The organism is Ferruginibacter profundus (assembly GCF_054783275.1).
This window is the reverse complement of sequence record NZ_BAAGQW010000002.1, coordinates 1-57,671: the sequence shown is the minus strand read 5'-3', so window position 1 is coordinate 57,671 and position 57,671 is coordinate 1. Positions and strand designations below refer to the sequence as shown.

The window sequence follows — 57,671 nt, the reverse complement described above, 5'->3', positions numbered from 1 at the left end:
AAACGGACGCTACAGCCAAAGCTGTAACATATAATATGACATACTCTGATTTATTAAACAATTCTATCTCTACAAACCGACCAAACGAGTATAAAGTAAACATGTTGAAGAACAAATGGATAAAATCAGCATGTATCAATCCATGACTTAAAAACCTGTAATATTCTGATGGGGCGTTCATTCCATAAGGATAAAATATGGCTTTGTTTTTCAGGTCGTGATTGCTGAAGCCAACCAGGGAAACAACAACAGTTAATGCTATAATTGAAAACGTAACCGGAAATTGCGATAGTTCTTCCATAAATGCGAATTAAATAATTTAAGTGTGGTGATATTTTTCGTTTTTAATAATCGTACATGCCCTATACACCTGCTCGGCCAGGATCAGGCGTACCAATTGATGCGGAAAAACCAATGGCGATAAACTCCATTTGTAATTGGCTCTTTTCATCACCTCATCGCTTACACCAAAGGCGCCACCAATTAAAAATACCATTTTCTTTACGCTTTCATTGGCCCGTATTTCAATAAATTTTGCCAGTTCCTCGCTTTTTATCAGTTTGCCCCGTTCATCCAGCAACACCAGGTAATCGTCTTTTTGCAGAAAATTTAAAATGGTCTCTCCTTCTTTTTTCTTCAGGTCCATTTCGCTCAGCATCGCTGTATTTTTAGGTACAGGAATAATATTCCATTCCACCGGGTAGTAATGTGAGATGCGTTTAGTGAACATTTCCACAGCTTCTTTTACATGCGGTTCGTGTGCTTTGCCTACTGACCAGAATTGGAGTTTCATTTGCGTGAGTCGTGAATGGTGAATCGTGAATGGTGAATCGTGAGTTCGCCATTTTGTCTTCATCATCATTTACTTGTTTTTATTTTTGAAGTGGAGTCTCTTATGATCAGTTCCGTCTGCAATGCCTTGGATTGAAAATCGGTGACCGGTCTTTTGCTTTCAATCATGCTGATGAGTAATTCTGTTGCCACCTGGCCAATTTCAAATGCCGGCTGCCGCACTACCGAAAGCGGCGGATTGAATAACTCTCCCAGGTTGGTATTGGTAAAACCTATCACTGCAATATCATCAGGTATTTTTTTGCCGAGCTTTTGTAAGGCCTGCATACAGGTAGTGGTAAGGCGGTCGCCTGCAGCAAACAATGCATCTGCCTTTTGTTTTTGTTTGAATACTTTTTTCAGCGCTTCTTCCACTTCATCGTATATCATACCTCCGTGATAACAATGGTGCACCAGTTTTTCATCAAACTCAATATTGTTTTTGCGCAGGGCTTCTTTGTACCCTTCCAGTCTTTCTTCTGAAATAGATAGATAAGGAGCGCTGGTAATGTGGGCAATTCTCTTAAACCCATTCTGAATTAAATGTTCTGTAGCATCATAGGCTCCTTTAAAATTATCCGCAATTACTTTGTGTGTATTGATCTCGTTAACGATCCTGTCGAAAAAAACTATCGGGAGACCCTTATCGTACAATTGTTTAAAATGAGCGTAGTCTTTGGTTTCGCTGGATACCGATACCAGTAAACCATCCACCGATCTTGAAGCCATATGATCCACTATCACCGATTCTCTTTCAAACGATTCATGGCTTTGCGATATAATAACATGGTAGCCGCGGTTATAGGCGATAGATTCAATGCCATTAATAGCCTGGGAAAAAAAGTTGTTGGCAATTTCGCAAACAATGATACCCAGCGAATGATTGCGCCGCTCTTTTAAACTTAAAGCAATCGGGTTGGGCCTGTAGTTGATCTTTTCGGCATACTCCAGCACCAGTTTTTTTGTTTCTGAGCTGATCTCATAACTGCCTCGCAGGGCCCTGCTTACTGTGGAAGTAGATAATCCTAATGCTTTTCCTATATCCTTTATTGTAACCGGTTCAAACTTCATCTTTTCATTTTTGGCAGGTGCAAATCACCGTTATTTTTTTGAAGTTACAGCTTTTTAAGGGTATAAAATAATGCGGCAACGTTATCGGGAACGTTTGCGTAAAAATACTGAGCCTGCTCAATTTGTGCAGCAAAAAAAAGTTTTAACATTGAGTATTGATTGCTGCAGCACCTGGTTGGTTTTCTCCCCGAAAAACGATGATGCCGCTCACCACTTTGTAAATTAAATACTGCTATATGAATAAGTTGTTAGTACTGCTCACAATTTTTTTTATTCTGCCTTTTACGCTTATGGCGCAAAATAAAACCATTAAGGGTAAGGTAACGGATGAAAACGGCGCACCCATTGTTGGTGCCAATGTAATTGAAAAAAATGCAAAGAAGGGAACCCAGACTGATAAGAATGGTGCCTTTTCTATTTCCGTTCCGGGTAGCGGAACAGTAAGCCTTGTTATTTCCTCTATCGGTTACGGTACCACCACTGTAAATGTAACCGGCAATGAAGATGTGACGGTTAAACTGGTGAGGGAAGCTGTTACCCAGGAAGATGTGGTGGTGGTAGGATATTCTACCGTAAGGAGAAAAGACCTTACGGCATCAGTATCCTCGGTAGGTGCAAAAGATTTAAAAGATAACCCGGCCAACTCTGCTGCCGAAGCACTTGCAGGTAAACTGGCGGGTGTGCAGGTAAGTGTATCAGAAGGTACGCCCGGTGCAGATGTTGACCTTTTTGTAAGAGGAAGAAATTCTATTACGCAGAGCGGATCGCCATTATATGTTGTTGATGGTATACAGATTGAAAATGCCTTGTCTGTACTTTCACCACAGGATATTGAAAATGTTACGGTACTTAAAGATGCTGCTTCTACTGCCATTTATGGTGCAAGGGGCGCTAATGGTGTTTTTTTAATTACCACTAAAGGCGGCAAAAACACACAGGGAAAAACAACCGTGGCCTACAATACTTTTTATGGGGTTAATAATATCACTAAAAAGCTGGACATGATGGACCCTTATAATTTTGTGTTGCTGGCTTATGAGCGGGCAAAGTACACCGAAAATCCAACGGATACTGCGGTTGCTGCCCAGTACATTAAAAGAATGAGCAATTATGATACCATTGCTTCTACGTATGGCAACTATGCAAACCCGATGGACTGGCAGGAAAGGATCATGGGACGCAGCGCCAAACAATCTACCCATAATATTTCTGTGAGCGGTGGTACTGCTGCCACACAATATAATTTAAGCCTTACCAGCAACAGGCAGGAGGGACTTTTACTGAATTCCAAATACGACAGAAAATTAGCCAGCTTTAAGTTTGATCACAAAGTAAGTGACAGATTAAAAGTAGGTTTTAATGTGCGTTATAATGTGCAAAGTGTGGATGGCGCCGGCACATCGGATGTGGGCGGTGCAGGCAGTAACAGGTTAAGACAATTTACCCGCTACCGTCCGCTGATATTACCCGGCCAGACGGAAGATACCTATGATGCCGACCTGGATGCCCGTAACCCCGGTAACGGTTTAAATGAATTGAATCCTTTAAAAGTATTACAGGCCGAGTACAGGAAAAGAACTATTACGGCTTATAATTACAGCGGTTACTTTAATTATAATATTGTTAAGAATGTATCGTTTCGCAGCACTTTTGGTTATGATGTAAATAAAACCGAATCAAAAGCTTTTGATGATACCTTAACTGCCACTTCAAGAACCTTTAATAAATTACCGATCTTAACTTTAACCAATAATGACAGGTACACCATTAATAATTCAAATGTGGTAACCTACTCTAATCCCTCTTTGTTTAAAACCAAACACGGGCTTGATTTATTGATAGGGCATGAGATTTACGAAACTGTAAATAAATTAAATTCTCTTGAGGTAAGGTATTTTCCTGTTGGGTTAAAGCCGGAAGCTGCTTTTGCCAATATTGGCCTGGCATCTGCTCCTGCAGGTTTTTCTCAACCCAAACCAGCCTCTTCAGAAATTACCACCAGGCAGGTTTCATTCTTTACAAGCCTTAAATACAATTTCAACAGGAAGTACCTGTTAACCTTTAATTTAAGAGCGGATGGTTCTTCATTATTCGGGCCTAACTTTTCAAGCGCTATTCCCCTTACAGATTCTACCAACAGGAAATGGGGTTACTTCCCTTCTGTAGCAGCTGCATGGAGGGTTTCGCAGGAGAAATTTATGGAGAATATAAATTTTATCAACGATGCCAAAATAAGATTTAGTGTTGGCCAGGCTGGTAATAACAGGATCAACGCTTACGGATACACTACGGGGTATACCACTCCGTCAAACGGTGGTTATGGTTTAAGCGATGCGTTGGCTTATACATTAATTACACCATCAAGATTGGGTAATCCAGCTATTACCTGGGAAACACTGGATTCCAAAAACCTTGGTTTTGATCTGAGTTTCTTACATAACAGGATCACTTTAACAGCTGATCTTTATTCTAACACTACAAAAGACCTGTTGATTGAAAATAAATTCCCGGCCACATCAGGCTATACCACGCAATACCAAAACGTAGGTTCGGTTAGAAACAGGGGTGTGGAATTGCAGTTAGGCGCTACCGTTTTGAAGAAGAAAGATTTTCAATGGGATGCCAACTTTAATATTGCCTTCAATAAAAACAAGATCCTTAGTTTAGGAAGCAATACACAGTTTACTGCAAATTCAGGTTGGTTCAGTACGGCCAACTCCGATGATTATTTATTAAAAGTAGGAGAAAGCGTTGGTACCATGTATGGATTAGTGGTGGATGGTTTTTACGGTGTTAATGATTTTACCACCACGCCGTATGCAAATGCTGCGTATCCTAATTTAACCACACAGTACACATTAAAAGCAGGTATGCCCGATCCGATATCTGTATTGGCCGACCTGGTTGCACCGGGACAGATCAAATACAAGGATATTAATGGCGATGGCAAGATCACTTTAGATGGCGACAGGGCTGTGATTGGTAATGCACTGCCAAAATTTACCGGTGGCTTCAACCAGACTTTTTCTTATAAGAATTTTGACCTGAATGTATTTACCAATTTTTCTTACGGTAATGATATTTACAATGCCAACAACCTGGAATATTCCAACACTTATGGTGTGGATGCCAATGTACTTTCTAAAATGAATGGCCGCTGGAAAGTGATTGATGGCAGTGGTAACCTGGTGCAGAAACAAATCAATTCAACTACCACAGTAGGTATTGCACCTGATCAGTTGGCCGCTTTAAATGCCGGTGCCAGCATCTGGCAACCCATCAGAACAACCACCGGTTTTTACCCGATGTCTTATGCAGTGGAAGATGGTTCTTTTTTAAGGATCAACAATATTACCTTAGGATATACACTTCCTAAAGCATTGCTGAAAAGAGTAAAGATTTCGAGCCTGAGGTTTTATGCAACCGTTTATAATGTTGCCACTATTACCAATTATTCCGGTTACGACCCAGATGTAAATGCAAAACGAGGCAACCCGTTAACACCGGGTGTTGATTACTCTGCATATCCAAGAGGCCGTACCATGCTTGCAGGTTTAAATTTATCATTCTAAGACATTAAAACTATTAATATGAAAAGTAAAATTAAAAATGTAAAAGGGCTGATTGCAGTAATGATCCTTACCATGCTGCTTTCTGTTTCATGTAAAAAATATTTATCTCCCGACCCGGTCTCAACTTTTGACCCAAGTTTTGTATTCGGAAATATACCCAATGCCAAAGCTGCTTTAAATGGCGCTTATTTTTCAATGGCCGGCGATTTTGGCTATGGCATCAGGGTAAGTTATTATTATGCGCATGATGATGATATCATTATGGGTGGCGGCTCAGCACTGGACCAGTTAAGGCACCAGGAAGCACATTATACATTGGTGGCGGGTAACACAGATATCGTAAGTACTTTCAACCAGTTTTATGCAGGTATTGAAAGAGCTAACAACTGTATTTACTATATTCCAAAAATGCCGCAATACAGCGAAACCGGAACATCTGCAGATAATATTGAGTTGAGAAGAATGTTGGGCGAAGCACTTACCATACGGGCACAGTATTATTTTGAACTGATGCGTTTATGGGGTGATGTACCTGCACAATGGGTGCCATCAGCTTTTGTACCCGACCTGTTTCCTAAAAGAACCAGCAGGGATACCATTTATACTCACCTGCTTAATGACTTAACTATTGCAAAAGGTTTAATGCCATGGAGAACAGCCGTTACGCAAGACGAACGTTTTACCAAAGGTTCTGCAATGGCATTAAGAGCCAAGATCGCTTTGTTTGCAGGAGGATATGCTACTAATTTAAGCGGACAGATTTCAAGGCCTGCCAATTATCTTGATTTTTATAAGATCGCAAAAGATGAGTGCTGGGAGCTGATGCAAAACAGAACACAGCATACATTGGCACCCACGTTTAAAGGTTTATTTAAAGATGTGATTGATGCACATAAAGCAGTAGATCCTAACGGAGAACTGATCATGCAGGTGGCAATGGCCAATGGTACCAATTCTGATAGTAAGATCGGCCTCCAATCCGGTACTAAAATAAATGGTGTAGGTGGTTCATTAGGTAATATGCTGCCCACTTATTTTTACCAGTTTGATTCCACTGATCTAAGAAGAGATGTAACTTTTGTTCCTTTTGAAGTGGTACGTGATGTGTTTGGAAGAGGCCATGCCAGCAATAGTATTTATGATGGTAAATTCAGAAGGGACTGGGTTTCCAGCCCGTCGTTTTATTTCAGTAATGGTGTAACTACCGGAACCAATCCTGTAACTACAACACCATCTTCAAATGCATCTTTACAAAATATGCAGCTTAACTGGCCGCTAATACGTTTTGCTGATGTGTTATTGATGTTTGCAGAAGCAGAGAATGAAATTAACGGTCCTACTGCTGATGCTTATAATGCCTTTAAAGAAGTAAGCCAGCGTGGCCATAACGGCAATGCTGCTCTGGTACCTGCTAATCCCGGAATAAAAGCTGACTTCTTTAAATTATTAGTGAAAGAAAGAATGCTGGAATTTGGTGGCGAAGGCATCCGTAAATGGGACCTGATCCGTTGGAATTTGTTAGGCACTGCATTAACTGAAACAAAAGCAAACCTTGCAAAAATGGCTGCAGGTACAGCAATGGTAGCACCTTCTTACCAGGCAGCACCACCTGCATACACACTTACAGCCAACCTGCCCAAGCAAATGTGGTTCTATCAGAATGCACCGGCAGAAAACGGGCAGATATGGGCTAATTCATTTTATTTCCCAACACCTGCTGCTGCTCCTTTAGATCCAACTAACGGTAATACCGCTTTACCAAGCGGAACCAATCGTGTTAACTGGTTTGCCAATACAAACATTACTACTACTTATGTAAATTACCTGGGTTACGGATTTACAGATGGCAAAAGCCAATTGTACCCCATACCACAGTCAGCAATAGACGCTAACCCGAATTTAAAACCACAGAACTTCGGGTATTAAGATAGTTTTTTCTCATTAATCGTTTATGTTTTGAAGGCTGTCCCCACTTGTTGGGGACAGCCCTTTTTAAACAAAATACAGGCAGCATGAAAAAGTTTGTTTATTTCAGTACAATTCTTTTATTGGTAACAGCTTTTGTCTTTCCTCCTAAAAAGAAAATTAAATTGTACCTGGTTGGCGATTCTACCATGTGTGAGTATGAGCCATCACGGGCACCCCTTACAGGCTGGGGCATGCCTTTTAAGTATTTCTTTGATTCTACAGTGGTTATTGATAACAGGGCAAGAGGTGGCAGGAGCACCCGTACATTCATCAGTGAAAACCGCTGGCAACCTGTGGCAGATAGTTTACAGGAAGGTGATTATGTGCTGATACAATTTGGCCATAATGACGAAGCTAAAGAAGAAAAATATAAAGACAGGTATACTCCTGTTGCTGATTATAAAGCAAACCTTGTTACATTTATTACTGAAACGAGAGCTAAAAAAGCCAACCCTGTTTTAATTACCCCGGTAACAAGAATGCGTTTTGATAAAGAAGGAAAGATAGAGGAAACGCATAAGGAATATTCCGCCGCTGTTTGGGAAGTAGGTAAGCAGTTAAATGTTCCGGTTATTGACCTGGATGCAAAGAGCCGTGAACTGTTGCAACAATTTGGCCCGGCCAATTCAAAATTCCTTTTTATGCAATTGGATTCACTTGAACATCCTAATTATCCCAACGGGCAGAAAGATAATACTCACTTTACTGAGTTTGGCGCAAGAAGAATGGCAGAGTTGGTATTGGCAGCAATAAGAAATTTAAAGCTGGAACTGGCCGATAGAATTGTTGTTCCCGCAATAAAGAAATAGACTTATGAAAAAGACGCTTCTATTGTTATGCAGTATGTGTTATGCTTTATCAATGCAGGCACAGCAGTTTATCCCTTTATGGCCTGTTGGCAAAAAGCCCAACAGCAACGGCAAAAAAATTACGGATAGTATTTTTAATGAACGGGCCTGGCGTGTAGCCGATCCTGGTATATATGCATTCATTGTTCCTAAATCAGATAACAACGGCAGCTCGGTACTGATCTGCCCCGGCGGCGGGTACGAAAGAGTGTCTTATGTGTATAACGGATTCACATTTGCCCGATGGTTCAATACATTGGGTATAAATGTTTTTGTGCTGCTGTATCGTTTACCCAACCAAACGGATTTGGCACAAAGGGAGTTAGCGCCTTTGCAGGATGCACAAAGAGCTATGCGTATCATTCGTGCCAATGCTGCACAATGGAATATTAAGCCGGATAAAATTGGGGTGATGGGTATTTCCGCAGGCGGGCATGTGGCCAGCACATTGGGTACGCATGTAAATGATGAGTCGGCAATTAAAGATTCATTGGATGGCTATAGTTATCGTCCGGATTTTATGGTGTTACTTTCGCCGGTTATTACCATGGGTAAATACGCACATCCCGGAAGCAAAAGGCTTTTTTTAGGTGCAGATACTACCGCTGCAATAGTTGAAAAATATTCTTCTGAATTACAGGTATCTTCTTTTACACCCCCCACATTTATTGTGCATGCTTTAAACGACAGTACGGTAAATGTGCGGAACAGTTTACTTTTTTATAATGCCCTGGCAGATAAAAAAATAAATGCCAGCATTCATGTATTTCCGCAGGGCGGGCATGGGATACGGCTAGATGAAAATCCGGGTTCTACCGATTTGTGGTTAAATTTACTGGAACTGTGGCTGAAAGAAACCGGTGCTGTAAAACCCAATCCTTTTAAATAATTGATTGATGACAGGGAGAAATTATCATAGTGCTAAAATACTGGTTGCATTAACCGGCATATGGGGTTTTGCCGCCACAGCAACTGCGCAAATGCTCACAGGGCTTACGGGCAGGCCAGATACTTCATTCTCTGTTTACAGTGCTTATATAAATGCAAAAAAACAATACCCGGGCATTTCAATTGCCGGGAAAGAAAAACTACCATCAGTAACAAATAAAGCAAATATTACTTACAGCAAGGTTGGTAAAAGATCGTTGAAAACAGATGTGTTTTATCCAAAACAAAACGCAGCTGCATTACGCACTGCTATCATCATTATCCATGGCGGAGGATGGCGGTCAGGCAGCAGAACACAGCACCAACCGTTGGCACAGCAGCTGGCAGCATTAGGGTATGTTTGTTTTACCCCGGAATACCGGCTTTCAACAGAAGCACTTTTTCCGGCTGCCATTTATGATTTAAAAGCGGCAATACGATGGGTGAGGGATCATGCGGATAAATACCAGATCGATACCGCTAAAATTGTGGTTGCCGGTTTTTCTGCAGGTGGCGAACTGGCAGCTTTTTTAGCAACAACGGGCAATATGCCTTTATTTGAAGGCGGTAATGGCCCGGTTAAAACGCCATCGCATGTAAATGCACTGGTGGATATTGACGGCACACTTTCTTTTGTACATGCAGAAAGTTCTGAAAGAAGCGATACCGGTAAAAGTATCGGGGCCAGTACTTACTGGATGGGGTATACGCAAAAGGAAAATTTTACCCTGTGGCAGGCGGCCTCTCCTTTAAGCTATGCCGGGGCCAATACACCACCCACTTTATTTTTAAACAGCGCCGTGGCAAGAATGCATGCAGGCCGGGATGAGTATGTGAAAATATTGCAACAGTATCATATTTACACCGAAGTACAGACCTTTGAAAATTCGCCGCATGCCTTTTGTTTGTTTAACCCCTGGTTTATACCCACTGTAAATTATATAGACGCATTTTTGAAAAAAGTATTTAACCCAAATAGAGAAAGATGAAAAAAATTGTTTTGTATACAGCATTACTGTTTTTGGTTTTGGACGCTACTGCGCAAACCGCTAACCCACAACAATACAAATATGTATTTACTGTTGCCAAAGATGGCACCGGCGATTATTTATTTATACAGGATGCCATTGATGCCATGAGGGTATACCCATTGGCACCAATCACTTTGTATATTAAAAACGGTGTGTACAATGAAAAGATAGAATTGCCTGCCAATAATACGGATGTGAACTTTATCGGGGAAAGTGTGGATAGTACCATTATTGTTTTTAATGATTATTCAGGCAAAGGAAAGCTGACCACCTTTACTTCCTATACCGCAAAAATTTCGGGCAACCGTTTTCGTGCAGAGAATATTACTTTCGCCAATAATGCCGGTGCTGTAGGGCAGGCGGTAGCATTGTATGTTGACGCTGACAAAGCAGTATTTAAAAATTGTAAATTCCTGGGCAACCAGGATACCATTTTTGCCAGTGGCGAAAAATCGAACCAGTTATTTGACAGCTGTTATATTGAGGGCACCACAGATTTTATTTTTGGTCCGGCCACAGCAGTGTTTAAGAACTGTGTCATTAAAGGTAAAACCAACTCGTTCATTACAGCAGCAAGTACAAGCATTGGGAAAGCATACGGGTTTGTTTTCGTGGATTGCAAAATCATTGCAGACAGTGCAGTAACAAAATTATACCTGGGCAGGCCCTGGCGCACCAATGCCAGAACTGTTTTTATTAATTGTAATTTGCCGAAGGTAATAGCACCGGAAGGCTGGGATAACTGGAATAATCCTGCCAATGAAAAAACTGTTTTTTATGCAGAATATAAGAACACCGGCGAAGGGGCAGTAATTACCAACAGGGTAAAATGGGCCAGACAATTAAATAAACAACAGGCCGGTTTATATAGTCTGCCTGTTATATACAACTATGTTAAGGCGGTAGATTCAAATGGGTATGCATGGTTTAACAGGCCGATTGTGAAAACTTTTGATAAAACTTTATTTGTGAATAAATCAGGTGTAGAAATACCGTTATACAAAAATGGCGTACCCAATTCAACAGGGGCCTCCGACAGAGAAAATTCTGTTTTTAAGGATAATGTAACCCGGATAGCAAAGGTGAGTAATCCCACGCTTACTATTTTTAAACCTGCAAAACCCAATGGCAAAGCGGTGATCATTTGCCCGGGTGGTGGTTACAGTATTTTAGCATTTGATAAAGAAGGTACAAAAGTGGCCGAAGAAATGAACCGCTGGGGCATTACAGCTTTTGTGCTGAAGTACCGCCTGCCCGACGATAGTTTTAATATTGACAGGAGCCTTGCACCATTACAGGATGCACAACAGGCAATTCGTTTAGTAAGAAGCAATGCCAGAGAATGGGGCATTAACAGTAAACAAATTGCCATCATGGGATTTTCTGCTGGAGGCCATGTGGCTTCAACCGCTGCAACACATTTTGATTTTAAAGCGGATGCAAACAATAATGATACAACATCTGTGCGTCCCGATTTTGCAATACTCATCTATCCTGTTATAAGTTTTGATAGTACGATCACTCATAAAGGCTCCCGCAATAATTTAATAGGCACCAAAGCCACCATTGAAAAAACAAATTTTTTCAGTAACGAATTACAGGTTACCAAAAATACGCCGCCTTCTTTCCTGGTACAGGCGGGTGATGATGGTGCCGTGCCGGTAGAAAACAGCCTGCGTTATTATGAAGCCTGCATAAAAAACAAAGTGCCGGCCGAAATGCATTTATATCCCAAGGGCGGCCACGGTTTTGGAATGAATAATAAAACCACCGATGATAACTGGCTGGAAAGGCTTAAGAACTGGATCAACCGCTGGTAACGGGGGTGGCAACCTTAAACTATTTGCCTCAACTTAAAAGCCGGGCAGCACTTTAGCGCATTTTTTTCCATCATACAGGTACAGGATAGTGTAATGTTGTAAAATGATAATCTTACAAAATAATTATCCGATTGCATACATTTTGCCTGCGCATTAAACTACATTTGAAGTATAATACAAACACATATGGATCTACATTTAAAAGATAAGGTGATCATCGTTAGTGGTGGCGCAAAAGGCATTGGCGAAGGCATTGTAAAAGTATTGGCCGCAGAAGGTGCTGTAACCATTATTGTTGGCCGCAACGAAGCAGATAATGTAAAAACAGTGGCTGCTGTGGAAGCCGCCGGCGGTAAAGCTTTCCAGGTGGTAGCAGAATTATCGGAGCCTGCGGAATGCGAAGCAGCAGTTAAAAAAGTAGTAGAAAAATTCAATCGTATTGACGGCCTGGTAAACAATGCCGGTGTAAATGATGGTGTTGGTTTAGAAAGCGGCAATTACGAAAAGTTTATGGCTTCCCTGCATAAGAATTTAGTGCATTATTATTTACTGGCACATTATGCCTTACCTGAATTAAAAAAATCAAAGGGCGCTATTGTAAACATCACCTCCAAGACTGCAGATACCGGCCAGGGCAATACCTCTGCCTATGCGGCAAGCAATGGCGGAAGAAATGCATTAACAAGAGAATGGGCGGTAGAATTATTAAAATATGGTATCAGGGTAAATGCAGTAGTGGTGGCAGAATGTTTTACGCCTTTATATGCCAAATGGATTGAAACATTACCCAATCCGCAGGAAAAATTAAAAGAGATTGAGGCCAAGATTCCTTTGGAAAACAGGATGACAACAGCAGAAGAGATTGCGAATGCGGTGGCCTTTTTGTTGTCCTCAAAATCAAGCCATACCACGGGGCAATTAGTATATGTGGATGGCGGTTATGTGCACCTGGACAGGGCTTTGGCCAATGCGTAGATTTTATTGCATCGCAAAAAAATAATAGCCACGGATTACACAGATTAACACGGATTTTTAGTCTTTCCTGTATGCTGTATTCATCTGTGTAAATTGGTGTCATCCGTACATACCACGGGGCAATTGGTATATGCAGATGGCGGTTATGTGCACCTGGACAGGGCTTTGGCCAATGCGTAGATTTTATTGCATCGCAAAAAAATAACAGCCACGGATTACACAGATTAACACGGATTTTTAGTCTTTCCTGTATGCTGTATTCATCTGTGTAAATTGGTGTCATCCGTACATACCACGGGGCAATTAGTATATGTGGATGGCGGTTATGTGCACCTGGACAGGGCTTTGGCCAATGCGTAGATTTTATTGCATCGCAACAAAAATAATAGCCACGGATTACACAGATTAACACGGATTTTTAGTTTTTCTTGCAGTATGCTGTATTTATCCGTGCAAATCCGTGTAATCCGTGGCAAAACAAAACCACTTAGTGGTTTCAATCTTAATTGTGGATTAAACATCGATCATGCAAACTATTAAAACTGCATTGTGTTCTTTCGGTATGAGTGGCTGGGTGTTTCATGCGCCGTTTTTGAATTTACATAAAGGCTTTGACTTGTATGGCGTGTGGGAAAGAAGTCAAAAAAAGGCAGCAGAAAAATATCCTTCCATAAAATCTTTTGATAGCTACGAAGCTTTACTGAATGATGAAGCCATTGAACTGGTAATTGTAAATACACCCAACTATACACATTTCGATCTTGCCAAAAAAGCATTGCTTGCCGGTAAAAATGTAATTGTTGAAAAACCATTCTGCATTACCGTTACAGAATGTGACGAACTGATTGCACTGGCGAAAGAAAAAAATAAATTATTATCCGTTTACCAAAACCGCAGGTACGACAGTGATTATAAAATAATAAAAAAAGTAGTTACTGAAGGCTGGCTAGGCGATATTGTGGAAGCCGAATTTCATTTCGACAGGTTTAGTGAAATACTCAGTCCCAAAGTGCATAAAGAAACACCCGGTCCCGGTACAGGATTATTATACGATCTCGGTTCTCACCTTATTGACCAGGCGCTGCAATTATTCGGCATGCCACAGGCCATTTTTGCAGATATTATTGCTGCAAGAAAAATTTCATTGGTAGATGATTATATGGAGCTGCTCTTATTCTATCCCCGGATGAGGGTGCGGATAAAAGCAAGTTACGTGGTAAGAGAACCATTGCCTTCCTATGCATTGCATGGCACCAAAGGTTCTTTTATTAAAGCCAGGACCGATGTGCAGGAAAAAGCATTGCAGGCCGGCCTATCACCGGGCATTAAAGATTGGGGCAAAGAACCTGAAAATGAAATGGGTTTGTTACACACTGAAAAAGATGGTCAGCTGATCCGTAAATACCTTGCCGCTGCCAATGGGAATTATATGGATTATTATGATGGTATTTATAAAGCCTTAACTACCGGCAGTGATTTACCGGTAACTGCAGAAGAAGGCAGAGATGTGATAAAGTTGATAGAAAAAGCCTATCAAAGCAATGGTCAAAAACGGGTGGTAGAGCTCTGAAAACAGGATCATTCCCGAAGCTTTTTTGGCACCCGGAGCCAGTAAACAAACAGTGAAAAGACAATGGATTACAAGGTATTTATGAGAATAAAGAGAAATACATTTTGTAAGTAAACGTTATCGGCAACGTTTGCGTAAATAAAAGCCTTTTAATAGTTTTTTCCCTTGAAATATAGTGGTAAAATTGATGTTCCTAAACGATTGTAAAAATGAATATTTTAGACCATTTTAAGCTGAATGGAAAAACGGCATTGGTAACAGGATGTAATAAAGGAATCGGTAAAGCAATGGCCATCGGTCTGGCTGAAGCAGGGGCCAATATCATTGGTGTATCCGCCAACCTTGCCCTAAGCGGCAGCGAAATAGAAAAAGAAGTGACTGCATTGGGCCGTACTTTCAAAGCTTATCAATGCGATTTTGGTGACAGGCCCTCCCTCAAAAATTTTACTGAAAAAGTGGTGGCAGAAAATCCGCAGATCGATATTCTTGTTAATAATGCAGGTACTATCATGCGCAACCCTGCGGCAGAACATAGTGATGAATACTGGGATAAAGTAATAGCCATTAATCTTGATGCACAATTTATCATTACCCGTGAAGTGGGTAAGAAAATGATTGCACAGGGTAGTGGTAAAATTATTTTCACAGCATCCTTACTAAGCTTCCAGGGAGGCATTAATGTGCCGGGCTATGCAGCCAGTAAAGGCGCTATCGCCAGTTTAATAAAAGCTTTCGCTAATGAGTGGGCATCTAAAGGCATTAATGTAAATGGTATTGCACCGGGTTATATTGCCACCGATAATACCGAAGCATTACGTGCTGACCCGGTTCGCAGCAAATCGATACTGGATAGAATTCCGGCTAACCGTTGGGGTGAGACAGCAGATTTTAAAGGCGTAACCGTTTTTCTCGCCAGCAAAGCCAGTGACTATATGAATGGAAGCATTGTTACCGTTGATGGCGGATGGATGGGAAGATAGGAAGTACGGTAAATAAAGTATAAAGTAGACAAGTAAAAAGTAAATAAAGTATAAAGTTTGAATATTGAAAGCGTAACGTGATATAAAAACAGTAGCTGTCAAATGCTGCCACTCACGGCTCAGCACTCATTATTCACAATAAAATAAAACACATGCAAATAAGATTCCACAACAGCCCTGCTGAAGTAAGCCGGATGAATGCTGAAGAACTACGCAGTAATTTTTTAGTACAGAATATCATGAAGCCAGGCGAAATAAATTTTGTCTATTCTCATTACGACAGGGTGATCATTGGCGGAGTGGTACCCACCACTAAAGCAATTGCATTGCCAACATATGATTGTTTAAAGGCAACTTATTTTTTAGAGCGCCGGGAACTGGGCGCTATCAATGTAGGTGGCGATGGTGAAATAATTGTGGATGGTAAATCTTACGAGGTAAACAGGCTGGATTGTTTATACATGGGTAAAGGCAGCCAGAAAGTTTCTTTCAAAAGCAAATCAAAAAAAACACCAGCTAAATTTTATTTGCTGAGTGCTCCTGCACATGCATCATACAAAGTGCAGCTGATGAAAAAAGAAAAAGCATCACCCACAGAAATGGGGGCGGTATTTACAGCCAATCAAAGAACCATTTATAAATACATTCATGCAGATGGATTAAAAAGCTGCCAGCTGGTGATGGGTTTAACCATTTTAAAAGAAGGCAGTGTGTGGAATACCATGCCAACGCATGTGCATGACCGAAGGATGGAAGCGTACTTCTATTTTGATGTACCCGAAAATCAAAAGATCATTCACCTGATGGGGCAACCCACCGAGACCAAACACCTGGTAGTAAGTAATGACGAAGCCATCATCTCGCCGCCATGGAGTATTCATAGCGGATGCGGTACCAGTAATTATGGATTCATCTGGGGTATGGCCGGAGAGAATTTTATTTATACCGATATGGACCCGGTAAACATAAATGATTTACGTTAATACAACCCTGTTGGCGGCTTTTGGCCCCGGCGGCGGTTGAGAAAAGTTCTTTAAATTTTTTTGAGCCGGGCTGCAATGCTTTGTTCATCTTCATTGGTCCCCAACTTGTTGGGGACACTCTTATACATAAATAAATCTATATTGAACAGTACAGAATTTATTAAATAAAAACTTTGTGGCCTTTGCGCCTTTGTGGAAAATAAAAACATGAAAAAGTACATAACGATATTGCTTGTAACCTTCAGCAGCCTTGCCTTTATGCTGCCTGATAAAAAGCCCACCATTTTTTTAATTGGCGACAGTACCTGTGCCAACAAACCCCTGGAAGATAATCCGGAAAGGGGCTGGGGACAATTATTTCCCAACTACTTTACCAATGATGTGGAAATACAAAACCATGCTGTAAATGGCCGCAGTACAAAAAGTTTTATTAATGAACATCGTTGGGATACGGTGATGAGCCGTTTAAAAGCCGGCGATTTTGTAATGATACAGTTTGGGCATAATGATGAAAAAGTAGATAAAATCGAAGTAGGAGCACCGGCGCATACAGTGTATAAAGAAAATCTGATCCGCTTTATCAATGATGTAAGAAGTAAAGGTGCAACTCCGGTTTTAATTACGCCGGTAATGCGCCGCAGTTTCGATTCTACTGGCAAGTTTGTAGATTCTCATGGTGATTATCCTGCTGTGGTTAAAGAAGTAGGAGCCCAAATGAATGTATCCGTAATTGATCTGCACCAAAGCAGCGAAGCATTAATATTAAAAGAAGGATTTGAAAACAGCAAACGTTTTTTCCTGCACATTCCTGCCAATCATTTTAAAGATAAAAAACCAAAAGAAGATAATACCCACTTCAGCGAATATGGTGCTGCATCAATGGCGTCACTGGTTTGCCAGGCAATTAAAGATCAGCATTTACCCATGGCAAAATATTTAGCACCCTCTGATTTTAAAGAAAAATTTGCTTTTGAATTACCGAAGATCTATACACCGCATTTTAAGAAAGATACTTTTAATATTGTAAACTATGGTGCTGTTGCAGATGGATTGACTTTAAATTCTGCTGCTATTAATAAAACCATTGACGAATGTGCAAAGAACGGAGGCGGGGTAGTAGTAGTGCCAAGAGGAAGTTTTGTAACCGGCCCCATCATTATGAAAAGCAATATCAACCTGCATTTAGATAAAGGGGCTTTAATTATTTATACTTCCGATTTTAATCAATACCCATTAGTAGCTTCAACATTTGAAGGGGTGGATGCTGCAAGATGCCAGTCGCCATTTACTGCGGAAAACCTGGAAAATATTGCTATCACCGGCGAAGGAATTATTAACGGCAATGGTTTTTACTGGAGGCCGGTAGGTAAAGATAAACTTACCGAAAGCCAATGGAAAGCCCAGCAAAAAAACTATGGCGGTGTTTTAAACGAAGCTAAAAAAACATGGTATTCATCTGAAAAAGCATTGAAAGGCTCTCTTACAAATAATATCGGGAAATTAGCGGGCGGAAAAACACTACAGGATTTTGAAGACGTGAAAGATTACCTGCGCCCTAATATGATCAGGATCTTTCAGTGCAAAAATATTTTGATTGAAGGGGTAACTTTTGAAAACTCTCCGGCATGGACAACGCATCTTAATGCCAGCGAACATATTACGATCAGGAATCTGACTGTAAAAAATCCATGGTTTGGCACCAACACAGATGCACTGGACCTGGAAAGTTGCAAAAATGCTATAGTGGAAGATTGCCATTTTGATACCGGCGATGATGGTATTTGTATCAAGAGTGGCCGTGATGCTGAAGGAAGAAAAAAAGGGTTGCCTACAAAAGATGTGATCGTTAAAAACTGCGTGGTATATCATGCACATGGCGGTTTTGTAATTGGCAGCGAAATGAGCGGCGGTACCAATAACATGTTTGTAAGTAACTGTACATTCATTGGTACAGATATCGGGCTTCGTTTTAAAACCACCCGTGGCCGTGGCGGTATGGTGGAAAATATTTACGTTAACAATATCAACATGAAAGATATTGCTGCTGAAGCCATATTGTTTGATATGTATTACATGGCAAAAGACCCGGTGGTTTTAGCAGGCGAAAAAAGAGAGCCTCCGGTGGTGGAAATGAAACCGGTGGACGAAAGCACACCACAGTTCCAGAATTTTTACTTTAGAAATATTACCTGCAATGGTGCAGCAAAAGGAATATTTGTAAGAGGCATTCCCGAGATGCATGTAAAAAATGTATGGATAGAAAATGCGGTATTGCAGGCTGATGAAGGAATTGATATACAGGAGGCCAGCAATATAACATTGAACAATATTACCATGATAAGTAAGAATACCAACCCGGTTACTTATGTTTTAAACAGTGATAATATTACGCTGAATAATTTAAAATATAAAGACAGTGCAGCAGTGTTGGCAATGGTGCAGGGCGAAAGAACAAAAGCTGTTAGTATTTTAAATACGGATGTTACAAAAGCAAAGCAAAAATTACAAGCCGGCTTTGGTGTTACAGAAGCTACGGTAAGCTGGGCAATACCACAACCAGCAATTGAAGTAAAGAAAAAGAAAGGTAAGGGAAAAGCTAAATAGGGGATATAAAGTACAATAGGGTGGGTCACTCCTTAAAGAGTGGTTCACCCGGTTAAGATAAGAGAGGATTGAATGATCAATAAAAAATGTTCGTCACAAAAAATAAATATTTCCCGAAGGGAATTTAATTATGAAAAAAATAATTCTGATTCTTTTAGTGGCAGTTTCAGTAAATGGAATGGCGCAAACACCCGGCGAAAAACTGGCTGCAACAGTTTTAAATATATGGAAAGATACTGTTCCCATTGGCAGCACTACCAAATGGAGTTACGATATGGGCGTGGTGCTGAAGGGCTTTGAAGGCCTCTGGCAAAATACGGGTAATGCAGAGTACTTTAAAGCCATCCAGAAAAAGATGGATTACTTTATTAAAGACGACGGCACCATAAAAAACTACGATAAGGAAGATTATAATATTGATATGGTGAACAATGGTAAACTGGTGATGTTGCTTTACCGCGTTACTGGAAAAGAGAAATATAAAAAAGCTGCTGATGTATTGCGTAGCCAGCTGGCATCACACCCACGAACAAACGAAGGTGGCTTCTGGCACAAGAAAGTGTATGCCAATCAGATGTGGCTGGATGGTTTGTATATGGGAGAACCTTTTTATGCAGAGTATGCTATGTTATTTCACGAAGACAGTGCTTTTAATGATATTGCCAACCAGTTTATCTGGATGGAAAAACATGCAAGAGATACTAAAACCGGACTATTATACCATGCCTGGGATGAAAGCAAACAGCAGCAATGGGCCAATAAAACAACGGGTGCATCGCCGCTTTTCTGGGCAAGGGCAATGGGCTGGTATAGTGATGCATTGGTAGATGTGCTGGATTATTTTCCTGCAGCGCATCCCAAAAGGAAAGCCCTGGTAGATATTTTAAACAGGCTGGTTAATGCGGTAGAAAAGCAACAGGATAAAACCACAGGCTTATGGTATGATATCATGAATTACAGCGGCCCGGGTAAAGAAAAAAATTATTTTGAAGCCAGCGCAAGCTGCCAGTTTACCTACGCTATTGCAAAAGGGGTGCGTAAAGGATATTTGCCCGCAGCAAAAATTGCCATTGCTAAAAAGGCTTATGAAGGAATTTTAAAACAATTTATAAAAGAAGAAAATGGACAAACCGTTTTAACAGGCACAGTAAAAGTAAGCGGACTTGGGGGTAGCCCTTACCGTGATGGAAGCTTTAATTATTACATGAGTGAACCCGTGATAACCAATGATCCCAAAGGAATGGGAGCATTTTTATTGGCTGCCAATGAAATGGCGCAGGTACCAACACAATCCGTTGGTAAAGGCAAAACAGTAATGTTAGATCGCTGGTTCAACAGCGAAAAAAAGAAAGATGTTACGGGTACTGAAATATACTGGCATTATGTGTGGGATGAAAAAAGCAATTCCGGCTTTACCACTTTACAGGGTATCATTGAAAGGTACGGAGCTTCGGTGGCATCACTGGATGTGGCACCCACTGCTGCTAATTTAAAAAAATCTTCGGTATACATTATTGTTGACCCCGATCATGTAAGAGATAACCCTAAGCCGAATTTTGTTACAGCAAACGATGTAAAAGTAATCACAGATTGGGTGAAGGCAGGCGGTACATTACTATTAATGGCCAACGACAGCAACAATTGCGACCTGCAACACTTCAACCTGTTAGCCGGTGCTTTTGGTATCAGGTTTACTGATAAAAGCCTGAACATGGTGAAGAATGATATTTTTGAACAGGGGGTGGTGTATCCGGGAGCCAATAACCCGGTGTTTAAATCTCCCGGCAAAATGTATTTAAAAGAGATCAGTGCACTGGAAATAAAATCTCCTGCAACCGCCAATGCTGTAAAAGAAGGTGATGTAATTATCGCCACTGCAAATTTTGGAAAAGGAAAAGTATTGGCAGTGGGAGATCCCTGGTTATACAACGAGTATGCCGACGGTAGAAAATTACCTTCTGAATACGAGAATTATAAGGCAGCAGAGGACCTGGTAAAATGGTTATTAACGCAATCAAAAAAATAAATTGAACAACATAAAAAAACTGGTATTGATTCTTGTTGCAGTAATAGCTGCAAAGTCTGGTATGGCGCAAACGGTAATTACTGTAGCGCAGGATGGAAGCGGTAATTTTAAAACCATACAGGAAGCGATCAATAGTTTACCCGGGGAAGATAATAAGACACAACGTGTTATTTTTATTAGGAAAGGCGTCTACAATGAAAAACTTTTCCTGGAGAAAAATTTCATTACACTGCGTGGAGAAAATCCGGAAAGTACGGTGGTCACTATTTCGCAGGCAAGAGAAGAGTGGCGTTGCAGCAATAAAGATGATTATGGAACTGCAGCCATCAACTTACAGGGTAATGATATCACTTTGGAAAATTTATCTTTCATCAACAGTTATGGTAAAGATGCAAAGGCGGATAAAGAGATCGTTTGTGCTAAGGAAGGTGGCAATACCAAAGTGATAAAGCCGGGCGGGCATCAAATGGCATTGCGCTCTTTTAAATCTACCCGGTTAAAAGTAAAGAACTGTATCTTCAGAGCCTATGGTGGCGATACGGTAAGTCCATGGAATACCTGGGAAGGCATGTATTATTTTAAAGATTGTGTGATGGAAGGCGGAGTGGATTTTTATTGTCCACGTGGATGGGCATTGGCAGAAAACTGTACTTTTATCTGCCACAATAATAATGCTGCAATATGGCATGACGGCAGCGATGTGAAAACATCAAAAACAGTATTATTAAATTGCAGTTTTACCGGTGATGATGGCTATAAATTAGGCCGCTATCATAAAGACGCACAATTCTATTTACTGAATTGTAATTTCTCTGGAAACATGGCTGATGCTGAGATATATTTAGTGACTTCAAAAGATGCTAAAGACACATTGAAATGGGGCAAGAGAGTATATTACTACAATTGTAAAAGACAAGGCGGTAAAGACTATACCTGGTATAAAGACAACCTGCCTGCTGACTTTGGTATCAATGAATTTAACGAGGCCTGGGTGTATGATTACAAATGGGACCCGGTAAAAGGCGAAAAAAATAAGGAAGAATCAGCTGCAATGGCAGCTACTGCTACTGGTCTGGCTGTTGGTAGTGCTACTGATGCTGAAGCAAAAACGGTATCAGATCCGATTGCAGATAAGATGCTGATCTATCAACGCAAAAACGGGGGCTGGCCAAAACATTTCCAGGGCAACAGAAATGTAGATTACAAACGAGTATTGAATGATGTGGAATTAAAAGAATTGAGAAGCGGTTATGAAGAAGGTATTGATGCAACAATAGACAATGAAGCCACTACAAAAGAGATCAGGTACCTGGTAAAAGCATATAAAACTTATAAGAACGAGGCTTATCTTAAAGCCGCCGAACACGGGATTGAGTATTTATTAAAAGCCCAATATGACAATGGCGGCTGGCCGCAATATTATCCCGATTTCAGCAGTTACCGCAGCCAGATCACGTACAATGATAATGCTATGGTGAATGTGCTGAATGTATTGCAGAATGTAGTGCTGGGTAAAAATGATTTTGATGTGATTGATAAAGCTTACACCGGAAAATGTAATGCCGCTATTCAGAAAGGCATTGATTGTATTATTAAAACGCAAATAAAACAAAAAGGAAAACTTACTGCATGGTGTGCACAGTATAATGCCAGAACATTACAGCCTGAAACAGCAAGAAAGTTTGAATTAGCTTCTTTAAGTGGCAGTGAATCTGTTGGCATCGTACGTTTTTTAATGCAGCAACCCAATCCTTCCAAAGAAATTATTACGGCTGTTACTGCTGCTGTGGAGTGGTTTGAAAAAGTAAAAATTGCCGGGTATAATTTTGTAGAAGTTAAAGCACCGAATGAAACCAGTGGCAGGGATAGAGTATTGGTAAAGGATGATAACGCTGTAATATGGGCAAGATTTTACAACCTGGAAACCAATGAACCTTTTTTTACCGGCAGGGACAGTCAGCCTAAAAAAACAATTGCAGAAGTGGAGAATGAGCGCCGTATTGGTTATTCCTGGTATGGCACATGGCCAGAAAACCTGATTCATACAGAATACCCGAAATGGCTGGAGAAGTGGAAGGTGAAAAAGTAAATGAAGCGTAAAGGGTAAGTAAAGTAGCTGAAGTAAAGTAGCTGAAGTAAATAAAGTATAAAAAGTAAATAAAGTAGCGGTAAATAAAATTTTAAACAATGACACTATCTAAATTCACCTTAAAAAATATACAGGGTAAAAACGTACCTGATGGAATTTTTGACCTGCCTGAAAAAGTATTGCAATTTGGTACCGGCGTTTTATTGCGTGGGTTACCCGATTATTTTATTGATAAAGCCAATCGCCAGGGCATCTTCAACGGAAGGATCGTTGTAGTAAAATCAACCAGTGGCGGCGATGCTGCTGCCTTTGAAAAACAGGATGGCCTGTACACTTTGTGCATTCGTGGATTGGAAGATGGAAAGGCGGTTTCAGAAAATGTTATTTGCTCTGCCATCAGCCGTGTGCTTTCTGCAAAAGATGAATGGGATGCTATTTTAAAATGTGCCCACAATCCTGATATGGAGATCATTGTTTCCAATACCACCGAAGTAGGTATTGAATTGGTGAAAGATGATATCAAGCATCACCCGCCCGTTTCCTATCCCGGAAAATTATTGGCTTTTTTATACGAAAGATATAAAGCCTTTGATGGCAGCGACCAATGTGGAATGGTAATTGTGCCTACTGAACTGATCAGTGATAACGGAAAAAAATTAGAAGCGATTGTATTGGAACTGGCACATTTAAACGGGCTGGAAGAAAATTTTATTGAATGGCTGGAAAAACACAATCACTTTTGTAATTCACTGGTGGACAGGATCGTTCCCGGTAAACCCGATGCCGCTGCTAAAAAAGCATTGGAAGATGAATTGGGGTATACGGATGACCTGATCACCATGAGTGAAGTGTACAGCTTATGGGCTATTGAAGGTAGCGAAGCGATCGCTTCGGTATTATCATTTGCCCAGGCAGATAAAGGTGTGGTGATCACCCCCGATATTCATGTGTTTAAAGAATTAAAATTACGTTTATTAAATGGTACGCATTCTTTAAGCTGCGCTGTTGCATTTTTATCAGGCATTGTTTCGGTAAAAGAAGCCATGGATAACCCGGTGATATCAAATTTTGTAAAGGAATTAATGACCAATGAAATTGCAAAAGCAATTCCGTATGAATTACCACAGGAAGATGCACAGGCTTTTGCAGGAAAAGTGTTAGACAGGTTCCGCAATCCAAGCATCGAACATCACTGGATCAATATCAGCCTGAACTATACTTCTAAATTAGAAATGAGGATAGCACAGGTATTGCTGCGTTATGCGGAATTGTATAAATCAGTTCCGGAAAATATGGCCCTGGGTTTTGCCGCTTACCTGGTATTTATGAAAGCAGTAAAACAGGATAATGAAATTTATTATGGTAACTTTAACGGAGCAGATTATCCTATTAAAGATCCTAAAGCGGGTTATTTCTTTGAACAGTGGAAAAATTACCCGGTTCAGCAACTGGTAAAAAATGTATTGAGTAATGCGTCTTTATGGAATGCCGATCTTTCTGCTATCCCCGGCTTTGCAGAAAAAGTAACAGAGGATGTGGAAGATATTTTACAATACGGCATGCTGGAAGTAATTCAAAACGAGAAAGTAAAAATTTAAAATTATAATGAAGCAACAGGTTTTAAAAGTTAAGCCAATAGATAATGTGCTGGTGGCATTAACGGATCTTAAAAAAGGGCAGACCATTGAATTTGGTGGCGAAACTTTTGTTTTACAGGATGACGTAAAAGCAAAACACAAATTCTTTACAACAGATCTGAATGAAGGTGACAAAGTAATTATGTATGGTGTGCTGGTGGGCAAGGCGCAACATTTTATTGCTAAAGGCAGCTGGATGAATACAGAAAACATCAAGCATGCTGCTGATCCCTATTTTTACCGCAATACCAATTTTAAATGGACGCCGCCTGACGTTTCTAAATATGCAGGCAAAACATTTAATGGATACCACCGCAGCAACGGCGATGTGGGCACAGCTAATTACTGGTTATTTATTCCCACGGTATTTTGTGAAAACAGGAATTTAGATGTGATAAAAGAAGCGTTACATAACGAATTAGGCTATGCCGTTACTGACCGCTACAAACAATACACCCACCAGTTAATTGATGCGTATAAGAACGGACAGGATATTGAAAGCGTAAATATTTTTTCTACACCGCCTTCTCCTGCAGCTAACCGCACTTTTAAAAATGTAGATGGTATAAAGTTTTTAAATCACCAGGGTGGTTGTGGTGGTACAAGGCAGGATGCAGGTATACTCAGTAAATTACTGGCGTCTTATGCTAATCATCCTAATGTTGCAGGTGTAACCGTGTTAAGTTTAGGTTGCCAGAATTTACAGGTGGCTGATTTTAAAAATGACCTGCAAACACTCAATCCCAACTTTGACAAGCCTTTATACATTTATGAGCAGCAACAATCGCAAAGCGAAGAGCAATTGATTGCAGAAGCCATTAAAAAAACATTTGAAGGTTTAATTGAAATTAATAAACTGGAACGTAAGCCTGCCCCATTATCTAAATTATGCATTGGCGTAAAATGCGGTGGCAGCGATGGTTTCAGCGGTATCAGTGCCAATCCCTCTGTAGGTTACCTGAGTGATTTAGTTGTAGCGTTAGGCGGAAAGATTTTGCTGGCAGAATTTCCTGAACTATGTGGTGCCGAACAAAATTTAATTGACCGTACCATTGATGAAGCGGCTGCAAAAAAATTCATGCACTTAATGGGTACTTACAGCGAGCAGGCCGAAAGAGTGGGCAGTGGTTTTTATATGAACCCTTCGCCGGGTAATATTAAAGATGGTTTAATTACCGATGCTATAAAAAGTAATGGTGCTGCATTAAAAGGCGGTACATCACCGGTTGTGGATGTACTGGATTATACCGAACCTGCTACCAAACCCGGTTTAAGCCTCGTGTGTACTCCCGGCAATGATGTGGAAGCAACAACCGGTAAAGCGGCAAGCGGCGCAACATTGATTTTATTTACCACGGGTTTGGGTACACCTACGGGTAACCCTGTTTGCCCGACCATAAAAGTGAGTACCAACAGCAACCTTACCAGGCGCATGAATGATATCATTGATATTGATTGTGGCCCGGTGGTGGAAGGCGATAAAACCATTGAAGAAATGGGTGAAGCTATTTTAGAATATTGCATTAAAGCTGCCAGCGGAGAAATTATTCCTAAAGCAGTACTGCTGAACCAGGATGATTTTATTCCGTGGAAGAGAGGCGTGAGTTTATAAGAGCCGGGCGCTTTCAGCGACCTGAATCCTAAACAAAGAAAGCAGGTGGTATAGTAACAAAATGCAAATATTCAGTGTTCAATTTTTCAACTATCAATGTTCAATGAAAAAACAGTGTATTCTTTCTACATAGCTTCATTTGCAGCAAAGAAGTTAAAAGTAAAAAGCTATGCGTTTTTATTGAGTATTGAACATTGAGCATCGGTTACTGAACATTTATTTATAAAAAACTGCGTTAATTAATCACAGATATTATGAAAAGGTTCTTAGATGAAAATTTCCTGCTGCAAAGCAAAACAGCGCAAACACTCTATCATGAGTTTGCCAAATCAATGCCCATAATTGATTACCATAATCATTTACCACCCGAACAGATTGCGAATGATGTGAACTTTGCCAACCTTACACAGGTATGGTTGTATGGCGATCATTACAAATGGAGGGCCATGCGTACCAATGGTATCAATGAAAAATATTGTACCGGTGATGCCGGCGATTTTGAAAAATTTCAGCAATGGGCTGCAACTGTACCTTATACTTTACGTAATCCCTTATACCACTGGACGCACCTGGAATTGCAGCGTTATTTCAATATCGATAAAATTTTAAATGCAGATTCTGCAAAAGAGATTTATGATGAAGCCACTGCTTTATTGCAAACCAAAGCCTATAGTGTAAGAGGGTTACTTACAAAGATGAATGTAAAAACATTATGCACTACTGATGACCCTACTGATACTTTAGAATTTCATAAAAAGATTGCAGCAGATAATTGTCCTGTGGCAGTTCGTCCGGCTTTTCGCCCCGATAAAGCCATGAATGTAGATGATGCGGCCATTTTTAATGATTATGTAAATAAGGTGGAAGCAGCTGCCAATGTTTCGGTAAGTAGTTACAGTGATTATTTAAATGCATTAAAAAAACGTCATGATTTTTTTGCTGCCATGGGGGCTTCCGTTTCTGATCACGGGCTGGAACAGATTTATGCAGAAGATTATACGGATGCAGAGATCAATACCATTTTTGACAAAATAAGAAAAGGCTCTACATTAAGCCTGGAAGAAAATCATAAGATAAAATCGGCCATGCTGATTGAATTTGCCAAATGGGATTGTGAAAAAGGATGGGTACAGCAATATCATTTAGGCGCATTACGAAATAATAATGCCCGAATGTTATCGCAACTGGGCCCCGATACCGGGTGGGACAGTATCGGTGATTTTTCACAGGCTAAAGCGCTGGCTAAATTTTTGAATAAATTAGATACTACCGATCAGTTAGCGAAAACCATTTTATACAATCTTAATCCTGCTGATAATGAACTGATGGCTACCATGATCGGCAATTACAATGATGGCAGCAGTGCAGGTAAAGTACAGTATGGCAGCAGCTGGTGGTTCCTCGATCAGAAAGATGGTATGACCAAACAAATGAATGCGCTTAGCAATATGGGCTTGCTGAGTAAGTTTGTGGGCATGTTAACTGATAGCAGAAGCTTCCTGTCTTTTCCAAGGCATGAATATTTCCGTCGTTTATTATGTAACATGTTTGGCGAAGAAATTGAAAATGGAGAATTACCTGATGATATTGCGTGGACAGGAAAAGTGATTGAGGATATCTGCTACAATAATGCGAAGCAATATTTTGGATTTTAATAACTAATAAACCCATAATCGGAGTGCAGCAGTAATTGCTGCACTTTTTTATTGCGGTATTGCTTATGCTTCACGGTGTTTTTTATGATTGGCTGCAATTACAATAAGGCATACAATCAGCAATGCACACCGGTTGGTGAGCCTGCTGCAAACCAGCCATTATCAGCATGTATTAAAATGATACCGCAAATAAGTTGCAGCATAAACCAGAGGCAGATGATGCGTACCAGGTGACCGGATGCTAAAATAAGGCCTGCTAAAATTTCAAGGATGGTTATGGCCCAGGCAAAAAAAATGCCTGCAGGTAAACCTTTGTTATCTAACAGTTCACCCAATTCACTTACGGTATTCATTGATAAGCGGGCAATGCCATGCGATACCATGATCAATCCGATGGCAACTCTTAAAAATGTTTTGGTATGTGCTGCACCAATAAATGGAAATCCGTTCACGTGACAAATATTGTACACCTGAAATTAATAAAAATATCTTACAATTTATTTTGTAAACCGCTCCAGCCACCGCCATTAAATACTTTGGTAAACCCGTTTGTTATCAACAGGCTTTTTGCCGAAGCGCTTCTCATACCCGAAGCGCAACAGGTAATAATGGGTTGCTCTTTATCTTTTAATTTAGAAAGATTGCTGAGCAACTGGTCAACAGGAATATTTAGCGACCCTTTAATGTGGCCGCTTTCAAATTCGCCTTTACTGCGTACATCCAGTATAACAGCGCCTTCTTTTACTAATTGGGCATAATCAGTTTTACTGCCCATGCCAAATAAATTCTTAATTGTGTTTATCATCCTGGTCTGGTTTTATTTTTTTATTGGTAAACAGGCTGAAAATTAATCCGCCCAGCAAAGCGCCATACAGCGTTGCATTCACAGGTTTTGATGTGATAAAGCAGGTGCCTGATGAGCAGCCGATATTGCGCCAGTATATATAACCGGTTATAGCGCCCAGTGCAATTCCAATAATGGTAAGCAAATGTTTTTTTATAAAGTCTGGCATGCTTTTAATTTTCAGCAATCAACGCTTCAGGTATTTTATTGTTAAATATACACACGCCATTATACATTACTTCCCAGGTTACCGGTAATGCTTTTTTCAGCATCTGGCTAACCCCGCAATATTTTTCCTGCGATAACGTAACCGCTTCAAGTGCCGCATCTTCAAAAGCCTTATCGCCTCTAAATTCATAAATCACATGTATGGCAATATATTGTATCGGTTGCTGTTTGCTCAGTTCGCCGGTTACTTTAATGTTCAGGTCCTGCACTTCTTTGCCGGCTTTACGCAGCAGGGCAACAATATCCATACCGGTGCAGCCTGAAAGTGCAGTAAGTACAAAAGGTTTGGGAATAGGGCCGTTATCTTCGCCACCCACTCTTTCCGGTGCATCCATAATAATGGTATGTCCGTTTACCAATGCATTAAATTGCATTTTACCCATCCATTGGGTTTCTATTTCGTGCTGTGCCATGGTTAAGGAGTTTTTGTTTTACAGGTACTGATGCCCAATATGGTGTACAGCGGGCAAAAACTGATCACACTGGTTAATACAAATACCCCGGCAATGATCAATAGTACGATGCCCAGGGTACCTGTTATCACATTGGTGAAATACAATACTGCAACAACGGCTGCAATTAACAGTCTTGTAATTCTGTCGGTAGAGCCCATGTTTTTTTTCATTGTAATTTATTTTAGGTTTACAATAGTTGACAATAAAAGATCAAAGCCGGCAAATGGAATAAATAAAGCTGCAAACAAACGGCTTTTATCTTTTTGATTACAACACAAAACTACAATGTGAAAACTGCCCGTTATGTGACTTTAGTCACATTTGACGTTGACCTGCCTCAGCAAGTCGGTTTTTAAAATAGTAACAGGTCTTACTGGTAACACTAGTTCGCTGGTTTTAAGGAAGGTAATAAACGCTTTTTTAATCCGGGTTGTAGTGATCCGGCGAGGGTAGAGTACAGGTAATTTAAATTATAAGAAGGGGATTGCGATTTGATCGCATTGGGCAATTCGCAACCATCCATAATAGCTATACCTGTTTCAGATAAAGAAAAGTTAGAGATGTCAACACTTTTATAACAGTAATCGTCTACTTCCGTGATGGCCCAGTCGTATTCAGAGGAGTCGATTACTTTGCTGTCCAGTTCCTCTTTTTCTTCTTTCTTGTATAGGGTCAATGCTTTTTGTTTATCTGTCAATACCATTTTTGTAAAATTAGCAATGCTGTTTTTGCTGATAATGTCTTCTATCGTAATTACCTTACCTGTGTGGGTATCAAAATTAAAATAAGTGTTCCATGATGAACAATAGGCCCTACAGCCTTCCTGGAAAATATACAGGGAGAGTATATTATTCTTATTAAGTGTTACTTCATACGATAAATTGATGGTTCCGTTAGCAGCCATATCTTTTAAACCCTGACGGGTACTAACGGTGCTGTCTTCAGTTTCTTTATCAATAATGGTTGATTTGATAAAAGCATTGATCAATTTACCTGCGCCTGCGTTTTTTGTGATCACTACAGGATAAATGAGCGTGGCCTCTTTTGTGTTATAGTATTTTTTATCTGGTAAACTTTTTATTTCTTTAATGGTAACAGGTTGTGCAAATGCAGCAGGGCAGTATAATGAAATGAACAGTATGATATTAAACAGGTAGCGTATGCTCATCAGTGTTTTTTAAAGTAAAATATTATGCGGAAATAATTTATGCCGGTTAAAGATAAACAGATTTACCTGCTTGCGTAAAATTACGGTGCAACTAAATAGCTAAGATATTTCAGATAAATCGTTAACATTTGTTAGCAGGTCTTTCTTATATTTGGTTTTATTTAATAAAACCCCCCATTTTATGAACAATCAAATCGTTCCCGGAGCACAGGATACTATCTCCCTGAAAGAAGGAGAAGCCATTACCACTAACTGGCGTGCTTACATTCAGAATTACGAACCTGCAGACAAGTACATCAGGGCCTTTAACATTCCGATGGTAGACATTACCGAGCTGGCAGAATTTTACAAGTGCACTTCAGTAAGGGCCTATCTTGCAATGGAGATACCCGGCGATATTTCAACACTTAAAATTATACTTGTACCGGTAGATGCTTTAGGTAATGATATATTAAGTATCCCGGGAGTTGATGGTGCTACTGCAACCGAGCAAAGTACTATTTACGATCTTACCAGCCCATGCCCGCAGATTTGTGATATTAACAGTCCGCTGTTTCAGAGTTAAGTTTTTGATTATTATTCAATAAAAGCGTACTGTTTTATAGCAGTCGCTTTTATTGTCTTTATAAAAATGTATGTTTAGTAAAGTATTCGTCTCGGTAATTGTGCCACTCACCATTTTATTACCCATTGGCACCGGCGTGGTTTACTATAGTAAATTAAAATTGTATGCAAAAACCATATTCTGGTACCTGGTCATTTCTGCTGTAGTCAATACCATCGGCACCATTTTAGGCAGGGGGTATCATATCAACAATTTGCCACTGATACATTTGTTTACGCTTATAGAAATGCTGTTGCTCTTTTACTTTTACCGAACGATACTGGATATTGAAAAGAAAAATAAATGGTTTAATATTTTAGTAGGTGCTTTTGTATTGGTGAATTTTGCCAACATGCTTTTTTTTCAAAGCATCTTTCAATACAATAGTTATACCCGTACCATTGAAGCTTTTATATGCATCCTGCTTTCCTTAAATTATTTTGCCAAACTGGCCGCCACAGAAACTAAAGTAGTATCACAACCCGGATTTTTTTTTAACGCAGGCATTTTTCTTTATTTTTCCGGGGCATTTATGTTGTTTATATTTTCTAATTTACTGATCACAAAATTAAACACGGCCAATTTTTTAATACTCTGGAATATTCATGCGGTGTTGTTTTTTATTATGTATATTTTCTTTACCATTGGATTTGTATTATGCAGAAAGTAACGGACAATATTTTTTTACTGGTGCTGTTTGCCATGACGGGTACATTTATACTTGCTGCTGCATTTGTTTACTTCTTTCTTAAATACCAGCGCAGGGTGGCTTCACAAAAAGAAGCCATGCAAAAGGCAGAAGTGGCCTATAGCGAACAATTGCTGAATGCCACTCTTTTATCGCAGGAAGAAGAGCGTAAACGTATTGGCCGCGACCTGCATGATGATGTAGGGGCCTCTTTATCCAATCTTAAAATGATCATGGCGCAAACCGTTACCGTTGCAGAAGGTAAACCGGAATACAAACCGATGATCGATAAAATAATTACCACCGTGCGTACTATTTCTCACAGCCTGTCGCCGCCGGGACTGGAGCTTTTTGGATTAGAATATACCTTGCACGAATTATTTGACGGCTTTGCTGCAGGTGGTGTGATTGCGATAGATTTTAAAAATGGCCTGGGAGAACAATTAGATACATTAAATGACCAGGCCGCATTGGCCATATTCAGGATAATGCAGGAGCTGTTATCCAATACGGTAAAACATGCGGGTGCAAAAAACATCAGTATTACAACTTTTGCAGAAGAAAATGCTTCGGTAATCACATACCAGGATGATGGCAAGGGTATGGATAACAGTGCAGATAAAAAAAATGGTATGGGGATGCAGAATATTATGGCCCGGCTTAAAATGATTCAGGCAAGCGGCGCAATAACAACAGCTGCAGGCGAAGGTTTTTTTATTAAAATTACAATACCACAACAAGCAACAATTACAATATGAGCGAAATATTGATTTCACTGGTAGATGATCAGCAATTGTTCAGAAGCGGCCTGGCAGGTTTAATACGTTCGGTGCCGGGGTTTACATTATTTTCCGAAGCAGAAAACGGGAAAGTTTTTATTGAACAATTAGCCAACAGCAGCCGGTTACCCGATATTGCCTTAATAGATATGCACATGCCCGAAATGAATGGCGTGGAGTTGAATGATATCCTGCAAAAAAAATATCCTGCCATAAAAGTTTTGGTGTTATCGGTATACGACCAGGAAAGATTTATCGGCAAAATGATTGAAGCCGGTGCCAGCGGCTACCTTACTAAAAATTGTGAGATAGAAGAATTGGTTACCGCCATCAACACTGCGTATAAAACCGGTTTTTATTTTAACCCGGTTACGCTTAAAGCCATGCATAAAGCATTGCAGTTCCGCTCCGGCGATATCCGCAGCCTCAATAATATTTCTATTGAACTTACCGCAAGGGAAAAAGAAGTATTGTCGTTGCTGTGCAAAGAGTTCACTAATACAGAAATTGCAGAAAAACTATTCATCAGCCCCCGTACCGTAGAGGGGCACCGCAATAACCTGCTCTTAAAAAGCGGTAGCCGCAATACTGCCGGCCTGGTAATATTTGCCATTAAGAATGGCCTCTTCGAAATTGGGTTTTAATAACCCTGCCACCCCGTATAACTACGTGGTTGCAAAAACGTGGTAAATACGCTGTTTTTTTAACTAACAATACTTTCTCTTTGTTTCTCAACGAAGTATATCTAAGGCTTGCTTCGTTGGTACGAAGTCGCTGATCAGTATTTGAACATACTAACGATTTCCTTTAACCCGTACTCAAAAGTTTCCCGCCTGTATTGTAACAGGTACAGGCTTTCAGTGGTTTTAAAACACGAAGCCGCCCTATTCCTGGGGCGGTTTCTTTATAGTATAAATTTTTGTAAACGGGAAAAACTGGCGCTTTACAATGCTATTGTTTACGGATACAATAAATATTTTTTACGCATGGTTTTATATTGGGATAGTTGGGGTTCCCACGAATCCTGTATTTCTTTTACTGATTTGCCTGCAGCGATCTGTTTTTTAAATTGAGCATCACCTGCAAGGCCATCAATATTGCCTATTTGATTGCTCTGCGTACGATCGAAAAATTTATCCTTGTAGGGATAGGCTTTATATAATTCCATCATCCATTGCAGGTTTATTCTTTTGCTCTTTCTCAATTCGTTCACATCATATTTTCTCAGGTCGATACCGTAGCAGGCTTCGTTCATATGCAATGGTGTTTCACTCATGCCTGCAATGCTTACAGGGGTAAATGAAAAACTGTATTTATCTTTTAATGCCGGCGCACCCAATACCGTAAACGGAAAATAAGTACCACGGCCAAGATTAAGTATGGTGCCTTCAAACAAACAGGTAGAAGGGTACAGCAGTATACTTTGCTGCGTATTTAAATTAGGAGAAGGTTTTACAGGAAGCGTATAGGGCATATCATGTGTATAATTAGCCACAGGAATAATTTTGATCCTGCATTTCATTTTATTCAGCAACCATCCCTCGCCGTTAAGCATTTGTGCAAATTCACCAATCGTCATGCCGTGTGCAATAGGTATGGGAAACCTGCCAATGCCCGATGTATAGCGCATGTCGAGCACAGGGCCGTCTACCAGGTAGCCATTAGGGTTAGGACGATCTAATATCAGCAACAGTTTATTGTTTTCGGCGCAGGCATCCATTACTTCTTTTAATACATTGATATAAGTATAAAACCTGCAGCCCACGTCCTGTATATCAAATATCATAATGTCAACATCAGCAAGGTCTGCTGCCGAAGGTTTATGTTTGGCACCGTATAAAGAAATTATTTTTATGCCTGTGGCAGAATCTTTTTCATCACTTACATTGGCCCCATTGCTGGCATTGCCGCGAAAGCCATGCTCAGGGCCAAAAACTTTTACAATATTGATGCCTCTTTTGATCAGGCTGTCTACCAGGTGTTTTTTACCAATGATAGTAGTAGGGTTGGCAAGAATGGCTACCCGTTTATTTTTCAGGTCGCCGATATATTTTTCAGTTTGATCTGCACCCGTAATAATAGTTTTGGCAGCCGCTTTTTGTGCCGCTGCAGAAATACAGCAACAGGTGCCTGTTATCAGCAGCAAGGCATAAAATAATTTCATAGATAATAATTGTTTATAAGGCCGCATCCGTACAAACCTGCAAACGGATGAATTACAGGTTGAAGTTAGGTATTAAAAATGAAAAGTTTTGTGTACGCCTGTGGCAGAAAAATAACAGCATTTTATATTTGTAAAATTGAAATTCTGCTTTCTGTATACAAAAATGCTGTACCTTAAATACAAAATAAAAAAGTGTAGTCATTACAATTATTTTTCTATGACCCTTAAAAGATTATTGCTCCTGCTGATGGTGGTACTGGTTTCACCTGTTGTGTTGGCACAAAATAATATCAATGGTGTTTGGGAGGGCAAATTCCTGGCTGCCAATACCGACCTGGGCGAACCAAGGCTGGTGGTGGAAATATATAATTTAAAAGATTCGGTGTTTACAGGCGTTACGCACCTTTATTACCAGGGCAATAAATACGAGCATTATAAAATGGTAGGCAGTTACAATAAAAAAAATGGTGTGCTCATGTTTTTGGAAGCCTCCACCATTGCCGTTGACCTCGGTATTTATTCCAATTGCCTGGGTACCTACACTACCGTATTACGAAAGGATGGCGATAAAATGTTCCAGTTTGGATATTGGGTATCTACTATAAAAAATTGTTCGCCTACCACCAATATATGGTTGCAAAAAAGAGAAGAGTTGATAAAACCGGCACCGGTTGAAAATAAAAAAAACACCGGAGTTAAAAAACCTCCGGTAACAGATAAACCTGCCGCTACACCTTTAAAAGAAAAAACGGGTGTGCCTGTCATTACCATTCCTTCTGAAACACCTGTTGTAAAGAATGCGCCGGCAATAAAAACTGCGCCAGTTGTAATGCCGGCAAAAATTGCCCAGCGTGAAACAGATGTACAATCGCTGATAGAGATTGCACCTGCAGACAAAGATTCTATTAAAGTAGATGTGTATGACAACGGGGAGATAGACGGTGACTCCGTTTCGGTATACGAAGAACATATGATAAGGGTAAATAAAAAAATGATCACCGCAAAGCCCATTACTTTTTACGTAAGCCTCGACAAAAACGTAAATCCTATTGCTCATTTACGCCTGGTAGCAGAAAGCCTTGGCTCCATTCCGCCATGCACCGCACTGATGGTGATCACTACAAAATCCAAACGATACGAAGTTCGGTTATCCAGTAACTTTAGTAAAAATGCTACGGTGGAATTCTTTTTAAAAGAGTAATTCAATACCCGGTAAAAATTTATAGCCGGAGTAATTTTTTAATAGCAGTAAATAAAGGCTCCGGGTACAAATGCGTTATTGCAAATGCCGTTACAAACCAGCCGGTAATTAATAGTGTGGACTCCGGTATTTTTTGTGTTATAAATCCTGCACCACGGGCAACAATTTCTGTTACAATAAATTGGGGCTGTACAGATAAAAAACAACAGCCAATACCCGCCGTTAGCAATAACAACGGCATAACCGGATGCCGGTACCACCAGTTAAATAACTTTGGTATCAACCGGATGGGCATGCCAAGTAAAAAACTACCTGCAATAGTGCCGCTGATTAAAAGGAAAGGTAATACCAGTAAATAGATGATCTCGTTTATAAGGTCAACCTCTTCATATGCCGGCGGGCCAAAGCGGAGGTACAATGACGACAGTATGATCAATGCCATTACCAGGCGTGTAAATAATGAAGTTAATGTATTGCTGTTTTCCAAAACTAAAATTACATTATGATGGTGTGGTTGTTTTTCTTCCGGCAATGGCACTGATACTTTTAATGACAAGCATGCAAAACATGATCCAGCTTTTTGCCTGCAATAAATAGTAGGCCATTGCTGTTGTAAAACTGATGAATATAAAAGGATTGTTGTGGCCAGCCCTTTTTACCACAGCAGCAACAAGCAGCAATAATATCATTACAATAAACAGGTTGATCACGAAAAGTTTTAGAGGTATCCTGATCTGTAAAAGCTGTATTATAAACAGCAGTATCCCCGGCACGAGCAGTAATAATACGGCACCTGTAATTATTTTTACAGGAGTAATTGTTATGTAGATATCGTGTGCCCAGTGAGCCTGGCATTCGGTTACATAGCGCAGGGCATATAATATGCAAATGATGCCGGCTGCAATATATGCAACAGCTACCTGTAAGGCCCTGCTTTTAAATGGTATGGTATCAAGTGAAGCTGTCGCCACGCTATGGAAAGGTTTACAATACTTTACTTAAAGATAACGAAAACAGGTGGTGGTTTATGCGATACGCATACAGTGGGGTTGAACTTTAACAGCGATCGAGGGATAAAAATATTACTACTTCGATAATTCTTTTTTCAGGTCCCATAATTCACTATATGGTGCCCTGTCTTTATTCTCCCATGATTTTTTTGCTTTGATGCGGTTGTTAATAGCTTTTATAGTGGCTGTTTTATTTTTTATGAAAATGGGTTGTATTAATGTTCTTGTCGGAAAATCGGTAGGGTCGTAATACATCCACACATCCAGGAGTATGGGCAGGTCTGCAGGCTGGCAGGATGCAGTAAGCGTTTTAAAGGATCGTGTCATCAGGGCTTTATTATCTTCACCATCTACACTTTCCTCGTACTTAACATACTCCTTAAATATTTTAGTGATCACCTGCCGGGGTGTAGCAGGCTTTTTTACCACCTGCGCCTGCAAACTAATAAAAGTGCAGAGGAATAATAAGGTAAAAATATTTTTCATTATCAAGGTATGTAGTGATCAATTGAGTTTCCTGTACCGGGTACCGATATAATCAACAAAATCAGGGTCGATACCTTGTTGCCGCAACAGGGTTTGTATTTGTGCCCGGTGGTGTATGGAATGATAATTTAACTGCAATGCAATGTCTTTGGGGGTGGCAGCCCAGGCACTGTTATCAAAACCAATAAAACTAACTTCAGTGCTTAATTCGTCTTCCGTTCTTTCAGTTATATAATGCAGCCATGGGTTTAAGCTTTTTGTCCATTCTGTTGCTAACTGATCAAATGCATACACCGGTTCCCACCAGCTCAATTGACTGGCATTGGCATCCTGCATTATTCTTGCCATCCATTTGTATTGGCAATTGATCAGGTGGCTGAATAATTGTATCGCTTCTCTTGCATCAGGCAATAATTTTATTTTATCCAATAGTTTTTTATTGGTATCGCTGTTGTAGTTAAAAGTGTCGAGTAAATAGGTGTTCAGCAGCATAGTGTGACTAAATGTTTTTAAATTGTTACGGTCAGCAAATGTAATATGTGCCAGCTTTCGTGAAATTAATATTGTGATTGTTCATTTGCGGTATCCCTGATTTAGTAAGGATATTTTTCCTTCCGCACATATTCCAAAAATAAACCAAAATAATCTTTTGTGATCCTGGCAAATTGAACATCTACGGTATAATCAGGATGATGATATACAAACGTTATGCCTGTTGTTTTTAATTGGCTTCTTACAGGCGAGTCGGAAAAAACAGTATCAATGCCACTGGTGCTTGTATCACGGGTACTGCCCCTGAGCAATTGTACTACACCGGCATAAGCAGCTTCGGCATCTGCAGCAGATGCATAGTAATACCGCAGTTTAAGGATCAGGTCACGGGTGTAGTCATTATTTTTCTTTCTTGTTGTACTCAATACGCCACTATATCCCCAGGTTAAGTCCACTTCCAGTGAATCGGGATTTAATCTCACTACACCATTATCTGTACACAATCCTGAATAGGCTTCACCAAAAATATCAATAGAACCGGTAGTTGTGGTATCAGTAGAATGAAATCTTTTTTCAGTCCGGAGTTGTTCCAGTATTATTTTCCTGGAGGCATCCAACGGCAGGCCTAAAAATACCTGCTTTACAATTTCAGCACTTTGTGCCATAGATAATAGTGGTAAAAGAGGGACCAGCAATACAACGAAAATTCTTTTCATCAGAATAGTATTATACCTGCAATTATGTTAGCTGCTTTACTATGGCTTGCCATAACCTTTAAAAGCTGCTTTGGGGGATCGGTTTTGTAAATAGTATAACAAGTGTATGGTTTTAACCGGGCATTAACCCTTCCTGGTTTTATCGGCGACAATTATTTTATACCACCCAGCAGGCCCGGTAATTCAAACTCTTTGGGAAGTGCCTGTTGTTGTTTACTTATTACGATGAGATTTTTTTTCTCCAGTTCTAATAACTCCCAAATGATCAGATGGTCCAGGCTTTCGGGAATGGTATCCGTAAATTGATCGGCCACAAAATAAATAAATGCTTCAATAGTTTGCTTTCCATCAGCAGCTATAAAAAGATTCCGGGGCCAGTCGTTTAAAGTAATTACATCCAGGTTTTTGGGGTCAGTAACCAACAGGCTTTCATCATCTACCATCGACCATTCTGTATTTCTCCCGAAATAAAAATGTTTTTTATAAAAAGTATTTAAAAGCCTGAAGTCGGGATATTTACTTTTCTTTTTAAAAAAGCTGAACATGCTTAAAAAGAATTTTATTTTTTGATTAATGATGTAACAACAGCACAAAGTTATCTACAATTCCTGTCTGTAACCAACAGTAAGATGAGGGTAGTAATCCGGTAGGGTGGCTGTACACCAGTTGCTTTGCACAAGATAAAGTAAATGTAGTATTTCTGGCGGGGAGGTACTGATAGTTAGCCTGCATCTTGCAAAGTATGCAACAAAATCTCAAAACCAGCTCATCCCCGCCCGAGGCGAGGACGACGCAAATTTTATACCCTTAACAAACCACGGAATGCCCTTGCGGCATAATAGGATTCTGCGCCATTGTGGTATAAAAAAACAGTGTTGTAGCGGCGGTCGCAAAACACAGCACCGCCGAGTTTTCTTATGGCAGCAGGTGTTGCTATCCAGCTGGAGGTTTTGGTGTCAAAACTTCCCAATTGCTGCAGTGCCCGGTATTGTGCTTCGGTTAAAAGTTCAATGCCCATATCGGCAGCCATTTCAACAGCACTGTTTTCCGGCTTATGTTCTTTACGTGATTCCAGTGCTTCATGATCGTAGCAAATACTCCTGCGGCCTTTCGGGCTTTCTGCCGAGCAATCATAAAAAATATATTCTCCTGTTTTTTTATCGTAATCAACAACATCCGGTTCGCCGCCGGTTAGTTCCATTTCATTAAGCGACCATAGCCTTTCTGTATTAGCTTCCAGCTTTTTTTGTACTGTAGTCCAGTCATGACCGTTATGCCGTTGCATATTTTTTTCAAAACGGCTTTTTAAAATGCTGAGTAATTCTTTTTGCTCTTGTGGTGATAATTTCTTTTTATTGCTTTTCATATTTTACCGTTATCATTGTTTAAATAAAAATCTGCTAGTCATTCAATCCCTTGCCGGCGAGAATGCCTGGTATACATTTTTCAACTCTCGACGCACGGGTGGCAGATTGCTTGGGTTGAGAAAAATAAAAAATATACGCTCTCTGCCGTCCCGGTGTTAATGCATTAAAAGCAGTTTTTAAGGCAGGCTTTTTATTTAATTGATGTTGAAACTCTTCTGGAATTGTAAAATCAGCTGTCTGCTTTAATTTTACTTTGAGGCCTGCTTTTTCTACTTCAATGGCTTCATAAATATAGGCCTTCAATGTTTTTTGCAGTTTTACTACCTGGCTGGTATTGGTAAAGCGAACCTGCCTTGCCGCCTGTACATTTGCTGTTTGCTGAATAAGGATACCCCCGGCATCATGTAACAAAGCGCCTTTAAAAAACAAAAAGGCACAATACTCTTTAAACACATGTATCAAAACAATATTGGCCTTATTCAACGTGTAACAGGGGCAACCCCATTTCAACTCTTCTGTAAGGCCGCAATCAAGAGCGATCGTTCTCATTTTTTTGATCTCTTCCTGCCATTTGCCGGCTTTGCTAAAATAAAAATCAACTTTTGGATTCATGCTGTTCATGCATTAAAATTAATTGAAATTATTTTTCTGTCAGCAGGCCTTAAATACCAGGATACCGCTGTAAGGATAAGTAATAGAACAGGGCCAAAAAATTCTTTGGCGGCATCACCGCAGGCTAAATGAGAAAACACTGCACCCGACATGGCAAAAAAGAAACCGGCATACGCCCATTCTTTTACCAGAGGAAACCGGGGAAGGAGTACTGCAATAACGCCCAGTATTTTCCAGGCACCAAGCAGGGTGAGTACATAACCGGGATAACCCAAATGTGTGAACATTGCTGCCTCTTCTTTTTGTTTCAGTAACTGTACTATTCCGGTGGATAGCATGCCTAATGCCAGCCAGCCGGTAGCGATCCAATAAATGATCCTGTTTCTTTTTGTCATGCTGTACTATTTTAATTGGTTAACAAAATCCTGCAACCTGTTATGCGCCATATTTAAACCTTGTGCAAAAGGCAACTGCAGCATCTGATCTCTTAAGGCCACTGATTTATATACTATCTGCATGGTGAGTTTGCTGGTATCATCAGTCAGTTTTTCAAAAGTTAAAAATTCAAGTTGCACAGCGAAGGGTGTATTCTCCATTTCAAATGTCCTGGTGATCTTCTGGTTGGCTGCAAACTCAGCCAATACGCCATTGGCTTTAAAAACTACGTTTCCTTTGGCATCGCTTGTTTCAAATTGATAACTGCCGTGTTTTTTATTTTCCAGCTTCAATACTTTTGTGCCCATCCATTGCTCAACAATTTCAGGCTCTGTATATGCCTTGAATAATAATTCCAGTGGCAGGTCAAATTCCCTGGTGATCAGTAATTCCTGTTTGCCATCTTCGGCGTGTATTTTTGTTTTCAGTTCCATATTATTTGGGTTTATATTTTTTCATGATGCTTTCTAACTTGTTGAACCGCTCGTCCCACATCTGGCGGAAGGGCTCAATAAAATCGGCTACGGCTTTCATTTTTTTGGGATTAAGGTGATAGGTAATTTCCCTGCCGTTCTGTTCCTGTTTAAGCAATTCGCATTCGGTAAGTATCTGCAGGTGTTTGGAAACAGTGGGCCTGGCCGTATCAAAATTGGCGGCTATGGCGCCTGCCGTCATCGATTGCGCAGCCACCAATAACAATATGGCCCTTCTTGTAGGGTCGGCAATGGCCTGGAATACATCTCTTCTTAAATTCATTATGTAGCTATTTGGCTACAAATATATATGTAGTTATTTGACTACGCAAATTTTTTTGGAAGATTTTTTTAACAGGGGTATAAGAGGGAGGGAGGAGGTGAGGAATACTATGTTTATCAGCAGCGAATCTGCTGAACCCGGTATTCAATTAACAGCAGGCTATGAATTTGCGGATAAACCTTAAGCAGTTATTGTGCTGCAACTTCAATTTGCCAATCGGTACTGAAGTCTTTGTTCAGCAGCAGGTTCAGGTCTATGTATTTGGCAGAGCCTTTTACAATAAAATGTAAATCTGCCTGTCCGGCCGTGCCCTGGGAACCTGTTGAAACAGAAATGCCGCCGAAGGGTACAAGAAAAACGCTGTTAACAGTACCGGTTTTACGCTGTATCTCCGGGCTGGTCTTTATATAATGCACAGCACTGTCAAAGGCTGAAGTTTGTGGTATGGCAAAAAACAAAATGCTTTTAATAACGATGATAAAAACAGATACTCCAATAATAATTTTTTCAAAAAGTGTTTTTTTATTTTGAAGTTTCTGGTATTTGATTCTGTCACGTACAATAAAAATTATTGCAAACCAAAATAAAACCCAACCAATTGTTTTGCTTTCCCAAAAAAAATTAATTCCGGCAACCCTGCATAAGTAGCCATAAAATAAAAAAGCAGCTGTAATAATTATCAATTTTTTTGTTATGCCGGAAAGTGTATTAAAATGTTTCAATTGTTGGTGTTTAGTTTATTATTTTTAATCGGATAGCTGCAGGATTTACGTATATATTACCCGGCAATGATTTTAAATAAAGGCCTTTGATAATGCAGTAATACTATTTATTTTATTGCTCCTCTTCTGCTTTCTTACCTGAAACGCTCTCCCCATCTATATCCGCCGATGCTCCCATGCTTCCAAAGAAGTTGGAAAGGTCGTACTTTTTGCGCACTTTTTCAGCAAAGAAAATACCGGATACTATACCAGCTGCAGCAATAATTATCGACACCAACAGGTTTGAAGTATTTGTTACATACAGGCAGTAAGCCACAAAAGAAAGTATTCCTGCAGGTACAATAAATATCCATAACCAGTATACCGAATTTATAAAAAACATAAATATTTTCATCTATTGTTATTTTAAGTAAAGGCAGGTTTGTGTTGTTCTTTGTTTTACGCATTTGGTGGCAACAGCCTGGTCTGGTTTGGAGGGTTTGAAAACCGTTTCCGGATCTTATAAATCAAATAGCCCGAAATTAAAATTCCAATTGCAAGCACGCCTTTATCACCAAGTAAACCAACGATATAATCGAATGCTTTTCCTTTACCACTGTTTACTTCTTCAGCAGTGCCATTTTTTATGTCCATTGCGTGGTACCAGGTAAAAGCAGTAAATCCGATTGTTGCAGAAAGCCCGATTAAATAGTTTTTTATGGCTTTAAATGGTGACAAAGTTTCGTGGATTGAAGTAAAATATCTTTCCTGCTCAAAAAATGTAAAAAAGGTAGCATAATCTGCCGGGTCGCTAAACGAAAATTCACATTCGGCCGGAATGCCGGCAAAAGTCTTATACTTTATTAATACATCTTTATCATTGTCTTCTTTTTTAATTGATTTTATTGCGTCATATTTTATTTCCACTTTTGTGGCTAATGAAAGCGTTTTTGCAAATGCTGCTCTGAAAGTGTCAACTGAGTCAGCAGTTGACGAAGAAAATTTTAATGAATTTTCATCTGCAATAAATGCTGAAATTTTATTGCCTGTTATTGAAAATACTTTATCAATCATTGGAGTTTTAATTTTGTTAGTTCAATCGCTTTGTTTGGTTTTGTCGGCGATGACAGCCCGTATGCAGGTAGTACATTTTCGTGATGCCTGCATTGCTTACTGCAAATTAGCATCGCCTGCCGTTGTTATTTATGCTTTGGCATGAAGGCAAATTTAAGTTTACTGCCGGCGGAATCTATAGTTGGATAAATATCATCTTTAGTATTTTCAATTCCATCAATACCAGAAGAAAAGACGAGGTATTTATCCCCGAGATTTTTATAATTGTAGTATGAATTTTTAGATCCCCAAACTGCAACAGGATCATTAATTGGCGCAAAAGTTACATCGGATAATAATTGAGGTAAGCTATCCGGGTATGATCCGTGTTCTAATTTGTAGAACTCTATATTTCGACATAGACTGTTTAACGATTTTTGAGATATATCTGCAAAACCATTTCTGACTTTCGGGTTCTTAAAGAGAGAGAATAATGAAGAGTAAATAATAATTGTGAAAATAATACATCCGGCGCCGACTGCAATTAACCATTTATCCTTATATCGAATAATGCCATAAAGTATTAGTGCTATACCTACAAATGCACCTACAAGTGGTATTAAACCTAACAATCCTAATAAGTATGGGGGTTTGGTGTTTTTTGTCATGGTAGTAGTCATTTGAGTTTGATTGCGGCCAACTTTTGGGGCTTATAGTTATTCCGGAATTTATGTTCCTTCCGTCAGAAACTTAAGCTCCATTAAAAATATAGTGATGAAGTTAAATTAAAAAGCTGATTAGTGTGCTGCCTGCCGGAACTACGACGATTGGGTATTTAATTGATGAAAGCAAGAGCAAAAATTACAACTTGAACTTTAGGCAGATTCTGAAGATCGGATTTGTAATAAGCAGATTCCGGGAGGAGGAATACTGCCAATGATTTCTCCTGCTTTATACCCCAAATGCACAAACTCTTTTGTCGCCTGCTTTGCATTCCTGAAGTACTAGCATCATGAATTAGAATAATGATGTTTGTTCAATTTTTTTAGGGTGAAATGTCCCAATAATTACAAATGGATTTGGTGCTCTAAGGTGGTGTACCCTTGTTGTTCCTAAGAACAGGTATAAGTCTTTCGTTTTAGCGAAGTCGTCAAAATATTTCTTCCTTACATCTTCACAAGCTTTATCTTCATTACCTTCGTGTCTTTTCAAGCAATTCCAATATAGCTGCCCAATTTCCCAATCTTCAATCATTAATGTTCTTTCTTTTTCATCTTCACTTTTGAACTTGTATGAAAATTTGTAAGGAAGTTTCTTTACGACTTCAAAAGGGTTTTCTGAATTCTTAAAAAGGTCGAGTTGCTGCGCATTAGCTTTAAGTTGAGCTAACTTTTCTTTATCCCAGTCTCTCTCTGTGTGTTCAATTTCAAAACTTAATATCTCTGTCGGCTTGAAAACGGCAAGTGAGGTATATTTTTTGGGGTCTTTTGCCTCCGCAATTAGGTCAGTCATGTTGGTGTGTACATTTTTAAGTACTATTTCCTTTCGAAGTCTCCAACTGTCCTCTGTTCCAAAATGATCAACAATCTTGAATGCAGTTTCTATCGACTTGGGTTTATGACTTTCTAGGCGGAAGTCTGAATGGTTCCTTTCAAGGTCTACTTCAACCCAATCATATTTGGTATATTGTTTATCGTATTCAAGTTTACGAAATGGGATTGGGTAAACTCTTATCCAACTTCCATCTTCGAGAAAACCTGCAGTGCACACAAGTTCGTCATACTTGCTTGAAAGGGTCGGGTAGGTTTTAACAGCAATTAGAACTTTGGTCAATGCCATAAACTAAATATGTTTTAATTCATAATGCCATTCTGGTAATGTAGTAATTGCCTCAGCTAAATATTTTCTATGGCATTGGCAAATGTCCGCTTCAAAACAAGTTAAGGCGATTCTTTTTTTGTTCTTTAATAAACTCAAAATTTGCTGCTGCTGGCTGGTTGTTTTCTTTAGGTTTTGTTTTTTGTAAATATTAAAAAGGGTATCGTAATCATCCTGAGTTTTTAATTCTTGTCTTTGGTCAGATTGAATGCCTACTTCTGGAATATGCAAATACTCAATATTTAAACTTGCACAAAAAGATTTTAATTGTTTTTTGGAGAAACCAAATTTCATGCTTAAAGCATTATTTCTGACATCAACTAAAACTTTCACATCGTATTTAATCAGCCTATTTAAATATTCTTCTAAAGAAATACCTTCGTAACCAATGGTGTAAAGTGTTGTCTTATTATTAAATGGTTTTGCATTTAAAACTTTTCTATATTGTTCGTCCGTTAAAATTTCTTTAGCTTTAATGCTATTAATTGCATAGTACTGATAATTCAAATAAGTCAATTTCATCAAAGAGTTAGGTGTTAATTTGCCGTATGTGTTTTTGATTTCAATTAATATTTTTTTATCATTTTCTCTAAGGGTTTTTACGTGGTCAACCTCCCCGATTTTTGTAAAGCTGATTTTGTCTTCCGATAATTGTCCGTGACCAACCATTGCAGTAAGGTCAGCGTTTGCTGAAAAGGAATAACAGCCATATAGATAAGGTACAAAGTCATAGTCAGGCTTCGTTTGCCTGTTAGCAAATAAAAAAAGCAGTTTTTGCAAGGATATTTTGGGTAAACGTCCGTCAAAAGCTTGCAAAAGAGCCAATATTATTTTTCGTCTGTAAAACATGTTACGAAGTTACAAAATTTGTCGTAAAGGATTATCTTAAAAGTCGTCTATTGCAAGTTTAAAAGTAGTTGCCCGGCAGGATTTATAGGATGCCGCCACATTCATGGCGAGAAAGTGTTTGTGAAGCCCGGAAAATAAGCCGATACCTGACTGTACAGTTGGTGATTATAAATTAGCTGATGTTAGTTTCTTCAACCACACTTGCAGCAAATTTTAGTTATGCGTAGTTAGTTTTTTAGTTTTTCTAATTCTTCCTGCATTTTACGATCAATAAAATAGCCATTGCCACATTCCCAGTCCGACGATTTGTAACCGAACAGGCGCTCTTTACCTTTGACATCTGTAATTCTGATTCCAATTATTTTAAAGTCTAAAAAATCTGTCATATTGAAATTTGAGTCACTAACTACTTTATTTACTTCAAAGCAAATAGTCGAACTGTCAGCGAGCTCTGCAGTAAAACCCCTGTAAATTCCAAATGGTGATTGCACCAGGCTGCAGGAATTTATATCAAGTTTATATCGGTTGATCGCTTCTTTTACTGAAATACCTATATGAGATTTGTTAATTTTTTTGGAGTCGTACCAAAATTCTTTTCTGCTTCTTAAAATAATAGGAGTATCTGTAAGTAAATTTAAAGTACCGGTTTCATGATACATACTTTTTGAGAAAAATGCTTTTTTTTCAAAATATAAATAGGCAGTGTATTGTAATGGTTCAATAAAACTCAACTCAAATTTGCCATTCTTGTCACTGAATGTTTTTGATAATTGCATCGAATCTGCTCGCCCATAATAAATTGTAACATTATCAATAGGCACATTGTTTTGATCTACGAGCTTTCCTGAAATCGTGATTTTCGGTTGTCCAAAGAGCGACAAAGAAAATAACAAAAGAAATGATGTAAGTAACTGTTGCATAAAATTTCGTATAACGTTCGGGGCCGCAGGGCTGGTAGTGTATAACTGTCCACCGGTCGAGTGAAGCCGATTGAAAAACTGACCTTGAAGTTAACAACAAAAAGCTATACAAAAATACGCCTGCCGCAACCGCTGCTGATAGCAAACAGAAAAGCGGGAATTGATTTGTTTTTTACACAGTTGATGTAAGTCGCATTGTTGTCACCCGTAATTAAAATAGGTGGTTATAGAACCTTTACTTTTTGCATACTCTAAAAACCGTTTAAAATTTCTCAAATCCTGCCCGAAGTTATTGCCAATATAGCCTTTCCCTTTGTCAATATTGAAATCTGCAAAATAATATTTGTTATCAAGCGTGTCTTCACCGTGGTCGTCTAACAGTTTGTGTAGATTGTCAATTGATGATAACTTCACGATGAGCGCATCTATTGTCTGTAGAACTTTGTCAATGTTGCCTTTTAAGTTTTCTTTCTGCTGTTTTGCACGGTCTGATATTTTTTGCCTTTCTTCTTCGGTGTCAGCTGTCTCAAGAAAGAACTCCAGTTCTTCACCGCTGTCGCTACCGTAAGTGTCCATTGCTAAAATCGGTGAGATGTCAACCGAAGTAATTTTTCCGATTTGTTCAAGTTCTGTGTCGCCACTAATTACATAGAGTCTGCACATTAAATTGCAAAAAGTTCTGCTAAGGCTATGCTTGTTGAAATAATCATGTTTAGGGTCGTGATAATCACCGGAATAAATTTCTTTACTGTTGTTGGTGCAGATTGTGATGTCTGGTCCCATGGTTGAATTAACGTGATGTATTTTTACAATTGCAGCTAACGGGCTGGCCTGGCAAAGTGGGGGAGTGTTGTTCCGTCCGCTTCTGTTTTATCAAGCCTGGTGTTAGGGATAATTTTTACTGTACATAAATTTCTTCAAACTTATATGTCTTTGGCAAATTATCAAAGAGGTCTTTCGTAATAATAATTTTCAGAGTCTTGTCATCAATTGCAAAATTATATACCGAAAAACACCTCATATAACTCTTACTTTGTCCGTTTATTTTTACGCTACTAAAATCTGTGGAAGTTGAAGAAGCGTCTGATGATAAACCAGCTATTGAATAGCGCTCCTTAAATTTTACAAATTCTTTTGTCTCCGGCTCGGTTGCTATTGAAATGGAGTTCTCACCTTTATATGTCGTCTTTTCATTTGCAGGAATTCTTTGCTCAATTATTATACAAAATGTCGAGTCACTTTTTTTTACTTTTCTGAACCAAAGCCCTCTGTCAACATTAGGCAATGGATCAATCACCTCATAAGATATTGTATTTGTTGTGTAGGCAACTCCATTTAATGAAAGTGTCAGCGGGCCTAATTCATTAATTCCCTTTTTTAATGCTTTTACTTTTATTTTCATTTCCCCGCTTTCGCCGGCAATATATTCACTCACAATTTGTACTTTGTCAGCTATACTTTTAAAGATTTCCGATTTTAAAGTTTTAATATCCAGTGTCAATTCAAATTCGTCTCCAATCCTTGGCTGTGGATTTGAAATTGAAAGTTGCAACGTTTGCGCCTGTCCATAAAATAAAATAACTAAAAAAAGGAATGCCAGGAATAATTTCTTCATAGTATGATGATGTTACTTTAAAATTGCCAATACAATGTTGTGTGCTGCTCTTTTTTGTTTAGCGTAAATTGGGAAATGGCAGTCTGTACGTCAGTGAGTATTTCTCTCCGTTGATTTCTACAGCCTGGTTTTCTTTTAAATTTCCTAACAATTTTATGAATTCGCCAAAGTGGCTTTTGTCTAAATAAATACTGTACAGGTCATCGTTTCTTTTGATCGTTGAACTACTTTTTATATCATTCCATTCTTTATTCCATTCCAATGGTTTTTCGGGTGAATGACTGTACTTTGATGCCATTACTTCAAAGGTATCAGGTAACCACTCTTTTGCACTGTCGGCATCAAACTTAATGATGTTGTCATAAACCGTTAAGAAATCTTTTGGGGTTTTCTGTCTTGCCTCATTTTTAATATCACGAAGCCGGCCATATACACTAATTTGTCTGACGGTATCAAAATTTAAAAGCATAATATTTGTTGGCTGGTCTGTCCAGCCTGAAGCCTCGGTATAATCTTTTTGTTTCATTAAATTGTCAGTAATGCCAAATGATTTAATGATTTTTTGTGTCGTTTCTTTGTTGTTTGTGGTTTCAAAATACTTCCACTTATTGTCTGCAATTTTTTTGTAAATAATTTGTCCATTCTCATAAAGGGCAAAAGTCGGAACATCAGAACCTATCACCATAAGCCAGGGGTCTGTTTCAACCAGCACAACAATTGGTTGTCCATATTTCTCATTAAAGGTTTGTCCAAATGAAACGGTCAGATTCAATGTCAGTAAAATTGTCAAAATTATTTTTGTCATACGGAGTATTTCTTTAAAATAGTACACAATGCCCGGAACGCCGGTTAAATGTATAACTAAAAGCCGAAATTTAGTACTGCTGGCCGGCAGCATTACGTCCGCCGAAACTAAAGCAGGGATATGCACTGCCGATGGTTACTGCAACGTTTTGTCTCAATTGTACAAAACCTGATAATGTATGCATATCAATCTAAATTGTATGTCCTGCCAAAATGAATTTTACTATGCTGCTGATTTTATCACTGGAATAAATACAACCACGACAGATATTTAAATTGCCTTTTTTGTTTTTTATTATGGTAATTAACCTCGCTTGTTCTGCTGTCAATTGGTAACCTTTCTTTTTAAGTTGGTAAAGGCCGTCAATTCCGTAAACTTGTCTTTCAGTATTTGTAGATTTTAACCACTTTGTTAAAAGTTGGACATTTTTATTTTCTACTATCACGTCATTTTCTTCTCTCATCTCAGGTTTTTGTCCAGCTATTGAACAGGCTGAACCATAAACGTTTGAATTATTGAAAAGTTCTTTTTGATTGATGCTGTCACTATAGGTATTAAAAAAATCTCTTTTCAAGTCTGCAAATAAAATGTCGTTACAAAAACTTTCTGTAATGTTTAATGTGAAGTCGTCCCAACTTGGTCCATTACTTTCCTTTTCGGCAAAGTCATAGTAGATTATTTTTTTGGATGTCGCCAAAACGTTAATACGATAACGTTGAACTGTACTAATATTTGGTTCGGTTTCACTTGCAAAACTTTCATCTGCATCAATTATACACTCCTGGAAAGTAGTAGTTAAATCTCTTTTTAGCTCCCAGATTGCTCTTGTCTTACTGTTAGGATCTACTCTCGTATATTTTTTAGAAGCAGCGTCAATGTAAGTTTTAAAAGCTATGAAATCTTTGTTCGCCAAAAGTTGTTTAATTTTTTGTAGAGATTGTCCGCTTGCCCGGAGTGTCAGTATTAAAAATGTTATGGTTACTAATACTTTCAAAATCGGAAGTCTGGTTGTGTACAACGTTCTTGGTTTGCTGCAGCGCTGTTATTTTATAACTACCCTCCCGGCAAACGATGCCGAATGATAAACTATTATTGAAGTTAACAACAAAATGGCAAATAGAATTAGCTTTTTTGAAACCGCTGCTGATTGAAGCTGCCTGCCGGCAGGCAGCTTGGCTGAAGGTAGTTTGTGAAGCCCAATTTGCATAAATCCCTATTTGTTTAAGACAAATTTCTACAATTTGGCGTCAACTCGAAACCATTTATTGTTGTTTTTGTCTATAAATGAAACGATGCCTTTTTCCTTTTCAAATGTAAAATTTTTAATTCCTTCATTTATATTCATGCCTTGATATTGAGCTTTTGATTCGTCAAATATGGTTATTGTATTTGTGTCAATTATCAGAACGTCAAGATATTTATCATCAAAAATTAATCCTAAAAAACAAAATTCCTGTCCATTAGTTGCCGGTGAATCAGAAGATTTTATTATGTCATAAAGATTTGTCTGAGCTCCAACTTCATTGGGATCAATAATTTTATGATAGCTTCCAATCGACAATCTGTAATCTACATTATAGGAATAGTTGTTATAATAGCCCTGTTCTAAATTTCTTGTTTGATTAACTTGATATATAGTTTTATAAAAAATAATTGTGTCTGATTTTTCATAAATTGATTTATAGATTATTGTGTCATTAAAGACAAATGGTTTCGTGAATTTTAATTCCCGTGTTGAAAATGTCACCTTTCTATACGAACAGCTACAATTGCAAATTGTCATTAAAAAACAAAGAATAAAAAATAATACATTTTTTCTGTGCCACATAATAATTGGAATTTGTCTATCACTGATTGTTTGCAGCCAATGAGCGGGGCTTTGTGCAGGTGTGGCATTCGTATTCCGCTCGCCCACAGCCGCTGCTGATTGAACCTGCCTGCCGGCAGGCAGGAATATAAAGTTGAAATTAAGGACTAAAGTTGATATTTATTCGTCCAGCCCGAACCTCAGTTTGGATTTGTAATTTGCTGAAGTTTATTTTTCCAGCCACACTTGCACAAAACCCGAAGTTGGGCGCAGGCTTTTTAACTCCTGAATATTACAATCTTTACTTTGAGCTAATTTGCTCTCCATTATGGAAAGAATCAGTTGCCATAACTTTTTCATCGATGTCATACATTTCACGTCTGCCATCTAACTGACCTTTATATGAAAATTCTTTTTGCATTTTATTTCCATTATCCCAATACTCTATAGTTAACTTCCTTGCAGTATCCAGTTTATAAGCAAATGTTTTCTTTGTAACTACATTTTTAATACTATCTGTTTTGATAAGCACATAATCAGATTCTACAAAAACACTTTTTGGGTCATGATTATTACTATTACCACAACCGAAGGCGATGAATAGAATGATTACGGAAATTAATTGTTTCATAAAATTGCTTTTGAATGCAGTTGTCGTTTGCTTACGCCCAACGGGCGGGGCTTGCCGCAGATGTGGAATTGACCAACTGTCCGCCCGGCGCCGCTGATGAATTTATTACTGAATTTGAAGTTATGAACTAAAGCTCAATGTTGCCGTGTCCGCCCGAACCAAAGCTGGGCTTTGCACATTGCTGAAGTATGATTGTCCAGCCACTTTTGCTTAAAACCCGATGTTGGCAGCAGTGGTTAATTATTTGGCTGTTGTTTGATGACTTGAAATAACTCTTGCCAATATTTTTTTGTTATAATACCTACATAATATCTACCGGATAAAATGAAATGTATCAATAGAAATAGGAGGTAGATTGGATCTCCGTATATATTAAATGAAACTTTGTCTTCGCCCTTTCCGAATCCCATGCCAAATGTCGTTATTCCATTTGTAAATGAAATTGCTCCGAATAGTCCGAGAAATAGAAGCAGTCCGAGAGCAATAACGCCAACTTGATGTCGCCAGATAATTAGAAATATAATAAGTGGTAGTAAAATAAAACCAATTATGTTAGGCCATACAATTTGAATGTTAGATGTTCTAAGTATCCATATCAAATTTATTGCGTAAACCAAAAGAATTAAAAGAGGTACAAAGTCTAAAATATATTTGATTTGTTTTTTTGCCATTTCGTAGGGTTTGTATCATTGCTGCCAACGGGCAGGGCTTACTGCAGGGCTGGAATTCATTGCTTGTCCGCCCGGAACCGCTGCTGACCTGCCTGCCGGCAGGCAGGTTAAAGATATAAAAGTACAGTTTAACAAACAAAAGCCCAGCAATGTTTGTCCAGCCCAGATGAAGCACAACAGCAATAAAATGACCATTGCTCCAATGTCCAGCCAGCCTTGCAGCAAACCCAATGTTGCAAGCAGTTTTAGCCCACGGTGATGAAAAATTACCAAAATTTCCACCAAGGTTTTTTGTGTTTGTTTGTTGCCGAAGCTTTTGATGTAACACTCGAAGTCTGGATCTTTAATTTTAGGTCTTGTGTCCAAAGTTTAAATACCTCTCCATTCGGATTTCCATTATCGTCAAGAGGGTAAGGTAATTGCAGCCTTTTCATAAAGTCGAGCAATTGCCAGTCTTCATTTGTGAATTCATCGTCTGCATAAGCTTTTACATTTTCTTCCGCTTCTAAATCCCAACGAACTAAATATCTTTCAATGTCTGCCTGCTTAACATTTGTGAAATTACTTGAAACTAGTTTAGCATTTCCTTTCCAACTTTCTATTTCTTCTTTACTAAGGTTGTCGTTCCAATAATCAGGTATTGGATTAAACTGGTCAACTGTCTTGCCATTTACAAAAAGCAAATACATCCATAAATCTCCGTCATGAATATGAAAAGAAAACACCGGTGCATTTAATTCTCTTGATATAAACTCTGATGATTTGTCCCATTCAAGATAGGCGTAAGGATTAAAAATTGTTGTGTTACCGTTTGCTTCTTTAATTACACAGCAGTTGTCGTTGTCTATTGAGATATTTTCTTTCTCAAGTCCGCCACCAACCGATTTTGCATAATTTGTCAAACTGGCTACAACTTCATTTTGAGTCTTACCTACAACGCTGGTAAGTGAAAGGAACATTCCCATAGTAGAGTGCTTTTTAAAATTGCTTGCAACGTGCAAAGCTTTGCGTTCGGTGGGGGAGAGTTGAACTGTCCGCCTGGAACTGAAGCTAAGTTTTGTTGTTATGATGAAGTTAAGAACAAAAGCCCAAAGTTGAAATGTCTGCCAGGAACCAAAGTTGAATTACGCACAACTGCTGAAAATTTGTTTGTCCCGAACTAAAGCCCGGCTTTGCAATTTGCTGAAGCTTAGTTTGTCAAGCCCAACTTGCATAAAACCCCATGTTAGCCGCATTCGTCATAGTGCCAAAAGTTTTGGCTTGTCTGGATAACTATTCGATACAACCAATGTGGTCTGTCCTTTCCATTGCTGCATATAAATATGTTCATTACTGAACCAAAGAGTGTACTGGTCAGATGCTTCTGATAAAAAGTTAAGTTTTAATTCTTTGTCAACATTCTTAGTTTTAAGAAGACGGTCTCTAAAAAGAAGCTCAAAGTTTTTTTGGTTACGCATTTCTTCCCATAAGGCTAAGTGTTCGACTGTCTTGTCAAAACTCGACGCCTTTGCTTCATAATCCTCATAATAAACACCATTTTCATCTAAAAAGAACTGCATTTGATAAAGTGTGGTCGCACAGTCAAAAAAGTATTTTGGTGATGAGGACTCCGATTCTTCAAATTCTACAATCGCAGTCTTACTGGACTTAGGATACCCTCCGTGCCCCTTTATAAGACTGAACTTAATTGGTGCAAGTCCTGCATAAAAAATAAAACCACCAAACTTTTTTTGAAAGTCAATTAATGGTTCAAATATTGGTGCATTATTATAATTGAAGATTTCTCGAATCTCTGAGTCTGTCAGTTGTGAATCTTCTCTTTCAGATTTCTGCAAAAAATCGGATGCTCTTTTTGATAATGTCATACTTGAAGCGGATGTGAATGATTGCGGCTAACGTTTCAGGGCTTTGCGCTGCTGGGGAATTGTTGCTGTGTCCGCCCTGGCTTACCAAAGCCGATTAATGATTTGAAGTTAATAATTAATTCTGAAGTTGAAGTTTAAGTGTCCGCCCGAACCACTGCTGCCCAGAGCTGTGAAAGTTGAGAGACGCTATTCGTCTGCCCCAGTATGCGCAAAGCCCCATGTTAGCTGCAGTTGGTCTCACAGGGTTTTCCGAATAGCAGCTGAGATTTTTCGATTTGAATTTTTTAACGTGTCGGAGTTTTTGTTTTTATCAAATACCCATAAGTCAATTAACTGGTTTTTCCTTATGAAGTTAGATTGTCCCTTCTCGTTCATATGGGGAGGATTTTGCCTGTACACAATTTGGGAGTCTAATTTATTCTCATTATTGTAAATGACTGCTCCAATATTGATCTTATTTTTTTGCAAAATAATTAGTGCTTTGTAAAAAGTCAAACCAACGACATTGGGAATATTATAGATCGTGTCCTCATGTGAAGGAAAATCTTGCCGTTTAAAAACAGCTCGATTTTGACCTAACGAAATGTTTGTCAGTCTCACTAAAAAAATTAATAAAATTAGTATACTCTTCATTGGAATTGCAGCTAACGGGCAGGTATTGCCGATGGTGGGGATTTTATATTCGTCCGCCCGTAACTGAAGCACAAAGGCGTTACCGCTGATGAAGATAACAAATAAAAGAACAATAGAATTACTTCCGCCGAATATGAAGTTGATAGCGATAAAATACCGATGATTACAACTTCATGCCCCGCTTGCACAAAACCGCCTGTTGGCTGCTGGGCGAATTTTTAGACTAAATTTGTTTAATGAACGAAAAGTATAAACATATTCAATGGGTCGTACAACGTAATCTTACAAGTCAGTCAGACTTTGAGCAATTAAAAGAATCGTGTCATAAAATAGGTGTCACATTTATTGAATTCGATATTATTCCATTCACGGCAAAACTCCCAAAATTTGATAGAAGCCGGAACTCTATTATTTATGGGTCAACAACTTTTAACGGTTTGGCTTTTGAAGATGCAAACCTTAGGAAAGGTTTGTTCTTTGATGAAGTTACTTTTTCAATCGAAAACTATATTGAAAAGTGGGGTCGTCACATGCTTAATTATGATGCCTCGGTTATAACATTTAAAGAACTAATTGACGGCAATAATTATAGTCCTGATAAATTACTCTTTATTCGTCCAAACGATGATAGCAAATCATTTGCTGGTGAAGTCAAACGTTTTGATGAGATTGGTGATTGGTACGAAAAACTTAAAGCCGTTGAGAATACCAATTTGTCTCTTGAAAGTAAAATAGTAGTGTCAGAGCCGTACAATATACATTATGAATGGCGGCTTTGGGTTGTCAATAAAAAAGTTGTCGCTGCGTCAAAATATAGAGAATATTTTAAGTTAAGAAAGGAGGAAGGGTGTCCTGCTGATGTTGTTTCTTTTGCGGAAGAAAGATGTCAACAATACACGCCCCACGATGTCTTTGTAATGGATATATGTCTATGTGGCGATGAATATTTTATTGTCGAATGTGGATGTATGAACGGTGCTGGCTTTTATAAAGCAAAGATTGAGAATATTGTTTCCAATGTTACAGAGTATTTTGTCTCCACGGTCTGACTTAGTAAACGGTCAACGCCTTGCAGCCAACGTTCAGGTATTGCCGATGGTGTGGAATTAGCATTCCGTCCAGCCCGGAACTGCCGCTTAGCTTTTTACTAAAGTTAAATGATTAGAACTAATGCTTGGCTCTATTCGTCAAGCCCGAACTACGGCACAATAAAAATACCGCTGCTGATTGTTTGATTGTCCAGCCACACTATTGGCAATACCAATGTTGGGCGCAGCTATTTAGGGTTTGACGTATTTTAGTCCAATAGGAATCATCAATCCTCCCTTGTGATAAATGTCTACATACAAAATGATCTTGGTTTTTGTCACAGAACTAACTAGTTCATACTTATCTAGAATTCCTCCGTCTCCAAGATTTGCGGCTATACCTCCTGGCTTTTCTTTATAATTAGGGTCTACTACACCACTTCTACTTTCAATAGTCAATTCTTGTCCATCTTCTGTTCTTAATCCTTGTAAGAATTTTTTTGAATTAGAAACACCCCCAACAGGGTCGCCTTTTCTCAATTTTAAGGGATTATTAGCTGAATATCCATAACTACTGTCTGTTGATTGTTGAAGTTTTGAAAAATTTTGAGCGAAAGATACGTTTCCAATAACAGTTAGAATAATAGCTAAAAAAATCGGCAATCTTAGAGTATTCATATTGTAGTTTTAAGTGGTGATAACAATTGCGCCCAACGAACAGGGCTTTATGCAGGTTGGGAATTAGAATTCCGTGTGACCGGGCCGCTGCTGATTGAAAATATTTTGATGAAGTTAAAACTAATGCTCAACAATGTTTGTCCAGCCCCGAACTAATGCCTGGCTTTGCACTTAGCTGATGTTCGTTTGTCAAGCCACACTTGAGCAAAGCCCCTATGCAATATAAAATGGCGTTTAGAGGTAAGTAGAATCTAAATTAAATTAGAGCTACAAAATATTATTCACAATATTAAACTCTAAACGCCATGACTAAAGTTACAGCAAGTTTTGAAA

Annotated in this window: 60 protein-coding genes (1 of these 60 running past the window's edge); 22 read left to right on the top strand and 38 right to left on the bottom strand. The window is 39.1% G+C overall.

Annotated features, from left to right (window positions below):
- The 3 genes from ACYVM0_RS10375 to ACYVM0_RS10365 all read right to left on the bottom strand — a co-directional run.
- Window positions 1–301, bottom strand: the 5' end (the start) of a protein-coding gene (locus ACYVM0_RS10375; protein ID WP_460556518.1) for a rhomboid family intramembrane serine protease. It extends 320 nt beyond the left edge of the window; 301 of the gene's 621 nt are visible here — the first part of the coding sequence; its start codon is at window positions 299–301; its stop codon lies off the left edge, out of view.
- Between the two features lie 18 nt (window positions 302–319).
- Window positions 320–793 (bottom strand): 23S rRNA (pseudouridine(1915)-N(3))-methyltransferase RlmH, encoded by a 474-nt coding sequence (locus ACYVM0_RS10370; RefSeq protein ID WP_460556515.1) that lies wholly within the window; start codon window positions 791–793, stop codon window positions 320–322.
- A gap of 65 nt (window positions 794–858) precedes the next feature.
- Window positions 859–1,902: a LacI family DNA-binding transcriptional regulator gene (locus tag ACYVM0_RS10365; protein ID WP_460556512.1), complete on the bottom strand. Its 1,044-nt coding sequence runs from the start codon at window positions 1,900–1,902 to the stop codon at window positions 859–861.
- Window positions 1,903–2,138: 236 nt separating this feature from the next.
- Between ACYVM0_RS10365 and ACYVM0_RS10360 the strand changes: the two genes are divergently transcribed.
- The 16 genes from ACYVM0_RS10360 (at window position 2,139) to uxaC (ending at window position 28,199) form a co-directional block, all read left to right on the top strand.
- Window positions 2,139–5,474: a SusC/RagA family TonB-linked outer membrane protein gene (locus ACYVM0_RS10360; protein ID WP_460556509.1), complete on the top strand. Its 3,336-nt coding sequence runs from the start codon at window positions 2,139–2,141 to the stop codon at window positions 5,472–5,474.
- An 18-nt stretch (window positions 5,475–5,492) separates the two neighbouring features.
- The gene (locus ACYVM0_RS10355) at window positions 5,493–7,400 is read left to right on the top strand and encodes a RagB/SusD family nutrient uptake outer membrane protein (protein ID WP_460556506.1); all 1,908 of its coding nucleotides are present in this window, start codon (window positions 5,493–5,495) and stop codon (window positions 7,398–7,400) included.
- Window positions 7,401–7,486: 86 nt separating this feature from the next.
- The gene (locus ACYVM0_RS10350; RefSeq protein ID WP_460556503.1) at window positions 7,487–8,251 is read left to right on the top strand and encodes a rhamnogalacturonan acetylesterase; all 765 of its coding nucleotides are present in this window, start codon (window positions 7,487–7,489) and stop codon (window positions 8,249–8,251) included.
- Between the two features lie 4 nt (window positions 8,252–8,255).
- Window positions 8,256–9,179 carry an alpha/beta hydrolase gene (locus tag ACYVM0_RS10345; protein WP_460556500.1) on the top strand — a complete coding sequence of 308 codons (924 nt, stop codon included), beginning with the start codon at window positions 8,256–8,258 and terminating at the stop codon, window positions 9,177–9,179.
- 7 nt (window positions 9,180–9,186) lie between these two features.
- Window positions 9,187–10,206, top strand: a complete 1,020-nt coding sequence (locus ACYVM0_RS10340) for an alpha/beta hydrolase fold domain-containing protein (protein ID WP_460556497.1) — start codon at window positions 9,187–9,189, stop codon at window positions 10,204–10,206.
- The gene (locus ACYVM0_RS10335; RefSeq protein ID WP_460556494.1) at window positions 10,203–12,068 is read left to right on the top strand and encodes a pectinesterase family protein; all 1,866 of its coding nucleotides are present in this window, start codon (window positions 10,203–10,205) and stop codon (window positions 12,066–12,068) included. Before ACYVM0_RS10340 ends, ACYVM0_RS10335 begins: the two co-directional genes overlap by 4 nt.
- A 186-nt stretch (window positions 12,069–12,254) precedes the next feature.
- Complete coding sequence (locus ACYVM0_RS10330) at window positions 12,255–13,043, top strand: SDR family oxidoreductase (RefSeq protein WP_460556491.1); 789 nt, start codon at window positions 12,255–12,257, stop codon at window positions 13,041–13,043.
- Window positions 13,044–13,569: 526 nt separating this feature from the next.
- Window positions 13,570–14,613, top strand: coding sequence for an oxidoreductase (locus ACYVM0_RS10325; protein ID WP_460556488.1), 1,044 nt, complete (start codon window positions 13,570–13,572; stop codon window positions 14,611–14,613).
- A 209-nt stretch (window positions 14,614–14,822) separates the two neighbouring features.
- A complete protein-coding gene (locus ACYVM0_RS10320) occupies window positions 14,823–15,593 on the top strand; it encodes an SDR family NAD(P)-dependent oxidoreductase (RefSeq protein ID WP_460556485.1) in 771 nt (256 codons plus the stop codon).
- Between the two features lie 152 nt (window positions 15,594–15,745).
- Window positions 15,746–16,576, top strand: coding sequence for a 5-dehydro-4-deoxy-D-glucuronate isomerase (gene kduI / locus ACYVM0_RS10315; RefSeq protein WP_460556482.1), 831 nt, complete (start codon window positions 15,746–15,748; stop codon window positions 16,574–16,576).
- Window positions 16,577–16,783: 207 nt separating this feature from the next.
- On the top strand, window positions 16,784–19,180 hold the full coding sequence (locus ACYVM0_RS10310) for a glycosyl hydrolase family 28 protein (protein WP_460556479.1): 2,397 nt from the start codon (window positions 16,784–16,786) through the stop codon (window positions 19,178–19,180).
- Between the two features lie 130 nt (window positions 19,181–19,310).
- A complete protein-coding gene (locus tag ACYVM0_RS10305) occupies window positions 19,311–21,206 on the top strand; it encodes a glycoside hydrolase family 88 protein (protein WP_460556476.1) in 1,896 nt (631 codons plus the stop codon).
- Between the two features lies 1 nt (window position 21,207).
- Window positions 21,208–23,295: a pectate lyase gene (pelA, locus tag ACYVM0_RS10300; RefSeq protein WP_460556473.1), complete on the top strand. Its 2,088-nt coding sequence runs from the start codon at window positions 21,208–21,210 to the stop codon at window positions 23,293–23,295.
- 98 nt (window positions 23,296–23,393) lie between these two features.
- A complete protein-coding gene (locus tag ACYVM0_RS10295) occupies window positions 23,394–24,893 on the top strand; it encodes a tagaturonate reductase (RefSeq protein WP_460556469.1) in 1,500 nt (499 codons plus the stop codon).
- Window positions 24,894–24,900: 7 nt separating this feature from the next.
- Complete coding sequence (locus ACYVM0_RS10290) at window positions 24,901–26,544, top strand: UxaA family hydrolase (protein ID WP_460556466.1); 1,644 nt, start codon at window positions 24,901–24,903, stop codon at window positions 26,542–26,544.
- A 254-nt stretch (window positions 26,545–26,798) separates the two neighbouring features.
- The gene (uxaC, locus tag ACYVM0_RS10285) at window positions 26,799–28,199 is read left to right on the top strand and encodes a glucuronate isomerase (RefSeq protein ID WP_460556462.1); all 1,401 of its coding nucleotides are present in this window, start codon (window positions 26,799–26,801) and stop codon (window positions 28,197–28,199) included.
- 116 nt (window positions 28,200–28,315) lie between these two features.
- Here the strand turns inward: uxaC and ACYVM0_RS10280 are convergent, their stop codons facing one another.
- The 6 genes from ACYVM0_RS10280 to ACYVM0_RS10255 form a co-directional block, all read right to left on the bottom strand.
- On the bottom strand, window positions 28,316–28,651 hold the full coding sequence (locus tag ACYVM0_RS10280) for a DoxX family protein (RefSeq protein ID WP_460556459.1): 336 nt from the start codon (window positions 28,649–28,651) through the stop codon (window positions 28,316–28,318).
- A gap of 38 nt (window positions 28,652–28,689) precedes the next feature.
- Window positions 28,690–29,004 (bottom strand): rhodanese-like domain-containing protein, encoded by a 315-nt coding sequence (locus ACYVM0_RS10275; protein WP_460556456.1) that lies wholly within the window; start codon window positions 29,002–29,004, stop codon window positions 28,690–28,692.
- A complete protein-coding gene (locus ACYVM0_RS10270; protein ID WP_460556453.1) occupies window positions 28,988–29,212 on the bottom strand; it encodes a DUF6132 family protein in 225 nt (74 codons plus the stop codon). Before ACYVM0_RS10270 ends, ACYVM0_RS10275 begins: the two co-directional genes overlap by 17 nt.
- A gap of 4 nt (window positions 29,213–29,216) precedes the next feature.
- Window positions 29,217–29,684: an OsmC family protein gene (locus ACYVM0_RS10265; protein ID WP_460556450.1), complete on the bottom strand. Its 468-nt coding sequence runs from the start codon at window positions 29,682–29,684 to the stop codon at window positions 29,217–29,219.
- 2 nt (window positions 29,685–29,686) lie between these two features.
- Entirely contained in the window at window positions 29,687–29,896 is a 210-nt protein-coding gene (locus ACYVM0_RS10260; protein WP_460556447.1) for a YgaP family membrane protein, read from the bottom strand.
- 212 nt (window positions 29,897–30,108) lie between these two features.
- Window positions 30,109–30,894, bottom strand: a complete 786-nt coding sequence (locus ACYVM0_RS10255; protein ID WP_460556443.1) for a polysaccharide deacetylase family protein — start codon at window positions 30,892–30,894, stop codon at window positions 30,109–30,111.
- Between the two features lie 181 nt (window positions 30,895–31,075).
- Between ACYVM0_RS10255 and ACYVM0_RS10250 the strand changes: the two genes are divergently transcribed.
- The 4 genes from ACYVM0_RS10250 to ACYVM0_RS10235 all read left to right on the top strand — a co-directional run bounded on the left by ACYVM0_RS10250 (window position 31,076) and on the right by ACYVM0_RS10235 (window position 33,609).
- Window positions 31,076–31,459, top strand: coding sequence for a hypothetical protein (locus ACYVM0_RS10250; protein WP_460556440.1), 384 nt, complete (start codon window positions 31,076–31,078; stop codon window positions 31,457–31,459).
- 70 nt (window positions 31,460–31,529) lie between these two features.
- Entirely contained in the window at window positions 31,530–32,168 is a 639-nt protein-coding gene (locus ACYVM0_RS10245; protein ID WP_460556437.1) for a hypothetical protein, read from the top strand.
- The gene (locus tag ACYVM0_RS10240) at window positions 32,156–32,944 is read left to right on the top strand and encodes a sensor histidine kinase (RefSeq protein WP_460556434.1); all 789 of its coding nucleotides are present in this window, start codon (window positions 32,156–32,158) and stop codon (window positions 32,942–32,944) included. The genes ACYVM0_RS10245 and ACYVM0_RS10240 overlap by 13 nt, the downstream gene beginning before the upstream one ends.
- Window positions 32,941–33,609 carry a response regulator transcription factor gene (locus ACYVM0_RS10235; RefSeq protein ID WP_460556431.1) on the top strand — a complete coding sequence of 223 codons (669 nt, stop codon included), beginning with the start codon at window positions 32,941–32,943 and terminating at the stop codon, window positions 33,607–33,609. Before ACYVM0_RS10240 ends, ACYVM0_RS10235 begins: the two co-directional genes overlap by 4 nt.
- Window positions 33,610–33,923: 314 nt before the next feature.
- On the opposite strand, the gene ACYVM0_RS10230 is transcribed toward ACYVM0_RS10235, so the two are convergent.
- Window positions 33,924–35,129: an exo-beta-N-acetylmuramidase NamZ family protein gene (locus tag ACYVM0_RS10230; RefSeq protein ID WP_460556428.1), complete on the bottom strand. Its 1,206-nt coding sequence runs from the start codon at window positions 35,127–35,129 to the stop codon at window positions 33,924–33,926.
- A 217-nt stretch (window positions 35,130–35,346) separates the two neighbouring features.
- Between ACYVM0_RS10230 and ACYVM0_RS10225 the strand changes: the two genes are divergently transcribed.
- Window positions 35,347–36,330: a hypothetical protein gene (locus ACYVM0_RS10225; protein ID WP_460556425.1), complete on the top strand. Its 984-nt coding sequence runs from the start codon at window positions 35,347–35,349 to the stop codon at window positions 36,328–36,330.
- Window positions 36,331–36,349: 19 nt separating this feature from the next.
- Here ACYVM0_RS10225 and ACYVM0_RS10220 read toward each other — a convergent pair whose 3' ends face one another.
- From ACYVM0_RS10220 to ACYVM0_RS10090, 27 genes are all read right to left on the bottom strand, one after another.
- A complete protein-coding gene (locus tag ACYVM0_RS10220) occupies window positions 36,350–36,868 on the bottom strand; it encodes a hypothetical protein (RefSeq protein WP_460556422.1) in 519 nt (172 codons plus the stop codon).
- On the bottom strand, window positions 36,831–37,301 hold the full coding sequence (locus ACYVM0_RS10215; protein ID WP_460556419.1) for a hypothetical protein: 471 nt from the start codon (window positions 37,299–37,301) through the stop codon (window positions 36,831–36,833). The genes ACYVM0_RS10220 and ACYVM0_RS10215 overlap by 38 nt, the downstream gene beginning before the upstream one ends.
- A gap of 114 nt (window positions 37,302–37,415) precedes the next feature.
- Window positions 37,416–37,826: a hypothetical protein gene (locus tag ACYVM0_RS10210; RefSeq protein ID WP_460556416.1), complete on the bottom strand. Its 411-nt coding sequence runs from the start codon at window positions 37,824–37,826 to the stop codon at window positions 37,416–37,418.
- Between the two features lie 18 nt (window positions 37,827–37,844).
- The gene (locus ACYVM0_RS10205) at window positions 37,845–38,318 is read right to left on the bottom strand and encodes a DinB family protein (RefSeq protein ID WP_460556413.1); all 474 of its coding nucleotides are present in this window, start codon (window positions 38,316–38,318) and stop codon (window positions 37,845–37,847) included.
- Window positions 38,319–38,419: 101 nt separating this feature from the next.
- A complete protein-coding gene (locus tag ACYVM0_RS10200; protein ID WP_460556410.1) occupies window positions 38,420–39,034 on the bottom strand; it encodes a hypothetical protein in 615 nt (204 codons plus the stop codon).
- A 152-nt stretch (window positions 39,035–39,186) separates the two neighbouring features.
- Window positions 39,187–39,579 carry a hypothetical protein gene (locus ACYVM0_RS10195; RefSeq protein ID WP_460556407.1) on the bottom strand — a complete coding sequence of 131 codons (393 nt, stop codon included), beginning with the start codon at window positions 39,577–39,579 and terminating at the stop codon, window positions 39,187–39,189.
- Window positions 39,580–39,833: 254 nt separating this feature from the next.
- A complete protein-coding gene (locus ACYVM0_RS10190) occupies window positions 39,834–40,400 on the bottom strand; it encodes a DUF4256 domain-containing protein (RefSeq protein ID WP_460556404.1) in 567 nt (188 codons plus the stop codon).
- 34 nt (window positions 40,401–40,434) lie between these two features.
- Window positions 40,435–41,022 carry a YdeI/OmpD-associated family protein gene (locus ACYVM0_RS10185; RefSeq protein WP_460556401.1) on the bottom strand — a complete coding sequence of 196 codons (588 nt, stop codon included), beginning with the start codon at window positions 41,020–41,022 and terminating at the stop codon, window positions 40,435–40,437.
- Window positions 41,019–41,408 carry a DoxX family protein gene (locus ACYVM0_RS10180; protein WP_460556398.1) on the bottom strand — a complete coding sequence of 130 codons (390 nt, stop codon included), beginning with the start codon at window positions 41,406–41,408 and terminating at the stop codon, window positions 41,019–41,021. The genes ACYVM0_RS10185 and ACYVM0_RS10180 overlap by 4 nt, the downstream gene beginning before the upstream one ends.
- Window positions 41,409–41,414: 6 nt before the next feature.
- Window positions 41,415–41,882, bottom strand: a complete 468-nt coding sequence (locus tag ACYVM0_RS10175) for an SRPBCC family protein (protein WP_460556395.1) — start codon at window positions 41,880–41,882, stop codon at window positions 41,415–41,417.
- Window position 41,883: 1 nt separating this feature from the next.
- On the bottom strand, window positions 41,884–42,204 hold the full coding sequence (locus ACYVM0_RS10170) for an ArsR/SmtB family transcription factor (RefSeq protein ID WP_460556392.1): 321 nt from the start codon (window positions 42,202–42,204) through the stop codon (window positions 41,884–41,886).
- Window positions 42,205–42,392: 188 nt separating this feature from the next.
- Window positions 42,393–42,926, bottom strand: coding sequence for a hypothetical protein (locus ACYVM0_RS10165; RefSeq protein WP_460556389.1), 534 nt, complete (start codon window positions 42,924–42,926; stop codon window positions 42,393–42,395).
- A gap of 112 nt (window positions 42,927–43,038) precedes the next feature.
- The gene (locus ACYVM0_RS10160) at window positions 43,039–43,320 is read right to left on the bottom strand and encodes a hypothetical protein (RefSeq protein ID WP_460556386.1); all 282 of its coding nucleotides are present in this window, start codon (window positions 43,318–43,320) and stop codon (window positions 43,039–43,041) included.
- Between the two features lie 44 nt (window positions 43,321–43,364).
- Complete coding sequence (locus tag ACYVM0_RS10155; RefSeq protein ID WP_460556383.1) at window positions 43,365–43,979, bottom strand: hypothetical protein; 615 nt, start codon at window positions 43,977–43,979, stop codon at window positions 43,365–43,367.
- A gap of 125 nt (window positions 43,980–44,104) precedes the next feature.
- A complete protein-coding gene (locus ACYVM0_RS10150) occupies window positions 44,105–44,626 on the bottom strand; it encodes a hypothetical protein (protein ID WP_460556380.1) in 522 nt (173 codons plus the stop codon).
- Between the two features lie 349 nt (window positions 44,627–44,975).
- A complete protein-coding gene (locus ACYVM0_RS10145; RefSeq protein WP_460556377.1) occupies window positions 44,976–45,797 on the bottom strand; it encodes a hypothetical protein in 822 nt (273 codons plus the stop codon).
- 3 nt (window positions 45,798–45,800) lie between these two features.
- Window positions 45,801–46,685, bottom strand: a complete 885-nt coding sequence (locus ACYVM0_RS10140; RefSeq protein ID WP_460556374.1) for a DUF488 domain-containing protein — start codon at window positions 46,683–46,685, stop codon at window positions 45,801–45,803.
- Window positions 46,686–46,912: 227 nt separating this feature from the next.
- Complete coding sequence (locus tag ACYVM0_RS10135) at window positions 46,913–47,605, bottom strand: carboxypeptidase-like regulatory domain-containing protein (protein WP_460556371.1); 693 nt, start codon at window positions 47,603–47,605, stop codon at window positions 46,913–46,915.
- A 201-nt stretch (window positions 47,606–47,806) separates the two neighbouring features.
- On the bottom strand, window positions 47,807–48,388 hold the full coding sequence (locus ACYVM0_RS10130) for a hypothetical protein (protein WP_460556368.1): 582 nt from the start codon (window positions 48,386–48,388) through the stop codon (window positions 47,807–47,809).
- 115 nt (window positions 48,389–48,503) lie between these two features.
- The gene (locus ACYVM0_RS10125; RefSeq protein ID WP_460556365.1) at window positions 48,504–49,220 is read right to left on the bottom strand and encodes a hypothetical protein; all 717 of its coding nucleotides are present in this window, start codon (window positions 49,218–49,220) and stop codon (window positions 48,504–48,506) included.
- A 58-nt stretch (window positions 49,221–49,278) separates the two neighbouring features.
- Window positions 49,279–50,025, bottom strand: a complete 747-nt coding sequence (locus ACYVM0_RS10120; protein ID WP_460556362.1) for a hypothetical protein — start codon at window positions 50,023–50,025, stop codon at window positions 49,279–49,281.
- 190 nt (window positions 50,026–50,215) lie between these two features.
- Window positions 50,216–51,019: a hypothetical protein gene (locus ACYVM0_RS10115; RefSeq protein WP_460556358.1), complete on the bottom strand. Its 804-nt coding sequence runs from the start codon at window positions 51,017–51,019 to the stop codon at window positions 50,216–50,218.
- Window positions 51,020–51,259: 240 nt separating this feature from the next.
- Window positions 51,260–51,853, bottom strand: a complete 594-nt coding sequence (locus ACYVM0_RS10110; protein ID WP_460556355.1) for a hypothetical protein — start codon at window positions 51,851–51,853, stop codon at window positions 51,260–51,262.
- 280 nt (window positions 51,854–52,133) lie between these two features.
- On the bottom strand, window positions 52,134–52,463 hold the full coding sequence (locus tag ACYVM0_RS10105) for a hypothetical protein (protein WP_460556352.1): 330 nt from the start codon (window positions 52,461–52,463) through the stop codon (window positions 52,134–52,136).
- A gap of 236 nt (window positions 52,464–52,699) precedes the next feature.
- Window positions 52,700–53,134: a hypothetical protein gene (locus tag ACYVM0_RS10100; protein WP_460556350.1), complete on the bottom strand. Its 435-nt coding sequence runs from the start codon at window positions 53,132–53,134 to the stop codon at window positions 52,700–52,702.
- 266 nt (window positions 53,135–53,400) lie between these two features.
- Window positions 53,401–54,099, bottom strand: a complete 699-nt coding sequence (locus tag ACYVM0_RS10095; protein ID WP_460556347.1) for a hypothetical protein — start codon at window positions 54,097–54,099, stop codon at window positions 53,401–53,403.
- 273 nt (window positions 54,100–54,372) lie between these two features.
- Complete coding sequence (locus ACYVM0_RS10090; protein WP_460556344.1) at window positions 54,373–54,999, bottom strand: hypothetical protein; 627 nt, start codon at window positions 54,997–54,999, stop codon at window positions 54,373–54,375.
- Between the two features lie 869 nt (window positions 55,000–55,868).
- On the opposite strand from ACYVM0_RS10090, the gene ACYVM0_RS10085 reads away from it, so the two are divergent.
- Window positions 55,869–56,681, top strand: a complete 813-nt coding sequence (locus ACYVM0_RS10085) for an ATP-grasp domain-containing protein (RefSeq protein ID WP_460556341.1) — start codon at window positions 55,869–55,871, stop codon at window positions 56,679–56,681.
- A 231-nt stretch (window positions 56,682–56,912) separates the two neighbouring features.
- Here ACYVM0_RS10085 and ACYVM0_RS10080 read toward each other — a convergent pair whose 3' ends face one another.
- Window positions 56,913–57,338 (bottom strand): hypothetical protein, encoded by a 426-nt coding sequence (locus tag ACYVM0_RS10080; RefSeq protein WP_460556338.1) that lies wholly within the window; start codon window positions 57,336–57,338, stop codon window positions 56,913–56,915.
- Window positions 57,339–57,671: the final 333 nt, after the last annotated feature.

Bases quoted from the DNA above. Each gene is read 5' to 3' on its own strand.
- ACYVM0_RS10260 (WP_460556447.1), bottom strand. From the start codon at position 29,896: ATGAAAAAAAACATGGGCTCTACCGACAGAATTACAAGACTGTTAATT.
- ACYVM0_RS10255 (WP_460556443.1), bottom strand. From the start codon at position 30,894: ATGAGCATACGCTACCTGTTTAATATCATACTGTTCATTTCATTATAC.
- ACYVM0_RS10295 (WP_460556469.1), top strand. From the start codon at position 23,394: ATGACACTATCTAAATTCACCTTAAAAAATATACAGGGTAAAAACGTA.
- ACYVM0_RS10370 (WP_460556515.1), bottom strand. From the start codon at position 793: ATGAAACTCCAATTCTGGTCAGTAGGCAAAGCACACGAACCGCATGTA.
- ACYVM0_RS10170 (WP_460556392.1), bottom strand. From the start codon at position 42,204: ATGAATTTAAGAAGAGATGTATTCCAGGCCATTGCCGACCCTACAAGA.
- ACYVM0_RS10090 (WP_460556344.1), bottom strand. From the start codon at position 54,999: ATGACATTATCAAAAAGAGCATCCGATTTTTTGCAGAAATCTGAAAGA.
- ACYVM0_RS10360 (WP_460556509.1), top strand. From the start codon at position 2,139: ATGAATAAGTTGTTAGTACTGCTCACAATTTTTTTTATTCTGCCTTTT.
- ACYVM0_RS10100 (WP_460556350.1), bottom strand. From the start codon at position 53,134: ATGGCAAAAAAACAAATCAAATATATTTTAGACTTTGTACCTCTTTTA.
- ACYVM0_RS10250 (WP_460556440.1), top strand. From the start codon at position 31,076: ATGAACAATCAAATCGTTCCCGGAGCACAGGATACTATCTCCCTGAAA.
- ACYVM0_RS10305 (WP_460556476.1), top strand. From the start codon at position 19,311: ATGAAAAAAATAATTCTGATTCTTTTAGTGGCAGTTTCAGTAAATGGA.
- ACYVM0_RS10270 (WP_460556453.1), bottom strand. From the start codon at position 29,212: ATGCCAGACTTTATAAAAAAACATTTGCTTACCATTATTGGAATTGCA.
- ACYVM0_RS10155 (WP_460556383.1), bottom strand. From the start codon at position 43,979: ATGATTGATAAAGTATTTTCAATAACAGGCAATAAAATTTCAGCATTT.
- ACYVM0_RS10130 (WP_460556368.1), bottom strand. From the start codon at position 48,388: ATGGGACCAGACATCACAATCTGCACCAACAACAGTAAAGAAATTTAT.
- ACYVM0_RS10310 (WP_460556479.1), top strand. From the start codon at position 16,784: ATGAAAAAGTACATAACGATATTGCTTGTAACCTTCAGCAGCCTTGCC.
- ACYVM0_RS10330 (WP_460556491.1), top strand. From the start codon at position 12,255: ATGGATCTACATTTAAAAGATAAGGTGATCATCGTTAGTGGTGGCGCA.
- ACYVM0_RS10110 (WP_460556355.1), bottom strand. From the start codon at position 51,853: ATGTGGCACAGAAAAAATGTATTATTTTTTATTCTTTGTTTTTTAATG.
- ACYVM0_RS10140 (WP_460556374.1), bottom strand. From the start codon at position 46,685: ATGTTTTACAGACGAAAAATAATATTGGCTCTTTTGCAAGCTTTTGAC.
- ACYVM0_RS10160 (WP_460556386.1), bottom strand. From the start codon at position 43,320: ATGAAAATATTTATGTTTTTTATAAATTCGGTATACTGGTTATGGATA.
- ACYVM0_RS10150 (WP_460556380.1), bottom strand. From the start codon at position 44,626: ATGACAAAAAACACCAAACCCCCATACTTATTAGGATTGTTAGGTTTA.
- ACYVM0_RS10345 (WP_460556500.1), top strand. From the start codon at position 8,256: ATGAAAAAGACGCTTCTATTGTTATGCAGTATGTGTTATGCTTTATCA.
- ACYVM0_RS10240 (WP_460556434.1), top strand. From the start codon at position 32,156: ATGCAGAAAGTAACGGACAATATTTTTTTACTGGTGCTGTTTGCCATG.
- ACYVM0_RS10355 (WP_460556506.1), top strand. From the start codon at position 5,493: ATGAAAAGTAAAATTAAAAATGTAAAAGGGCTGATTGCAGTAATGATC.
- ACYVM0_RS10085 (WP_460556341.1), top strand. From the start codon at position 55,869: ATGAACGAAAAGTATAAACATATTCAATGGGTCGTACAACGTAATCTT.
- ACYVM0_RS10200 (WP_460556410.1), bottom strand. From the start codon at position 39,034: ATGAAAAGAATTTTCGTTGTATTGCTGGTCCCTCTTTTACCACTATTA.
- ACYVM0_RS10145 (WP_460556377.1), bottom strand. From the start codon at position 45,797: ATGGCATTGACCAAAGTTCTAATTGCTGTTAAAACCTACCCGACCCTT.
- kduI (WP_460556482.1), top strand. From the start codon at position 15,746: ATGCAAATAAGATTCCACAACAGCCCTGCTGAAGTAAGCCGGATGAAT.
- ACYVM0_RS10325 (WP_460556488.1), top strand. From the start codon at position 13,570: ATGCAAACTATTAAAACTGCATTGTGTTCTTTCGGTATGAGTGGCTGG.
- ACYVM0_RS10290 (WP_460556466.1), top strand. From the start codon at position 24,901: ATGAAGCAACAGGTTTTAAAAGTTAAGCCAATAGATAATGTGCTGGTG.
- ACYVM0_RS10190 (WP_460556404.1), bottom strand. From the start codon at position 40,400: ATGAAAAGCAATAAAAAGAAATTATCACCACAAGAGCAAAAAGAATTA.
- ACYVM0_RS10320 (WP_460556485.1), top strand. From the start codon at position 14,823: ATGAATATTTTAGACCATTTTAAGCTGAATGGAAAAACGGCATTGGTA.
- uxaC (WP_460556462.1), top strand. From the start codon at position 26,799: ATGAAAAGGTTCTTAGATGAAAATTTCCTGCTGCAAAGCAAAACAGCG.
- ACYVM0_RS10245 (WP_460556437.1), top strand. From the start codon at position 31,530: ATGTTTAGTAAAGTATTCGTCTCGGTAATTGTGCCACTCACCATTTTA.
- ACYVM0_RS10350 (WP_460556503.1), top strand. From the start codon at position 7,487: ATGAAAAAGTTTGTTTATTTCAGTACAATTCTTTTATTGGTAACAGCT.
- ACYVM0_RS10335 (WP_460556494.1), top strand. From the start codon at position 10,203: ATGAAAAAAATTGTTTTGTATACAGCATTACTGTTTTTGGTTTTGGAC.
- ACYVM0_RS10230 (WP_460556428.1), bottom strand. From the start codon at position 35,129: ATGAAATTATTTTATGCCTTGCTGCTGATAACAGGCACCTGTTGCTGT.
- ACYVM0_RS10365 (WP_460556512.1), bottom strand. From the start codon at position 1,902: ATGAAGTTTGAACCGGTTACAATAAAGGATATAGGAAAAGCATTAGGA.
- ACYVM0_RS10195 (WP_460556407.1), bottom strand. From the start codon at position 39,579: ATGTTCAGCTTTTTTAAAAAGAAAAGTAAATATCCCGACTTCAGGCTT.
- ACYVM0_RS10275 (WP_460556456.1), bottom strand. From the start codon at position 29,004: ATGATAAACACAATTAAGAATTTATTTGGCATGGGCAGTAAAACTGAT.
- ACYVM0_RS10180 (WP_460556398.1), bottom strand. From the start codon at position 41,408: ATGACAAAAAGAAACAGGATCATTTATTGGATCGCTACCGGCTGGCTG.
- ACYVM0_RS10080 (WP_460556338.1), bottom strand. From the start codon at position 57,338: ATGAATACTCTAAGATTGCCGATTTTTTTAGCTATTATTCTAACTGTT.
- ACYVM0_RS10125 (WP_460556365.1), bottom strand. From the start codon at position 49,220: ATGAAGAAATTATTCCTGGCATTCCTTTTTTTAGTTATTTTATTTTAT.
- ACYVM0_RS10205 (WP_460556413.1), bottom strand. From the start codon at position 38,318: ATGCTGCTGAACACCTATTTACTCGACACTTTTAACTACAACAGCGAT.
- ACYVM0_RS10105 (WP_460556352.1), bottom strand. From the start codon at position 52,463: ATGAAACAATTAATTTCCGTAATCATTCTATTCATCGCCTTCGGTTGT.
- ACYVM0_RS10340 (WP_460556497.1), top strand. From the start codon at position 9,187: ATGACAGGGAGAAATTATCATAGTGCTAAAATACTGGTTGCATTAACC.
- ACYVM0_RS10265 (WP_460556450.1), bottom strand. From the start codon at position 29,684: ATGGCACAGCACGAAATAGAAACCCAATGGATGGGTAAAATGCAATTT.
- ACYVM0_RS10175 (WP_460556395.1), bottom strand. From the start codon at position 41,882: ATGGAACTGAAAACAAAAATACACGCCGAAGATGGCAAACAGGAATTA.
- ACYVM0_RS10120 (WP_460556362.1), bottom strand. From the start codon at position 50,025: ATGACAAAAATAATTTTGACAATTTTACTGACATTGAATCTGACCGTT.
- ACYVM0_RS10185 (WP_460556401.1), bottom strand. From the start codon at position 41,022: ATGAACAGCATGAATCCAAAAGTTGATTTTTATTTTAGCAAAGCCGGC.
- ACYVM0_RS10210 (WP_460556416.1), bottom strand. From the start codon at position 37,826: ATGAAAAATATTTTTACCTTATTATTCCTCTGCACTTTTATTAGTTTG.
- ACYVM0_RS10235 (WP_460556431.1), top strand. From the start codon at position 32,941: ATGAGCGAAATATTGATTTCACTGGTAGATGATCAGCAATTGTTCAGA.
- ACYVM0_RS10095 (WP_460556347.1), bottom strand. From the start codon at position 54,099: ATGGGAATGTTCCTTTCACTTACCAGCGTTGTAGGTAAGACTCAAAAT.
- ACYVM0_RS10225 (WP_460556425.1), top strand. From the start codon at position 35,347: ATGACCCTTAAAAGATTATTGCTCCTGCTGATGGTGGTACTGGTTTCA.
- ACYVM0_RS10135 (WP_460556371.1), bottom strand. From the start codon at position 47,605: ATGCAACAGTTACTTACATCATTTCTTTTGTTATTTTCTTTGTCGCTC.